Genomic DNA, 49082 nt, shown 5'->3' with positions numbered 1-49082 from the left:
CCGAGCATCCGCCGGTCGGGCTCGTACTCGGTGGCGCCGGTCGCGCCGATGCTGCCGGACATGGCGACGCCGGAGGGCCGCCGGGCGGTGGCCGCGGCGCTGCTGGCGGCGGCCGACCGGGAGATCGAGCTGAACACCCGGGTCGCGGAGCTGGAGCCGAAGGCGCTCGCCCACGACACCTACCTCGCGGCCCGTGAGGGCGACGTGCTGATCCGGCAGGCCGCGAAGCTTCTCGGCTGGCGGGAGCGGGACTTGCGCCAGTTCCTGGTGGACGAGCACCTGGTGTTCCGCCGGCAGGCGGTGTGTGGGGCTGCGGTCTGGGACTTCTATGCCCAGTTCGACCAGCACTTCACGGCGAAGGAGACGGTGGTCACCCACACGTGGGGGGACTGCGCGCACTACACGCTGCACGTCACGCCGCGGGGCATGGAGCTGGTCCAGAAGCGGATCGCGAAGCGGCAGGCGGAGATGGACTGCGCGATCGCTGGCGGTGCCCGATGAGCGCCGTGGTGTTGTCGCTGCGGGATGCGGCGGCTGTGGGCTTGCTGGGCTGGGACGTGGAGCGGGCGCGGGCGGTGGCCGTGCGGCCGTTGCCGGCCGGTTCGGTGGAGCGGGCCGCGCTGGTGGGTGAGATGCGGGCGGTGATCGCCGGTCTGCTGCACGAGCTGGAGGTCACCGCGATTGAGGTCCGTGGGTACCGGCGGCTGCTGGGGGTGGCGTGATGGCCGAGTACTCGCAGGAGGAGCGGTCGGCCGCGGTGGCGGCGGGCGAGGACTGGCTGGAGGCGGGTGTCGGGCCGCTGTGCTCGTGCGGCTGTGGTTTGCCGCTCGGCAAGCACATGCCGGCCCGGGCCGGCCACATCACCTCGGAGGGGGCCCGATGAGCACGACGCACACCATGTGGTCGGCCGGTGGTTACGCCAGCACGATGGGCTTCACGGACGGGCACCTGTTTCTCTTCCCGGCCGGTCTGTCGGGTGACCAGCTCGCTATCGGCCGCCGGGCGAACGTGTCGGACGCGGAGATGCTGGCGGTCGCGGACGGGGTGCTTACCGCGGTGCAGCGGTGGCGGGACACGGTCGCGGAGTCGGTCGAGCAGAACGCGACGGTCGCTGACGAGTTGGTCGCCGCGAAGGCCCGCATCGCCGAGCTGGAGAGCGCCGCTGAGGACGGTGCCCTGTGAGCGGCCGGGACGGGATGGTGCACGCGCGGATCGACGCGACGTGGATGCACGTGGTCCTGCGGGCGCGCGGCGTCCGGTACGACACGCTGCGGGCGCTGGCGGAGGCCTGGGCTGAGGACCAGTCGCTGGTGGTCGACGCGCTGAACCGGCTGGCGGCGGCGGTCGAGGAGGGCGGTCCGGCGTGGGACGCCGCAGTCGACGACGTCGAGCTCGACCTCGGCATGGACGAGGCGGAGACGGAGCTGACGCACGTCGACGCGGTCCGGCTCGCGGATGAGTTGCTCACGGCGGCGCCGCTGACGATGTCGGCCCGGCGGGAGCTGGCGCACGGTGCCGAGCTGATCGTCTTCCCGCGCCAGCAGGACAGGAGGGCCAGCTGATGAACGGGTTCTTCCTGATCGCGTCCGCTGTGTTGGCGTTGCTGCTGGTGGTCGGCGAGTACCGGAACCGGCGTCGTGTGCGGTCGGTGCGGGCTTCGGAGGTGACGCCGGAGCAGGTCCGGTACGTGGCCGCCCGCCGTCCGGGGGCCGGCCGGTGAGCCGCCTGCGTGCTCTCGCGGCTCTGAGGGTCCGCCGCATCGCCTGGCCCTACCCGGCGCTGGAGCTCGTCCGCCCGGACGGCCGCGGCTGGCTCCTGATGCCCCTTACCTTCGACTTCCACCCGGAGAACTGATGACCATCACCTCGCCGGCCGGGGCCACTGCGGCCCCGGCGGCCGGGCCGATCATCGACCGGACCGGCGTCTACGAGATGACCAACGAGCAGTACCACGCCGACCCGGTGCCGGGCGGCAGCCTCTCCTCGACGGGGGCCCGGCGGCTGCTGGCCCCGTCCTGCCCGGCCCTGTTCCAGCACGAGCGCACCCACGGCCAGGCGCCGCGGCGGACGTTCGACTTCGGGACCGCAGCCCACATGCAGGTGCTGGGCGTCGGGCCGGAGATCGTCAAGGTCAAGGCCGACAACTACCGCACCGCCAAGGCTCAGGCCGAGCGCGACGAGGCCCGCCTGCGGGGCGCCGTGCCGCTCCTGCCCGCCGAGTGGGCGCAGGTGCAGGCGATGGCCGCAGCGATCCGCCAGCACCCCGTCGCCAGCCGCCTGTTCGCGCCCGGCTCGGGTCTGCCGGAGCAGTCGCTGTTCTGGGTGGACCAGGCGACCGGCGTGTGGCGGCGGTGCCGTCCGGACTGGCTGCCCTACCCGACCGGCGGCCGGCTGATCGTCCCCGACTACAAGACCACCGTGTCCGCCGACCCGCGGTCGATCGAGAAGTCGGTCTACGACTACGGCTACTACCAGCAGGACCCGTGGTACGTGGACGGGATCCGGGCGGTCCTCGGAGTCGAGGACGTCGTCATGGTCTTCGTCTGCCAGGAGAAGACCGCCCCGTACCTGATCAACGTGGTGCAGCTCGACCCGCTCGCGATCCGTGTCGGCCGTCGCCGCAACCGCGAGGCGCTGGCGGTCTACCAGCAGTGCACCGCGTCCGGGCAGTGGCCCGGCTACTCCGACCGCGTCGAGGTCGTCTCCCTGCCCGCCTGGGCCGAGAAGCAGGAGAACCAGAAGTGAGCAACCCCATCGAGCAGTACATGCCGCAGGCGCCGGCCCGAATCGGGCAGGGCACCGCGGTCGAGCAGTCCCGCGCGGTCGCGGAGGTGCAGGCGGCGATCGTCGTTGCCCAGCAGTGCCCCCGGAACGTCCAGGCCGCCGTCGCCGAGATGCGCCAGTCCTGCCAGCAGAAGGGCCTCGCCGAGCGGGCGTTCTTCCGCTACTCCCGCGGCGGGTCCACGGTGTCCGGGCCGTCCGTCCACCTCGCCCGCGAGCTGGCCCGCTGCTGGGGCAACATCCAGTACGGCCTCGCCGAGCTCCGGCGCGACGACGAGTACGGCGAGTCCGAGATGCAGGCCTTCGCCTGGGACGTCCAGACCAACGCCCGCTCGTCGCAGGTGTTCATCGTCCCCCACAAGCGGGACGTGAAGGGCGGCCCGAAGAAGCTCGTCGACCTCCGCGACATCTACGAGAACAACGCCAACAACGGAGCCCGGCGCCTGCGCGAGGCCATCTTCTCCGTCCTGCCCGCCTGGTTCGTCGAAGAGGCCAAGGACATCTGCACCCGGACCATCACCAACGGTGGCGGCAAGCCGCTGCCGCAGCGCATCGCCGACGCTGTCCGGATGTTCGAGGGCATGGGGGTGACCGTCGACCGGATCGAGGCCAAGCTCGGCCGCGCGAGCGGGAAGTGGACCGAGTTCGACGTTGCCCAGCTCGGGGTGACGTACAAGTCGGTGCAGCGCGGCGAGGTCACCCTCGACGAGGAGTTCCCGGCCGAGCGAGTCACCGTCGCCGAGATCACCAAGCTCCCCTCCCCGCAGCCCGCCGAGACAGCCGCCACCGCCGAGTCGGCCGCGTGGCCGCAGGTCGCGCAGGCGGGGGGTGCGGAGTGAGCGCCTGGTGGCTGGATGAGTGGGCCGCGCTGGACCTGGAGACGACGGGTCTGGACGTGGAGACGGACCGGATCGTCACGGCCGCTCTGGCGCGGGTTCTCCGTGGCGTGCCGGTTGAGACCAGGACGTGGCTCGCTGACGCCGGTCAGAAGGACATCCCGCTGGAGGCCGTGAAGGTCCACGGGATCACCAGCAAGGTGGCCCACCGGCACGGCCGGCCGGTCGACGAGGTCGTCGGCGCACTGGCCCGGGAACTGGCTGAGCTGCCGTACGAGAACATCCCGCTGGTGGTGGCGAACGCCCCGTTCGACCTGACCCTGCTCACTCGCGAGCACGAGCGTACGGGCCGGTCGTGGCCCCAGGGCCACCACAGCCACCGGATCTTCGTCCTGGATCCCCTGCTGCTCGACTGGAAGCTCGACCAGGGCCGGGACGGCCGCCGCAGGCTGGTGGACCTGTGCGAGCACTACGACGTGGTGCACGCCGGCCCGCACCGGGCGGACGCCGACGCCGCAGCTGCGGCCGCGGTGACCTACCAGATCGTCTCCCAGTACCCGGAGCTGCGGCAGATGTCCCTCGCGGAGGTGCACGAGCGGCAGGTCGGTTGGGCGGTGGAGCGGGCTGCGGCCCGACAGCGGCGCCTCCGCAAGAACGACCCGACGGCGGTCGTGGACGGGCGCTGGCCGCTCATCCCCCGGCAGGAGGTGGCGCGGTGAGCCCGGTCCTGACGCCGGAGGAGCGCGGCGACCTCGCCGAGGCGATGCTGCCCTACGCGAGCCGGCTCGCCTGCCTGACCCACGGCGACGGAGACGCGGAAGACATCCAGCGCACCATCGCCCGCCTCGACGACACCCAGCGCGCCGCGCTGATCGTCGTCCTCGCGTCGATGGTCGACCCGGACGCCGCGCTGCAGGACGTACTCGGCCATGTGACGTGGGACGAGCACGGCAGGGCGGCGGGGATCCCGCTGTTGCCGGGCGCGGTGCGGTCGCTGTCGTACCTGCGGCGGTGGCCGGAGACGCCGGGTGGTGCGCACGCGGTGCTGGAGGCCGAGCAGCGGCACGAGGCGTGGGTGCTCGTAGCCGCGGGCGCGACGCACACCGAGGCTGCGGTCCGGATCGGTGTCGCGACCCGCACGGTCACCAGGTGGCTGAGCGAACGCCGGCGGGAGGTGGCGGCGTGATCTCGCGCTTCCGTGACCCGGCGGATCGGGCGGAGTCGTACAGCGTGACGCTGACCGCGCTGCCCCTGCCGGCCGAGACCGTGGCCGCCGCCCGCCAGTACGTGGCGCGGGAGGCCCGCGACGAGGACGACCTGGCGCTGCTGCTGGACGCGCTCGGCCTGGTCGAGCAGGCGCCGTGACCTGCCGGCAGGTGCTGCCCCGCGAGCCGGGGCAGCCGCCCGGCGTCGACCGCTACTGCGGCCAGCGCGCCCGGTTCTTCCCGAACGGCTGGCGTTGCCCCGACCACACACCGGCCCGGCAGGCCGGCCACCCCGAACCACCCACCACACCGATGGAGACGCGATGAGCAAGACGCCCACAGAGGACACCTGCCAGCTCTGTAGCCAGACCCGCGTCCTCTTCACCTACGAGCACCAGGAGGTCTTCGACTGGGGCTTCGGCGACACCACGATCTACCAGTTCTGCGCGCGCTGCTGGGAGAAGGTCGAAACGGCCGAGGAGAACGACAACTCCCTCGACCTGCCGTACCTGACCGGTCAGGCCAAGCGCTACGTCGCCGCGATGCGCCGGACGACCGAACTGGCGAAGGTCGCCGCCTGATGCGCGCCTTCTACCGCGGCTACCACGACGGGTCCGAGCGCCGCGCCGGACAGGTTCGCCGCCTCCACATCATGCGCGAGGACGGTAAGTACCCGGGCCGACAGGCCTTCTGCGGGACGGGCGGCTACGACGTCACCCACTCCACGACCGTCCTGATCGACCCGCTGCCGGCCACGCCGCCCGACGGCTTGTCCTGGTGCGGCGCCTGCGTCGGCCGGGCGGCCGAACGGACCGGCCAGTTGGACACGTGGGCCGCCCAACTCGCGGCCTGACCCGCCGACCGCCTGGGGCGGGTTGGCATCTCCCTCCGCCCCAGGCCACCAACCACCCTCCCGCACCAACTGACCGGAGACCAGCACATGCCGTGGTTCAAGATCGACGACGGGTTCCACTGCCACACCAAGGTGTTCGCAGCTGGTACCGCCGCGGTCGGGCTCTACGTCCGGTGCGGGTCCTGGGCGGCCCAGCAGACCAGCGAGGGCATCATCCCCCGCGCGGTGGCCCGGCAGTACGGAACCCCCCGGATGATCAAGGCGCTCGTCGAGGCCGGCCTGTGGCACGAGGCGCCGCACGACTGCGACGCCTGCCGCGAGTGGCACCCGACCATCCCCGCGAACACCTTCCTGATTCACGAGTACCTCGCCTACAACCCCTCGAAGGAGGCGGTTGCGGCGGCTCGGGCGGCCAAGACGGAGCGGCAGAAGCGTTGGCGTGACGGCAAGCGGAAGGGCGCGTCCGACACGAATCCGAACGGCAACTCGCACGAAGTTGACGCGAATCCGAATGAAAAACGGAACGGATTTGGCGGCGATTCTGATGCAAGTTGGGATGCCGAGTCGGAACACGCTAGTGCGCCGGACGCAGAGAACGGGCAGGTCAGCGGCGGTTCCCACTCTGATGTAGACGCGTCTACACGAGCGTCGCGCAATCGCAGAGGAGACGCTGCCCCCATCCCAGCCCGCCCCGTCCCATCCCCTCTACCTCCTACGGAGGTAGAGCTAGCTAGCAAGGCGGCTCGATCCGGCGGCCCGCAGGTCCCCGACTTCGCCCGCGACTTGGTCGACCAGATGACCGCCGCCGGCATGGTTGTCGGCTGGCGCCTCGGCGACACCGAGTGGTTCGCCGTCCACGGCCACATCAAGCGCTGCGGCACCGCCGCGCTGGTCGAGTTCGCCCGCCGCCGCTGGAACCCGGACGACCCGCCGCAGACGGCCCGCTACCTCACCCGGATCTGGTCCGACCTGCCCGACATGCCGCAACCCGAGGCCGGCCTTCCCGCCCTCCGTTCCGTCACCGGCGCCCCGGCCGTGTCCCGCCAGCAGCAGCAGACCGACGACATGTTCACCCGGGCCATGGCCCGCGCGCAGGAGCGTATGCAGCAGAAGGAGTCATCGTGAACGAAGCCGAAGCCGTCGCGCTCGCCCGCTACGTCCACGCCGTGTGCCCGCAGCAGAAGTTCGACGAGTACACCCCCGACGCCTGGAGCGAGGTGCTCGCCGGCTACGAGTTCGCGGACTGCAAGCAGGCCGTGATCGAGATCGCCCGCCGTCAGCCGTGGATCGCCCCGGCCGAGATCATCGACGAGGTCAAGCGCCTGCGGGCCGGCCGCCTGGATTACTTTCAGTACGAGCCCGACCCGGACGAGACCAGCGCCCAGTTCACCCGCAACCTCAAGGCCCAGATCGCTCAGGTGATGGACGGCCACCGGCCGCCAGCCCTGGAGTATGCCGGCACCCCCCGCCCGGTGCTGGAGCTGGCCGCGGGCGTCGGCCACAACGCGCCGACCGCGGACCGGCCACAGACCCGCCTGCGGAGCGCGCTGGACGTCCGCTGCCCCAGGTGCTCTGCGGGCCGCCACAAGCCCTGCACGGCCCCTTCCGGGCGCCGTCTCGCAGGCTTCCACGGATCCCGCCAGGACGCCCTCCACAACGCGCAGGGAGCCGCGTGATGGGCGCCCCGATGCCCGACCACCTCCGGGCCCGCCGCACCCACCCCGAATGGGCCATCCCCTGCCCCGTCCAGCACTGCCGCGCCAAACCCGGCCTGCCCTGCCTCGGCCGCACCACCCACCGCCCCGTCGCCGGCGGCAGCCACCCCACCCGCCTCGACACCTGGCTCGTCCAGCAACACACCCAACCCGCCGCCTAGGAGACCCCGATGAACCCCATCGACATCCGCGACCTCGCCCTCAACCTCAACGAGCTGATCGCTGGACTCGACAGCCACCGCACCCGCGGCCCCCTCCTCGTCACCCGCGACGGCGAACCCGAAGCCGTCATCATCCGCCACAAGGCCTACGCGCCCCGGCTGCACCACTTCGACATCACCCCGCAGAACAAGCTCCGCTGCCTCCTCTGCCCGCCCGACACCGGCGAGTTCGGCGCCCCGCTGCAGCACCTCGGCGAGGCCGTCGAGTGGGCCAACGCCCACTGGCGTGAGACGCACCGCTGACCCGCCCCGAGGAGATCACGATGCGTCGCCGTATCCGCTACACCACCCGGCCCCGACCGGCCATTGCCCTTGTCGACCGCCCGCACCCGGACTGCACGACCTGTGCCGGCCATGGCGGATACCAGGTCCCCGACGTCGACGGCGAGTCCGCCTACGACGAGTACTGCGACTGCTGGCACCCCGACTACCAGCGCGTGTTCCTACCGATCCCCACCGCCCTGGCCCGCCGGCTGCCCGGCTACATCGCCCCGAGCGCCGAGTCCCCCTTCTAGGCCCGCCGCCTGACCATCCACCAGGAGCACCCGATGACCCAGCCCGCAGACCGCATCACCCTCGAAGTCTCCCGTGACGGATGGACCAACAAGCTCCAGCTGAGCATTAACCACCTCAACGCCGCCGGCCGCGGCCTCGGCTACAGGCTCGCCGGCCCGAAGTTCAACGGCAGCAGCACCAGCCTGCTGAAGACCACGCTGGACGAGCGCGACGCCACCGAGATCCGCGGCTACCTCGACGCCGTGTTCCCCCTCACCGAGGACAAGACCCGGCGCGCGGCCTTCCAGGAGGGCATCAGCGGCATCGTCCGCCTGATGTCGGGCCAGCCGAAGGACAGCCCGGAGTTGGCTGGCCTGCAGGCCGCGCTCGTACACCTCCACGCCCTCCGCGAGGGCACCCAGCCCGCCGCCCCGTCTGCCTGAGGACCGCCATGACCCAGCCCACCGGCGCCGACCTCGACGAGCGCGAGCGCCGCCTCCGCGCCGACTTCGAGGACGCCCGACAGACCCTCAACCGCGCCCGCGCCAACCTCGACCGCATCTCCAACGAACTCCGCGACCTCCGCATCGAACGCAACGAGCGGGCCCAGCGCAACACCGAGGAGACCACCCGATGAGCGCCTACCCGCACCGCCTCCGCCTCTACCGCAGCCGCACCGTGCACGCCGCCGAGGCCATCCGCCTCGACGACGGCCAAACCGTCCTCGCCACCGCCTGCGGCGAGCCCGAAGGCCCCCGAGACGATCGCAAGCCCGACAACGCCACCGTCACCTGCCGCACCGACGCTTGCCAGCTCGCCGTCCTGCCGCCCCTCCAGACCGATGCCCACCGCCCCACCACCGAGGAGACCACCCGATGAGCACCCAGCCCCAGCCCCTCGACCTCGACGCCATCCAGGCGCGCTACGACCTGTACGCGAACCTCCACGCGGCCAACGACGGCCGGTTCATCAACTGCCCCTCCCAGGACTCCGCCGAAGACGTGCCCGCCCTGATCGCCCGCGTCCGCCAGCTGGAGGCCGCCATCGCCGCCGTCCGCGCCCTCGACCCGGGCGAGGACTACGACCAGCGGTACAAGCGGTACGAGCAGCTCGACCCCGACCAGTACGGCGAGACCGTCGGCTACGACAAGGCCATCGACAAGGCGGTCCGCACCCTCGACAACGCGCTCAACCCGCACACCTGACGGCCCCGGCGCGCGGACCGGTCCGACCCCGCCCGCGCGCCAGAACCGGCCCCACACACGCCCCGCAGCGCACGCCCGGCACCCGACACCACCAACCAGCCCTACACGTCCCCAGGAGGCCGCTGTGCCGTACTACGAGACCGACACCGTCACCCTCCACCACGGGAACAGCCTCACCGTCCTGCCGACCCTGCCCGACGCGAGCGTGGACGCCGTGATCACCGATCCCCCGTACGAGATCGGCTTCATGGGCCGCGCCTGGGACTCCACCGGCATCGCCTACAACGTCGACCTGTGGCGCGAGTGCCTCCGCGTCCTCAAGCCCGGCGGCCACCTCCTCGCGTTCGGCGCACCCCGCACCTACCACCGCCTCACCGTCGCCATCGAAGACGCTGGCTTCGAGATCCGCGACTCCCTCCACTGGATCTATGGCTCCGGCTTCCCCAAGGGCCAGGACATCGGCAAGCTGATAGACCGTCGGCGAGACGACCGACAGCAGGTACTGCAGGTCACCGCGTGGCTGGCGGCGGCCCGCAACGCCGCGGGTTGGACCAACCGCCAGATCGACGCCCTGTTCGGCACCAACGGCATGGCCGGGCTGTGGACCACTCAGGGCAAAGCCGCGACCGTCCCCCGCCCTGAGCAGTGGAACCGCATCCGGGAGGCCCTCGGCTTCGATGACACCGAGATCCGGCCGCTCGTCGCCGAGCTCAACGCCCGCAAGGGCTCACTCGGGGAAGGCTGGGCCGCCCGTGAGGTCGTCGGTGAAGGGCACCGGGTCCGCTATGAGTCCGACGTACAGCTCGCCCCGCTCAGCACCGGCAGCTACCCACTGACTGCCCCCGCCACCGCCACCGCCCAACACTGGGACGGGTGGAACACCCAGCTGAAGCCCGCGCACGAGCCGATCGTCCTGGCCCGCAAGGGCACCGGCTACGACTCGACCGTGGCGAACGTTCTGCTGCACGGCACCGGCGCTCTCAACATCGACGCCTGCCGGACCGAGGCCGGCCAGGACTACCTGGACAAGTGCGCGTCCGTGGTCGGCCTCGCCTCCAACCGCAACGGAGCCACCCTTGGCGAGTGGACCGGAACGCGTGAGGACTCGTCACACCCGGCCGGCCGCTGGCCCACCAACATCCTCCTCGGCCACACCCCGACCTGCGCCGACCCCGGCTGTGACAGAGGCTGCCCCGTGGCCGAGCTCGGCCAGCAGGCTCGGTTCTTCCCCACCTTCCGGTACGAGGCCAAGGCGCCGGCCTCCGAGCGACCCCGCGGCACCGACGGCACCGTCCACACGACCGTCAAGCCGCTCGCGCTGATGCGCTGGCTCGTCCGGCTTGTCACCCCGCCCAGGGCCGTCGTGCTCGACCCGTTCGCCGGATCCGGCACCACCCTCGAAGCGGCCGTCCTCGAAGGAGCCCGCGCGGTCGGCGTCGAGCAGCACGAACCGTACGCCGCGCTCTGCCGGGCCAGGCTCGACCGCCCGCTCGACCTGCCCCTGTTCACCGCCTGAGCCGCCACGCACACCCGCCACGCCCGCACACAACCCCCAGGAGCCCCGCCATGGACGCCGCGCCCCGCGTCACCGCCACCGGCCGCCGCTACCTCGACCGGTTCGCCAATACCACCGTGCACGTCTACCGCGACCCCGGCCGTCCCGGCAGCGGCGTCTCCCGGCCCGCCCTCGACCGGCTCCTCGCCGACGGGCTCGTCAGCCTCGGCGACTACGTGCCGCTGAAGGGCCGCCCCGTGACCGTCACCGACATCGGGCGCACCGTCCTCGACGCGATCGTCCCCGCCGGGGAGGGCCGGTGACCACCCCGCCCCGCATCGTCGACCTCCACGAGCGCATCGCCCAGGAACTGCTCGCCGCCGCGTACTCCTGCGACGGCACCGACTGCCGAGCCTCCGAGGACGAGTGCGAGGCCGCCCACCCGGTCCGCCGGCCCGCGCCGTGGCGGTACGTCGTCCGGATCGAGGGCAGCCCCGAAGGCCTGGCCGCCGCCATGCTGCCGGTCGTCGAGGCCGAGCTGGCCGCCCGGGACGCCGAGATCGCCCGCCTCCGCGCCGAGCTGGCCGCCGCCCGGAACACCACGCTCACCGAGGCCGCCGAGCTGATCCGCGCCGCTTGCCTCGGCGGGGGTTGCGGCGACTGGGGTCGCTGCACCTGCGACGCCAACGCCGACCTTCTCCTCGCCGCCCGCACCCCGACCAGCTGAGGACCCGCCAGTGACCCGCCTCACCCACCGCTACACCGGCCCGGCCGCGCTGGCCGCCTTCCTCGACCAGGTCCTCGCCGACGCTGCCGGCCGCCCGATCCTCGCCGACTTCTACTGCTGCCAGGGCGGCGCCACCCGCGGCTACCAGGACTACTTCTACGTCCTCGGCATCGACCTCGACGACCAGCCCCGCTACTGCGGCCAGGCCTTCATCCAAGGCGACGCCCTCACCGTTCTCGCCGCCACGGCGGACTGGCTCCGCACCCACGCCGCCGCCGTCCACGGCTCCCCGCCCTGCCAGGGCTACAGCGACGCGCAGGTCCTGCAGGGCAACGACCACCCGATGCTCATCGCCCCCACCTGCGACGCCTTCACCGGGCTGGGCCTGCCGTGGGTGATCGAGAACGTTCCCGGCGCCCGCGGCTACATGACCGAGCCAATCGTCCTGTGCGGCGCCATGTTCGGCCACCGCACCTACCGCGACCGCCTCATCGAAGCCGGCGGCGGCCTCACCCTCCCGCAGCCCCACCACCCCCGCCACGAGCTGCCCATCACCAAGATGGGCCGCCCCCGCCGCGAAGGCGAGATGGCCCACTACGTCGGCAACTTCCCCGGCGTGCAGGAGGCCCGCGACGACCTCGGCGTGCCGTGGATGAACCGCGACGGGATCAGGGAGTCCATCCCGCCGTCGTACGCCCGCTGGATCGGCCAGCAGCTCACCCGCCACCTCGCCGCCCTGCCCGCGCCCGCCGGAGCCGCCGCGTGAGCGCCGAGACGTACCTCGCCATCCGCTGCGACCACCGCGGCGACGACGGCGAGCAGTGCACCACCGAGTGGAGCCACCCGGTGCGTGTCGACACGCACCGGGAACTCCGCCGCCACCTGAAGACCCGCGGCTGGCGGTTCGGCCGCCGCCGCGACCTCTGCCCCGAGCACGCCGCCACTGACGTCCACTGACGCCCGTCAACGGCCGCCCGCACCCCGGGCGGCCCCACCCCGAGGAGACCACCATGCCCGACCAGCAGCTCACCGCTGCCGCCCGCCTCATCCGCGCCGGAGACCCCCGCATCGACGAGAGCCTCCGCGAGCTGATCGCCGTGGTCCTCGACGACGCGACGGCCGCGTTCTACATCGGCGGCGAGTACGAGGCCGCCCTCGCCCTGGCCCGCGAGCTGCTCGGCCAGCCCGCCGAGTGACGCTCGCCCTGCTCGGCGCTGCCGGCCTGTGGCTGGCCGGCAGCGCCCTCACCGCCACCGCCATCTGCCACGGCACACGCCGCAAACACCGCCCCGGAGGCATCAGATGACCGATACGCCGTTCGCCCGCCCGTTCAACCTCCGCCTCTTCGACGGCCGCCACTTCCACGGCGCCGAGTACCCGTCCGGCCGTGTCGTCCTTGACTACCCAGATGAGGGCCTGGGCTTTGCCGCCGCCAGCCTGGCCGCGCTTCTCGCGGAGCTGCCCGGCTCCACCATCGAACGCCCCGAGGACCCGCAGTGACCGCCATGGTGGTGCTGGCCATGTGCGGCCCCTCCGCGGCGGCCGGCACCTGGATGCTCCGCAACGCCGCGCGGACAGCGGCCACCCAGGCTGCCACCGACCGAGCCTTCTGGACCATCGCCCGCCACTACCAGACCACCACCGCCGAGGAGCCCCAGCCGTGATCACCGACCCCGTCACCCTCGACCGCATCGCCGAAAACCAGCAGCTCCGCGCCGAGATCCGCCGAGCCGCCGACCTCATCGAGACCGGCCGCACCGACGAAGCCCTCAACCTGCTCCGCCTCCTCGGCCGCCCGGCCATCGCCGAGGAGCCGCAGTGACCCTCAACGCCCGCCCTGGACAGCTCCTCACCGAGGCTGAGATCGAGGCCCTCCACTACGCCGCCGAGGGCCTCACCGCCGCCCAGACCGCCCGCCGACTCGGCGTCAGCCGCAACGCCATCCTCAACCGAACCGCCGCCGCCCGCACCAAGCTCCGCGCCCGCAGCACCGCCCACGCCATCGTCCTCGCCTACCGCACAGGCCAGCTCGACCTCAACGGCCCGCCGTCCACCCTCACCCAAGCTCGGGCCCTCGCCGACCGGCTCACAGCCGTCCTCGCCACCGCCAGGAGCGCCGCATGACCAGCCATTACCAGCAGCAGCTCGTCGAGCAGTTGCGCGCTGCCGAGGACGAGCTCGGCCAGCGCCGCCGCCAGGTCGCCGAACTTACCGAGCAGCGCGACACGGCCCAGGCCACCCTCGCCCTGCTCCACCAGGGTGAGGAGCCGTACGAGAACGAGCAGGTCATGCCCACCCCCGCGCAGTGGATTTGGCGCTGGAACAGGATCACCCCCGACCGTCGGCTGGAACTGGCGACCCGGGTGCTCGCGGCCGGGGAAGAGGCGTCCACGTGCTTTGTGGAAAACCACCTCAGCCGCCTCGCCGCCCACCGCAACTGTGCCGAGCAGGCCGAGGCCCGCATCGCCGCCATCCGGGCCCTGCACCGACCGGCTCCCTGCGGGAACGCCGGCTGCTCCGGCCAGTGGTGCGTCGGCTGCGACCCCGACGGCCTCGACAACTGCGATGACCATCCCTACCCCTGCGCCACCATCCGCGCCCTCGATGACACCGAGCCCGCACCCTTCCCCGAGCAGCCGATCACGGTGCGGACAATCGGCCACTGGCGGCGTGCCTGCCTGGACTGCCGGCAGCTCGCCCATCCTGGCTGGGACTGCGACCAGGCCACCGAGCAGCGGGCCCGGTACGAGGCGGCGATGGCCGCAGTCCTGGAGCGCTTCGACCGGGAGTCGTCTCATCACCTGGGTGCCGCGTTCACGTGTGATCACCAGGACTCGAAGAAGCTCGGCGCCCGGCCCGGCGACTTGGCGATCATCTGCCAGTGCGGCGCCGAGGTGTTTCCCAGCCCGTTTCCCACCCAGGCCCGGCCGTGACCTGCCCCGACGACCAGTGGGAGCCCGACGACGAGTGGTCGGACGCCCTCTTCACCGACGACGCCGAGTACGACCTCGACCACGGCCCCGTCTACCCGCCGTGGTGGCGCCGCCCCTGGCCCGTCTGGCGCGAGAACACCAGCACGCTCCCCGCCCTCCCCGACATCACCGAGTACGAAGGAGTCGCATGACCAGCACCGACCCCCTCGACCGGCACCTCGCTGCCGTCACCGCCGAGATCACCCGCACCGACACCAAAGCCGCCGCGCTCCTTTCCGCTATCGGCCTGCTCGGCACGGCGCTCGGCGTGATCGTGTCCAGCGGGCACGTCCACGCCGCCGCCACCGTCCTCGCCGCCCTCACCCTCGGCGCCGCGTTCGTGCTCGCCGCACTCGTCATCCGCCCCCGCCTCGGCGCCCGCGACCGCGACCGCGCGTCCTTCCTGCACTGGGCCCAGCTCTCGCCGGACCAGCTCGACGAGGCCCTCGCCAACGACCGGCGACGCGAACGGCTGATCACCCTGTCCGTCCTCTGCCACCACAAGATGCGCCACCTCCGCGCCGCGACCGACGTGACCATCGCCGCCGGCGCCGCCGTAGCCCTCGCCGCAGCACTCACCGCCACCAGGTAGGAGACCGCCATGCCCGACCTGACCGCCCCCACGATCACCGACGAGCAGCGCGAGGCCGCCCTGGAGCAGTGCGCCCGCCTCGTCGCCCACATCCAGGAGATCACCAAGGCCGCCATGCCCGCCCTCCTCGCCGCCACCGAGCAGCTCGGCACCGCCCTCGGCCAGGTCGTCCGGCAGCTTCAGGACGCCGGTCTCCTCGACGCCAACGGCAAGCCCACCCGTCCCGCCGACCGCCCGGCCTGGCAGACCCCCTACGGCCCGCCCGGCCGCCGCCACTGACCAAGGAGACACCGTGATCGTGACCGATCTGCTTGCGTTCCTCCACGGCCAACTCCGCGAGGACGAGCGCATCGCCCGAGCCGCCGAGCCCGTCGTCGACGTTATGTACGGCTGGTGCGACCTGGTCACTGACGAGGTCGAGGTGGAACGCACCCACCACCAGCAGCACCTACCCAATCGCGTGCTGGCCGAGATAGCCGCCAAGCGGCGCATCATCGCCGAGTGCTGCCACATGATCCGTCGAGGTCAGCCCGAGAAGGCTGGGGCGGAGTGGATCCTCCAGGTCCTGGCCATGCCGTATGCCGACCGGCCCGACTACCGGCCCGAGTGGGCACCCGGGGCCTGACCCCGAGCACGACGAAGGGGCGCCCCCGAACCCACCACGGCCAGGGCGCCCCACGCGGTCCGATCACCATACCGCCCAGCACCGTCAGGAGACCGGACATGCTCCCCGCCCCGCACCTCGACCGCCTCCGCACCCAGCTCGGCCAACTCCCCGAGCTCATCACCCTCGCCCACCTCGCACTCCTGCCCGGCTCCGGCCGCCGCGGGGCCCGCGTCTCCGGCGCTACCCGCACCGCACCGCTGCCGTGCCGCCTCGACGTGCTGTCCCTCCTCGGGCCCACCGCGACCGCCGTCCACGACCCCCACGGCGACCAGGACCCGGCCCCCGGCCTCGACCTCCTCACCAGCTGGGCCCGGGTCGTGATCGACGACCGGCAGCGCGCCAACGACTGGTCGGGTTGGGTTCGCCCGGTCGGCCACGACGGCGAGCGCACCGTGTCCGTCGCTGTGAAGGTGCTGCTGCTACACCTGCCCTTCGCCGCCTCCCGGCCGTACGCCCGCGACCTCGCCGAGGAGATCGGCCGCCTCCACGCCCACCTCAACCGGATCACCGGCAGCCCGCTCGCCGGACCCGCCCGCCGGCAGCCCTGCCCCCGCTGCCACCTCCTCACCATCACCACCCGGCCCGACGGCATGCGCGAGTGCTCCTCCCCGGACTGCTGGGCCGTCCTGTCCGAGCAGGAGTACGCCGACCGGGCCGAGCAGGTACTCGGCGAACTCGCCGCAGCGTGATGCGTCGGTGATGCGCGGCGGATGCGCCGCAGGTCAGCGACACAACAACGGCCCCACCCGAGACGCCGGGTGGGGCCGTGATGCGTGGGGGATACGTCAGGACTTCGGAGGCTCGGCAAGGTTGATCTTGAAGCTGACGACGGTGGGCTCACGCAAAGGAGGGACGCCACCAGCTTTGGCGATCCGGCCGACGTGCTGCCGCTCGTACGGCACGATGCGCGCCACCTCGGAGGGGCCGAGGGTGCGGGCCATGAGGACGTCGACGATGCCGTCGTTGAGCGCCTTACGGGCTTCGTCGAGCTTGGTCTCGGCGGCGGTGTAGGCAGCACTGAGCTCGGCGAGCCTGCTACGTGCCGCCTGCTGGTCATCAGTGCTGGTCATGCCCCGATGATGCCACGTCGTGTTCCGACGTCGATAGGGGCGGCGCTTGCATCCTCGTGATGCATCTTGACGTTGCAACTTCATGATGCAAGTATGGGTGAAGAGGGCGCCCCGCGCCACCCCACAGCCCCGATTCCCCGGAGCACACCCACCATGACCACCACGCCGCCCAACTGGGCCCACCGCACCGCCGCCACCATCGGCCGGCACGCCGCCATGGCCCTCGTCCGCACCGCAGCCGCCGCCATGGCCGGCTGGTCCCTCTACGTCGTCGCCCGGCACTACTCGGTCCCGCAGGGCCTCGCCCTTGCCGCCGGCCTCGTCTTCGACGGCGTCGCCTACATGACCCTCCGGCTCGCCTCCGACGCCGTCCGCGCCGGACGGTCCGCCGCCGGCCCGATCGCCGCGACCCTCGGCATGGCCGCCATCTCGATCTACCTGAACCTGGTCCATGCCCGGTTCACCGGCGGCGGCCGCCCTGCCGAGGTCCTCTATGCCTCCCCGGCCGTCGGCCTCCTCGTCGTCAGCACCCTCGCCTGGTCCGCCGAACGCGCCGCAGCCCGAGCCGACCGCGGCGAGACGCCGATGCGTATGCCGGCCTACGGCGCGCTCGGCTGGGTCCTCGCCGGCGGCAAAGCGCTCGAAGCGCTCAAGGACAAGGCCGAGAAGCACGTGACCAGCGGCGCATCCATGCCGCATCAGCCCGCTTCCCCCGTCGGGCGGCGCGACCACCGCGCCCTCCTCCGCGAGCGCTTCGCCGCCATGGACCCCGCCGAGGCCGTCGAGATCGCCGCCTCCAGCCACCCCGACATGAGCCACGCCGAACTCGTCGAGATGCTCGCCACCTACGGCATCACCGTCAACCAGCTCGACGTCGCCCTCATCCTCGGCGAGGCCGCCGTGCCCACCATCACCCTCGACCGCGTTCCCCAGCCCGCAGCCACCCCGGCACCCGCCATTGGCGCCCAGATGCGACCGGATGCGACAGCGCATGCGCCCCAGGTCACCGGCCTGTCGAAGGCCGACGCGATCACGGCCATGGCCCGCCACCTTGGAGGCCTCGACACCCCCGCCGACGCCATTGCCACCGCACTCGCACAGCAGGGCCGCCCCACCGACACCGCCTACATCCGGCACCGCCTGTCCAAGGCTCGCCGCGCAGCGAAGGCCGCCCAGCAGCAGGCCGAGAAGAGCGCTGGCACCGGCTTCTACCCGTGACTGCGCCGGCCCCGCGGCGGGCGCTCGCCGCCGCGCTGCTGGCCGCACCATCCACACCACCCAGACCAGCACCTGGAGACAGCCATGGGCCTCTGGTCCAAGCGCACCAGCCAGACCACCAGCAGCACCACCTTGGTCGGGCGGACGCCCGCCGAGCGCCGCCGCCGCGAGCGCGACATCCGCGTCATCGACAAGGGCACCGCCGCCTGGCTCCGCTCCGGCGGACCCGTCCACCGGAGGGACCGCTGATGGGCCTCCTCCTCATCCTGCTCTGCGCCGGCGCAGATGCCGGTCTTGCCCTGTGGGGCATCCGCGAACTCGCCCGGCGGTGGTCCCGATGACCATCCCCCCGCAGCCCACCGAACCCCCCACCGCCGGCATGCCCACCCCGGAGCCCGAGTGGTGGCGTAAGGGCGGCCCGACCCCCGTACACACCCCCGTCCCGGTCGGCCCCGCCGCCGCGCCCTCGATGGAGGAAGCCGCCGCCGCGTTCTGGGCCCCGGCCGGACGGATCCTGTCCGAGCAGATCCCCCAGATCGCCGAGCAGGTCAGCCAACAGGTCGGCCAACTCCTCACCGAGACCGAGGCCCAGCGCCACGCCCGCCAGCAGGTCGAGTACGAGGCCCTGATCAACTCCCAGCGCACCCTGCGTGACGCCCAGTTCGCCGCCGCCGGCGAAACCACCGAGCAGCGCGCCGAACGCCACCGCGTCGAGAAGATCCTCACCCCCGACCGCCCCGGCCACCGCGAGGACCTCGTCGGCCTGGTCGACCTGCTCGCCGACCGGATCGGCGAGACCCCGGAGGAGCGGGCCGCCCGCCGCCAGGCCGAGCACGAGTTGCAGCGGCAGCGGGCCCGCGCCCGGGAGGACGCCGAGCTGGCCGCCCAGGGGGAGACCCCCGAGCAGCGCACCCGCCGCCACCGCCGCCAGCAGCTCGCCGACCGGCGCGAGGCCCAGGCCCGGGCCCGCCGCCAGCGCCGCCGCGCCGCCCGCGTCGCCGGTCCCACCGACCGCACCAGCCGGTTCCGCCGCTGGTGCACCCTCACCGCGATCAGCGCCATCGGCGGCTACACCATCGGCCTGGTCCCGCTCCTCGCCCCCGGCGGCCCCTGGGTCGGCGGCCTGATCGCCTTCTTCGGCTGGGCCCTGGACCTCCTCACCCGCGACCTCGGCCGCCTGCGCGTCAGCGAGGTCCGCGGACCCGCGCCCCTCGCGCTCCTGGTCCTCCTGCGCGTCCCGGTCGCCTCCGGCCTCGCCGTCGCCCTCGGCCTCGGCCCCGCCATCTCCGCCCTCCCCCTCTACCGCTGAAGGAGCACACCCACCATGAGCAGCCTCATCGCGATGGGCGCCGGCGGCGCCGCCACCGTCACCACCCTCATCCTCTACGCCGGGGTGCGCGGCAAGGGCAAGATCGACATCAAGGACGAGCACGTCCCCTACTGGGCGTTCGGCATCGGCCTCCTGAGCGCCAATGCGGGCACCGCGTTTCAGCAGCTCAGCGGCATCGGCGAGCACCTTGGCGCATCCCTGCAGGGCAACGCTGCGATCGGAGACTGGCAGACCGGCGCGACCGCCGCTCTGCTGACCGTCGCGGTCTTCGGATTCAAACCGAAGCCGTGGCGCGACGCCCTGTGCGGCGCCGTCGCCCCCAGCCTCTACGCCGCCGCTGGCGGATTCTGGGCCGTCCCCGCGAGTGTCTTCAGCGGCCTGATCACCTCGTTCATCGGCTGACCGCGATGACCGAGAAGATCTTCCCCACCGAGAAGCTGATCCCGACCCTGCTCTACCCGGTCACCGGCCTGGCCTCGGGCACGCCCGTCCTCGTCCGCAAGCTGATGGCCCCCCACCACAAGCAGCGAGCCGAGGCCGCCGCGCTCAAGGCCAAACGGGAGAGGATCGCCGCCACCGCCGCCGACGCCGCCGAGGTCGCGTTCGCCAAGAAGTTGATCACCGAGACCGACCCGGTCAAGCGCGCCGCGATCCTCCAGGCCCAGGAGGCCTCGCAGGTGGCGGCCCGCGAGGTCGCCCTGGAGCGCGCCAAGGCCGACCGCAAGGCCGCCCGCAGCAAGCTCGGCGACACCGTCGGCGCCGCCGCCCTGATGCTGATCGTCGGCGGCCCGCTCGTCTGGTCGCTCGCCCGCCCCTGGATCGGGACCGGCATCGGCCTGCTCATCGGCGGATGGTGGATCGCCGCACTCATGCACGCCCCCAACCCCGAGAAGAACCCCACCCCCGCCGACGCGCTGACCGAAGCCGCCCCCGATACCCCCACCGCCCAGCCCGAGACCGAGCCAGACGACGCCGACGAGTGGATCCAGGACTCACCCGACGAAGGCGTCCTCTGGGCCCTCATCCGACACACCGCCAGCCTCACCAAACAGGGCACCGCCGCGCACCTCCAAGCCGTCCTCGACGAGGCCCGCAAGAGGGGCGAGATGACCGACTGGACGGTCGCCGATCTGGTCGAGGAACTCGACTCCTACGGGGTGCCGGTCGCGCCCCAGAAGAAGCTCACGATCGGGGGCCGCGCGATCAACCGCCAGGCGGTCCTCCTGGAGTCCCTCCCCGAGGCCGACCCGGCACCCGCCCCGGCCATCGTCCAGCCGGCCGCCACGAGTGCCGCGTGAGCCCGCTCCCCGGCCGGACCCGCGCCCCACCCCCAGGCGGCCGGTAGGCCGGTAGGAACCGCAGGTCAGAGCCTGCCTACCGCCCCGCCTACCGGCCCCCTACCCCGCTCCCTACCGCCCCCGCCTACCGCCCGAGAGGACCCCGCCATGCCCAACATCGAGCAGCAGATCGAGACCGCCGAGGGCCGCGCCACCGAGCTGCAGCTGGCCTTCGTCGACCACGCCGACGACCCGACCGAGCGCCGCCGGATCGCCGGCCAGCTCGCGGCCATCCGGGCCCGGCTCGCCGAGCTCTACCTGCGCCAGGCCACCCAGGCCGCCTGACCCACACCCACCAGAGGAGACCCCATGGAGAAGAAGCTCGCTGCCGCGCTCGACCGGGACGACGCTGCCGAGGACGCCGGCATGCACCCCGACAACCGCGAGACCTGCCACACCCACCAGTGCTGGGCGCACGAGTGCGCTGACCACCCCATGCACACCCGCCCCAGCGCCGCCCGCTGACCACGCCCCGGGGCGGCCGTCTGAGCCTGGCAGCCGCCGGCCGCCCCGGGCCCTCCACCACCCACACAGCAGCAGAGGAGACGCCCATCATGGCCTACAGCGACGGCACCGCGCCGATCGACCCGCAACCCCAGCCCGAGCCCCGCGTCATCGAGCGCGGCAACGGGGCCAGCGTCATCTGGCCCCAGCCCGAGCCCCAGTCGGCCGAGCCCAGCCGCTGACCAACCCGCCCGCCCCAGGACCTACCCGGGGCGGGCGGACCCGCGAGAGGATGAGACATGACAGCCAACCTGGTGGCGTTCCTGAAGGCCCGCCTCGACGAGGACGCGAAGGCGGCACAGGGCGCGTGGCCAGGGCCATGGGCTGTCGACGAGGAGGAATACGGCGTCGTTGACCCCGAGACCGGGACCGAGATCGCCGACGTCATCGTGTGCAGCACCCGCCAGCAACAAGCGACCAGCCGCCACATCATCCGCCACGATCCGGCGCGAGTGCTGGCCGACGTCGACGCCAAGCGGCGCATCATTGCCGCGCACGCCGCCGTGGTTCTGCGCGGCGGCCCCGGCGCCAGGTACTTCGACACCACAACGGTGTGCCGTTCGTGCGAGCCGCCCCAGTTTCCTGAGCACGCGTTCCCATGCGCCACGCTCCGCCTGCTGGCCCTGCCGTACGCTGACCACCCCGACTACCAACCCGAGTGGGCGCGCGAGTAGCGGGACAACACGGGACCCTGCGGGACTTGCAGGGTGATCGCCGCCCGTCGTAACCTCAATCGCAGCAGGTAGCCCCTGCCCAAGTTCACCCGAAGGCCCCGCAGCGACCGCGCTCGGGGCCTTCGTGCTGCCCGGGGAGGTGCCGTGGCCGTCCGCTACCCGAACCCCCCACTGCACCAGATCAACCCGGACGACCTCGCCGACCGGGCTGGCACCGCCGAGGCCTTCAGCATCAGCGAGTCCGCGGTGAAGAAGTGGGTCATGCTCGGCCTGATCGAGGCCCTGCCGATCCCCGGCGGCCCGCAGCTCTACCACCTGCCCACCGTCGCCAGGGCCGAGTACCACGCATGGCAGAACGGCGCCGACCGGCCCGCACGCGGCGGACGAGTACCCGGCTGGCGACCCGGACAAGCCGCCGCGTAGCTACTCCTGGACGAGCCGCTTCAGCTCGCCGTGCTCATCAAGAGCCCACCGCGCACCCTGCGCATCCGTGAACTCCAGCACGGCGCGGTTGTTCCGAATGACCTGCTCGGAGTATTCACTCAGGCGAAACTCGAAGACTCGCCCAGGGCCTATGAGATGGACCGGTGATGAGTAGGACCCAACAACCACCTGGGGATCACGCGCCTGCACCTCGGTGACGCTCGGGGTGTACGGTCCGAACTTCACCTCAACATCCCGGATCGGCAACTGGCTTTCGTTGAACACCCGGGCTCGCGCCCAGTCAGGCTGCCTCGTCACCGGCATTCGGACCTGCCGAGCCTGCGCCGCACTGCGATCCTCGGCCGTAGCGAGCAACTCCTGCCGCTCCAGCCGAAGCGTCTCCGACTGCTCGACCATGAAGGCCCGCTGATCCGCGATGAACGCCTGCTGCTCACCAATGAAGGCACTCTGCTCGTTCACCTGCTGGCGAAGCTTGATGAAGCTCGCGACCGCGAAGGCCGCCGCAACACCGGCAGCTATGAACCCGAACCACGTTGGGGCATCGCCCCAATCGATCTTTCCTGCAAGAAGCATGGCCGAACCCTAGTGCGCCGCAGGCGCCGGGGTGATCGAATCCCAGGAGGATCCCGTGGCGCTGTTCGTCTTCAACGCCGGCCTTGGGCGCGTCGCCGCTCTTGCCGCGCTCCCCGCCGCCAACGACGGCCTCGTCATCGTGCCCCTCCAGGCCAGCGGACTGCCCGCCGACGCCACCCTCAAGGACTGCGCCACCCTGGCCGCAGTCCTCGCCGCCGGCGCCACCGAGCAGACCACTATGGGCCGCAAGCCCCTCGGCAGCGTCACCGTCACCGTGAACAACGCGCTCGACCGGGTCGAGGTCGACGCCGCAGACGTCACCTGGACCGCAACCGGCGGGACCGCCGTCGGCGCCTTCGTCATCGGCTACGACCCCGACACCACCGCCGGCACCGACGCCGACATCATCCCGCTCGTCAAGAGCGACGCCACCGTCACTCCCGACGGCAACGACTTCATGCTGACGATCACGGACTTCTACCGGGCCAGCTGATGCCCGGCATCGCCAGCCTCGTCGACAACTTCGACGACAACACCGTCAACCCGGCGCTCTGGCCCAACAGCTACGGCACCTACCAGGAAGCCAGCGGGCGAGCCCGCGTCGCCTGCGACACCAGCTTCAACGCCTACAAGAGCGCCACCTCGTGGACGCTCACCGGCTCCAGCTTCTACCTGCGCATCTACCCGCCCGCCCCCAGCGGAGCGGCCACCGCCACCTGCACCGCATTCATCACCAGCGTTACGGCCGGCACCGACGCGGGCTTCTTGATCGATGCCGCAGGGAACGCGCTCGGCCTGTACCTCCGGACCGGGTTCGCCGACGCCGGCGCCGTCTTCCTCACCTACAGCGCGACCGCGCACGCCTGGCTCCGCCTCCGCGAGACCGGCGGCACCCTCTACTGGGACACCAGCCCCGACGGCACCACCTGGACCAACCGGCGCACCGCCACCACCCCCGCCTGGGCCGCCGACACCACCCTCGCCCTCTACATGGACTCCCACCGCGACACGGGCACGTCCAACTGGGCCGAGTACGACAACCTCAACACCCCGCCGGTCACGGTGCGGCCGTTCGGCACCGCCACGGAGACGAACACCGCCGTCGCGGCCAGCCATCGAAAGACGCGCACGTCCGGCACCGCCACCGAGACCAACACCGGCATCACCGGGACGGCAGCGAAGCACCGGACGCTCGGCACCGCCTCCGAGACCAGCACCACACCGGCCCAGGGCGGACGGAAGACCAGGACCCTCCCCAGCGCAGGCGAGACCTCAACCGCCCTCCCCCCGCTGACCGCGAAGACCCGCACCCTCGGCCACGCCGTCGAGACGTCGGCCGCCCCGGCGCCCGCCGGGACCAAGCAGCGCGCCATCGGCACCGCCACCGAGACCGGCCTCCCGCTCGCCCCGGCCGGGGCCAAGCGGGCCGCTCACGGTGTCGCCTCCGAAACCGACACCGACCGGCCCCTCGCCACCGCCAAGCGCGCGGTCCACGGAACCGCGGCCGAGACCGACACCGCCACCGGACCCGCCCGGCCGCACCTCGGTCACATCCGGGCAGGCGCCCCGCGTACCGGCCGGTGGGCGGCCGCCGCACCACGCCACCGCTGGGGCGCACGCTGACCGACAGGGGGCAACCGTGGACCGGGCCAGCACCGAGTACCTGCAGATCCCGGTCACCGCCGCCGTCGACCCCACCGGCTACCCGGTCCAGATCGCCCTCATCGCCAGCACCGCCCGGCCCGCCGAGCCGGACTGGCACCCCGCGACCTGGACCACCATCGACGGCATCCCGCACGCCCAACTCCTCGTCGGCCCCGACGGCGGCGCCCTCACCCTCACCGCCGGACGATGGCGCCCCTGGCTCGACATCGACGCCGGAACCGAACACCCGATCATCGCCGCGCCCGCCTTCGACATCACCTAGGAGGCGCCCGTGCCGACCTCGGACGCCGAAGGCAAGGACTGGTCGCTCGACCTGTTCCTCGCCACCCGCCCAGACACCGTGACCGACATCGGCCCCGGCCTCGGCACCTACGCCCAACTCCTCCGGCCGCACCACCCCGGACACTGGACCGCCATCGAGATCCACCGGCCCTACATCGGCCGCTACGGCCTCCGCCTCCAGTACGACCAGGTCCACCACCTCGACGCCCGTGACGCACCCGACCACCTCTACGACCGGGACCTCGTCATCGCCGGCGACGTCCTCGAACACATGCCGCCCGAGCAGGCAATCGCACTGCTCTACCGCATCACCCAGGCCGGCGCCCGCCACCTCCTCGTCAGCCTCCCGATCATCCCGGCCCCGCAGGGCGAAGTCGACGGCAACCCCTGGGAGGCGCACATGCACGACTGGACCGCCACCGACATGGACCACGTACTCGCCGAACTCGGCGGCACCGTCCACGCCCGCCACGGCCACACCCTCGGATGCTGGTGGTGGAGCCGATGAGCACGTTGCACGAGACCCTGAGTGCGCGCGTTACGGCGATCAGGAAGCGCGCCGACGAGCTGTTGCCGAACGCTCTGTCCGGCGAGGCGCGACTGCTCGCCATTGCCAGCATCCGCCGCTGCGAAGCCGATGAGCGAATCCTCAACCGGCACAGCCTGTGGAACGAGACCGAGTGCAGCGGATGTGGCTACGACGCTGGCACGTACGGCGACCCGGTCACCGAGAACCTCAACGACTGCCCGGAGCTGCTCGACATGGCTCACGCGCTCGGTCTCACCGAGGACGACATCGCCGCGCTCGAAAGGCCGCAGCGCAAGCCACGCAAGCCTCACCCTTCCTGGGGACTGCTGGGACTCGCTGACATCCGCCGAGTGCCTGCCACGTTCCTATCCAGTCCCCGCGAGGACACCTGATGACGGCCTTCCGCCACGAGTTTTGGTGGTGGGCCGAGCAGCAAGCCGGGAAGCTGTGGGACCGGGCCTGCCGAGACGGCGTCTCCTGCTGGCTCGACTGGCTCCCCGCCTACTGCATGCGTCGCCGGTACGCCGCCCAGAACGCCCTCGCGCGGAAGGGATGACCGTGGCCGATCAAGCGCCCGACCCCTACGGCATGGCCGACGCTCTGCCCGAGGGCTGCATCCCCCTCGGCATCACCGGCATCATCAAGGCCCTCGACGCCGACGGCGACACCGTCATCGTCACCTACCGCCAACCCGGCATCACCGCCTGGGAAGCACTCGGCATGCTCATCGCCGCCGCCGACGACATGCGAGCCAGCCTCCAACGCGTCGAGGAGGGCTGATGCCCGTCCGCCTCACCGCCGACGAACTGCGCGCCATCGCCGACGCCCTCGACACGCTGGCCGAGGTCACGGCCCGCACCATGGTCGAGATCTACGGCTACGACAACCAGCAGATGACGATCAACGGCAACGTCCTCACCCTCGCCTTCGACAGGCTGGAGAGCGGCCACCCCCAATACGCGCTTGAGCTGCCCGACTGACCGCGAGGAGGACCGACCGTGGCCCGCATCCAGGTACTCGAACTACCCATGCGTCACAGCGGCGACGACACCGAGACGCCGTTCGTGATCATCCTTGACCAACTCGACGGCACCGACCTCGCCGAGCTGCACCGGCATGCCGCCCTTGGCGAGGAGCTCACCCAACGCTCCGGCGCCCGGGCAGTCATCGCCTGGGCCGGCACGCTGGACGTGGCCTGATGGCCTGGTCCACCAGCGGCCGCCGGGCCCGCCTGCCCAAGGACTGGCCGGCCATCAGGCTGCGCGTCCTCGCCCGGGACCGGCACACCTGCTACCTGTGCGGCCGTCGGGCGACCGAGGTCGACCACGTCCGACGCGGCGACGACCACGCTGATAGCAACCTGCGAGCCATCTGTCAAGGGTGTCACCGTCTCAAGTCCAGCCGCGAGGGCGGCACAGCCACCCGGCGTGGGTACCGACCCACCCGGAGGCGACCCCCCGAGACCCACCCGGGTCTCCTATAGCACGCCACGCACCGCAACGCAAGCCCTTCGAGGGAAGTTTGTAGACGTACATGGTGGGGGGCACCCCCTCCCCCCGGCCCCTTCCCCGCTACGCGTATAGGTGCTCGCCGTGTGTACGGGTCTGGGGATTCTGCCCCTGACCTGCAAGGAGGTGGGTGCCGATGGCCGGCGTCGGCCCTGCCCCGAAGGATCCGTCCCGCCGGGCCCGCCGCAACAAGGACCCGCAGGCGCAGACCATCCTGCGGTTCGAGCGGGCCGAGGCGCCCGAACTGCCGGACTTTCGGATCAACGCCGGCGAGGACGGCCTGGTCGAGTTCGTGTGGCCGGAGCGGACCCGGGAGTGGTGGGAGACCTGGCGTCGGTCTCCGCAAGCTGACCACTTCAGCGCCACCGACTGGGAAGAACTCCTGACCACAGCCCTGGTCCACGCCAAGGTCTGGTCCGGCGATCTGTCCGCGGCCCCGGAACTGCGGCTTCGGGTCGCGAAGTTCGGCGCCACGATGGAGGACCGGGCCAGGTTGCGGATGCAGTTCGCGGCCGCCGACGAGGCCGACGCCAAGCGGCCCGAGGCCGGCGCCGGAGCACGGGCCCGCTACGGGCAGCTGAGAGCGCTCCCGGGCGGCAACGACGGGCCCAAGGAGGCGGCTGGCGGGGAGGTCTGATGCCCTGGCGGGGACCTCAGTACGAGGGCGAGCGGCCCACACTGGGCTGGCTGGTCCTGGACTGGATGATCGAGCACCTCGCGGCCCCGGACCGGCCGGAGTACGAGCCGTTCGTCCCGACCCGCGAGCAGGCCGAGTTCATCCTCGGCTTCTACGAGCTCCACCCGGGCACCGGGAAGCGGGCTATCCGCCGGGGCGTGCTGTCTCGGCCCCGCGGGTGGGGCAAGTCGCCGCTGCTGGCCGCGATCGCGTGCGTCGAGGCGCTCGGCCCGGTGGTCCCGGACGGCTGGGACGCGGCGGGCGAGCCGGTCGGCATGGGTTGGGAGCGCATCCGCACTCCGCTCGTGCAGGTCGCGGCCGTCAGCGAGGACCAGACGAAGAACACCTGGGTGCCGCTGCTGGAGATGCTCCGCGAGGGGCCGGCGTGCGACGCCTACCCGGGCCTGGAGGTCCTGGACAGCTTCGTGAACCTGCCGCGGGGCCGCGTCGAGCAGGTGACCAGCTCCGCGACGTCCCGCAAGGGCAACAAGGGCGTGTTCACGGTCCTCGACCAGACGGAGGAGTGGACCGCCAGCAACGGCGGCAAGCGCCTTGCCCAGGTCCTGCGCTCGAACGCGGCGAAGATCGGCGGCACCACGCTGGAGTCGCCGAACGCCTACATCCCCGGCATGGGGTCGGTGGCGGAGGAGACGTTCGCGTTCGCGAAGGCCATCGCCGAGGGCCGCACCCGCGGTGACGGCCTGCTCCTGGACCACCGGGAGGCCCCGCCGGAGACCGATCCGACCGACCGCGAGTCCCTCGTGGCCGGCCTGCGGGTCGCCTATGGAGACTCCTCGGACCACGAGGACGGCTGTGTTCTGCACGACCCGCCGTGCGCCCCGGGCTGGTCACCGATCGAGCGCCTCGTCGGGGACTTCTGGGACACCAGCAACGACCCGCAGGTGATGCGCTCGGACTTCCTCAACCAGATCACCCACGCCACCGACTCCTGGCTGTCCCAGCCGGAGTGGGCCGCCTGCGCGGCCCCGGACACCACGGTCGCGCCGAACGACATCATCACGCTCGGGTTCGATGGCTCCCGGCGCCGCAACCGCGGCGTCACCGACGCGACCGCCCTCATCGGCTGCCGCGTCAGCGACGGGCACCTTTTCGAGATCCGGGTGTGGGAACAGCCGAAGGGCTTGGCGGACTGGGAGGTCCCGGTCGGCGAGGTTCTGGCCGAGGTCGACGCCGCGTTCGCCCGCTATCGGGTCGTCGGCTTCTATGCCGACCCGGCGAAGTGGGAGTCGCATGTCCGCGGGTGGGAGGCCAAGTGGGGCCGCCAGCTCAAGGTCAAGTCGTCCAGCTCGCACGCGATCGAGTGGTGGATGACCGGCGGCCGGGCCACCTTGATCGTCCGCGCGCTGCGGGCCTTCCACGACGCCGTCACCGACCGGGAGATGACGCACGCGGGCCCGACCCTGACCCGGCACGTCCTCAACGCCCGCCGCTCCGAGTCCCGCTCCGGCCTGCAGATCCGCAAGGAACACCCGGACTCCATGCGCAAGATCGACGCCGCCGTCGCCGGCGTCCTCGCCTGGCAGTGCCGCCTGGACGCGCTCGCCAAGAACGTGACCGCCCGTCGCACCGTGACCGTGCTCCGCTGAGAGGAGGTGCTGCCCCGTGGCGACGCCCCTCCTCCTGCCGGACCAGCTGACCCGCGACGAGCAACTGCTGCTGGAGCGCCTGTGGCAGCGGCTCCAGCAGGTCCGCTCCGCACCGGCGAGCCAGGGCGGCCTGGACGTGCTGCAGCGGTACTACGACGCCGACCGCTACATGCGGAGCATCGGCCTCAACGTGCCGCCGGGCTGGGAGGTCCTGCAGACCGTCATCGCGTGGCCGGCGCAGGCCGTCGACACGGTTGAGGAGCGCCTGGACGTCGAGGGCTTCCGCGCTTCGGCGTCCGACGCCCCGTCCGAGGACCTGTGGAACCTGTGGCAGGCGTGCGGCATGGACGAGGAGTCCCAGATGGGGCACCTCGATGCGCTGTCCCTGGCCCGCGCCTACGCGGTCGTCGGCGTGGACGCCTTCGGCGACCCGGTCATCTCGGTTGAGTCGCCGCAGTGGATGATCCACGAACGCGACCCCGGCACCCGCCAGGTCCGCACCGCGGCCCGGTTCGTTCAGGACGTCCGGCAGGTCGACCGCCCCGAGTACCAGCAGTTCGGGCAGGCGACCGCCGCGACGCTGTGGCCGCGGCCTGGCATGACCGTCCAGCTGGTACGCGGCGAGGGCGGATGGGTGGTGGTTGACCGGCAGACGTCGGACATGCCGTACCTGCCGGTGGTGCCGCTGGTCAACCGGCCGCGCACTGCCTACCGGGCCGGCCGCTCCGAGATGCTGCGGGTTATCCCCGTCGCGGACGCCTGCTGCCGGGCCCTGACGAACCTGCAGATCGCCGCCGAGTTCCAGGCCGTTCCGCAGCGCTACGTCCTCGGCGCCTCCGCGGAGGACTTCCAGGACGCCGACGGCAACCAGGTCCCCGCCTGGGAGGCCTACATGGGCCGGGTCTGGGCGCTCGCCAACGAGGGCGCGAAGGCCGGCCAGTTCCAGCCCGCCGAGTTGAGGAACTTCGAGACCGCGATCCTCACCTACGGCAAGCTCGCCGCCAGCCTCCAGGGCGTCCCGCTCTCCTACTTCGCGGCCGGCGCCGACAACCCCACCAGCGCGGACGCGATCCGCGCGGAGGAGGCGAGGCTGGTGAAGAACTGCGAGCGCCGCCAGCGCAACTTCTCCGGCAGTTGGGAGGACGTGATGCGCGTCGCCCTGTGGATCAGCCACAAGGGCAACCTGCCGGCCGGCCTGGAGCGCCTGGCCACGGTGTGGCGCGACCCGTCCACGCCGACGATGGCCGCGAAAGCCGACTACGTCTCCAAGATGGTCGCCGCCAAGGTCTTCCCGGCCGCGTACGGGCCGGAGGCCCTGGGCCTGCCAGTCGCCGAGCAGGAACGTATCGCCGAGCTGTGGAACGAGCAGGACCCCTCCGCACGCCTGGCGTCCGCTCTCGACCGGGCCACCCGGCCGCCGGCCCCTGAGCCGGTGCTCGATGGCCCGGCGTGACCGCGGGCTGTTGCTGACCCAGCACCACCGCATCGCCCAGGCCCGCATCGGAGCCCGCACCGCGGCCCGGGTCCTGAGCCTGTGGCGGCGCCGGGTCCGACCCCTCGCACCGGCAGCGTCAGCCGATCCGTGGCTGGCCGCGTCCCTGTCGGTTGTGCGCGAGCACCGGGCCGAGTCCGAGCGCCTCGGGGCGGCCTACCTGCGGTACTACCGGGCTCTGGAGACCGGCAGCACACTGCCCGCCTTCGAGCCGGGCCCGATCACGCGGACCGTGACACTCGGCGACCTGCGCGAGGAGTACGCCGAGGTCGCCGACGACATCCTGCCGCCGGCACCCGACGACGCGGACGAGGCCGACGTCGAGGAGGCATACGTCTGGCCCGAGCTCGACGAGGACGCGATGGACGATGCCGCCCGCACCAGCCTATGGGTGACCGGACCGGTCCATGCCGAGAAGCGACTCGCCGACGCCGAGGCCCTGCAGCAGTCCGGGCGGCTCGACGACGCCGGCTTCCTCGCCGAACTCGACGACCTGATGCGCGACTCGGGCGTCACGGCGTCAGGCGCCGCAGACCGGGAGGCCCTGCGGGGCGGCCGGACGATGGTCTCGACGGCGTCCCGTGCGGACCGGCGGGTACTCGGGTGGGCTCGCGTCACCGACGAGAACCCGTGTGCGTTCTGCGCGATGCTCGCATCCCGCGGCATCGTCTACCGGACCCGCGACGCCGCGATCCTCAAGGGATTCGCCGACAGCGGGCGCCGCAGCTCCGACGTCCTCGACCCCGAGGTGGAGCTGGAGAAGTACCACGACATGTGCCACTGCACGCCCATGGCGGTCTACTCGACGTCCGCCGAGCTGCCGGACAGCTCCCAGGAGATGGCGCGCTTGTGGCGGTCCTCGACCCGCGGCTACTCCGGCAAGACGGCCCGAGCCGCGTTCGAGCGTGCTCTGCGTGCCCAGCGCCGGGCTGACCGCTCCTGACCGTTCTGTTGATCTGCCCGGCTGGCCCGGGCCCGCACTCATGCCCAGGAGGCACCCATGTCCACACCTGCCCCGCCTGCCGCCCCGACGCCGGAGCCCGCGAGTGCGCCCCCGGCCCCGGCAGCCCCGGCTGCCCCCGTTCCGGCGCCGACCGCGCCCCCCGCACCCACGAACGGGGGCGCCCCGACGGCCGAGCAGCTCGCCGAGCTGCCGGAGTGGGCACGCAACCGCCTGTCCGTGCAGGAGTCGGAGCTGACCCGGGCCCGGGGCGAGGCCGCGGCTCGGCGGGTCGAGCTGCGGGAGACTGCGGCCCAACTCGCCGCCGCCCCCGACGCGCAGGCCGCCCTGCAGGCCGCCGCCGAACGCCTCGCGGCGGCCGAGCGGCAGCTCACCCGCGAACGCCTCGGCCGCCAGCACGGGCTGCCCGATGCCCTGGTCGCCCGGATCGCCGGCGACACCGACGAGGCGATGGAGACCGATGCGAAGGCCCTCGCCGCCCTGCTGCCCCAGCCCGGGCCGCGCATGCCCGTCCCGGACCCGCTCCAGGGCGGCGGAGCCCCCGCACCCCTGACCCCCGGCGAGGAATTCGCCGGTTTCCTGTCCCGAGCCCTCAGGGGCGAGTAAGGAGGACCCCATGGCGGCCACCCCGCCGGTCAAGCTCAGCAACATCAGCTCCACGCTGCTGCCGCCGACCATCACCGGCCCGATCTTCGAGAAGTCGGTCGAGCTGTCCGCGGTCATGGCGCTGTCGCGCCGTGTCCCGCTGGCACTCACCGCCAACACTGCGATCCCGATCCCCGGCGACGTGCCGACCGCCGACTGGGTCGACCAGGCTGGCCGCAAGCCGCTCGGCACCGGCGGCATGCAGGTCAAGCAGATGGCCGGCAAGAAGCTGGCGGTCCTGGTGCCGGTCTCGATGGAGGTCGCCGAGACCAACGCCGCCGGCCTGTTCACGCAGCTGTCCAACGACTTGCCGACCGCGTTCGCGCGCGCCTTCGACGCGGCGGCGATCCACGGCAAGACCATGAAGGGCGCCGGCGGCCCGTTCGCGGACTACCTCGCCTCGACCTCGAAGGTCGTCACGATCGGCACCACCACCAAGGCCAACGGCGGCATCTGGGGCGACCTCGTCCAGATGCAGAAGGAGGTCATCGACGACGACTGGGACTACACCGGCACCGTCGCCGACCCCCGGCTGCGGCCGTCGCTCCTGACCTCCACCGACCTGCAGGGGCGCCCGATCTTCGTCGACACCACTGTCGCGGGGACTGGCGCGGCGCTGGCCGGCACCCTGGTCGGCGAGCCGGTCGCCTACTCCCGCTCCGTGTCCGGCAAGCAGCGCCGCCAGTCCGGCAGCGTCGACACCGGGCTGCGGGCGATCGGCGGCGACTGGACGCAGTGCGCCTACGGCGTCGGCATGGACATCACCGTCAAGGTGTCCCGCGAGGCGACCTACGTCGACGAGGACGGCGGCGTCCACTCCGCCTTCCAGGAGAACCTGGTGCTCCTGCTGTGCGAGGCGTACTACGGCTTCGTCGCCTCCGACGTCGAGGCGTTCGTGCGGCTTAACGCTGCCGCGGGCGGGTCGTGACCGGGCGCCGGCTGCGGATCGTCGCGAGGGTCCACGGCTACCCGCCGGACCACAACGCCGGCGCTGAGTGGATGCTGCACACGATGCTGCGGGAGCTGGCCTCCCGCGGTCACGACGTCAGCGTCCACCTGTTCCGGTACACGGCGGCGATGCCCGGCCGGTACGACGTGGACGGCGTCGCCGTCTACCCGATCCAGTCGAGCTACTTCCCGGAGGCCGGCCGACAGGCCGACGTGCTCGTCTCCCACCTGGAGGGAGCCCCGGCGCTGGCCGCCTACGGGCGCTCCTGGCAGGTGCCGACCGTCGCCGTCGTCCACAACACCCACGCCCCCAGCTTCGAGTCCGCCGCAGCCTGTGACCTGGCGGTCTACAACGCCCGCTGGACGCGCGCGGAGGCCGAGGACTACTACGGCCGCACCCGGCTGACGGCGCCCGCCGAACTCGTCGTCCGGCCACCGGTCGTCGCGGCCGACTACGCCACCACGCCGGGCGACCGGGTCACCCTGGTCAACCTCTACGCCGACAAGGGCGGGCCGCTGTTCTGGGAGCTGGTCTCCCGGATGCCCGACGTCGCCTTCCTCGGCGTGCGCGGCGCCTACGGCGACCAGGAGATCCCCGCCGTCGTCCCGCCGAACGCGGAGGTGCTGCCGCAGACGCCCGGAGCCCTGATGCGCGAGCGGGTCTACGCCCGCTCCCGGATCGTCCTCATGCCGTCCTCCTACGAGTCGTGGGGCCGCGTCGGGGTCGAGGCCATGGCCTCCGGCATCCCCGTCATCGCCCACCCCACCCCTGGCCTCGCTGAATCCCTCGGTCCCGCCGGGGTGTTCGCGGACCGCGACGACCCGGCCTCCTGGGAGGCCGAGATCCGCCGACTGCTCGACCCCAAGGCGTGGAAGGCCGCGTCGAAGAAGGCGCTCGCACGCTCGGCCGAGCTGGACCCGGCCGACGACCTGACCGCCTGGTGCGAGGCGGTGGAAGCGCTCGCAGAGCAGGGGGTGACGCGGTGACCGCGACCGTCGCCCAGGTCCGCGCCCTGATCCCGCAGGGCAGTGACCTGACCGACCAGCAGATCCAGGACCTGGTCACCGCCGCCGAGACCTACCTCTTCGGCCTCTACCCGGACCTGCCCGCCCGGCTCGCCGCCGGCCGGCCACCCTCGCAGGCGACCGTCGACTACGTCGAGGCGTCCATGGTCGCCCGGGTCGCCCGCAACCCGGAGGGGCTGCGGATGGAGATGGACGGCGACTACCAGTACCAGATCGCCGCCCAGGCCGCCGCCGGCTACCTCACCCTGCTGGAGGAGGAGCGGCGCATGCTCACCGCCGGCCGCGGGGCCTTCACCATCACCCCGTACACCGCCCGGGTGCCGGTGCCCTACGACGGGTGGTGGTGAACCGTGTCCCTGCTGGACGGGGGCCCGGACACCATCGTCGTCCACCCGGCCGGCCCGGTCCGCCCGGACGGCACCCGCGGCCCCGAAGGATCCCCGGTGACCGTCCGCTGCCGGGTGCAGCCGTCCTCCAGCAGCGAGGACGCCTCCACCGGATACCTCGACCAGACCCTCTACCGGGTCCTGGCCCGCGAACTGCCTGCCGGCCCGTGGGCGCGGGTGTCCTGGCGAGGCCGGGACTGGACCGTCGTCGGCGAACCCAAGCGCCACGGCGGATCACCCCGGACCCGGCACGACACCGCACTGATCCGGCGGAGGTGAGCACGTGGCCCGTCGGGACCCCCGCAAGATCAACGCCATGGTCGCCCACCTGCCGGGCGTGCGGGCCGCGGTGCGGGCCGAGTTGGAGACCAGGGCCGCACGGGTCGAGGCCGTCGTCGCCGCCCACACCCAGACGGGGCAGCTCGCCCGGAGCCTGAAGGTCACCACGGACCGCACTGACTCCACGGTGTCCATCTCCGACCCGGCGATCCTCGCCATCAACTACGGCCACACCGCGTCCGACGGCACGGTCATCCCTGGAATCCACGCCATCGAGGCCGCGCTGTGACCCCGACCGCGCCGCTTCCCGACATCGACATCCTGGTCCGTGAAGCCCTCACCTCGGTATTCGGTGCGGACGCCACCGTGATGACGCTGATACCGGACGACTGGGCGGCCCGGCTCGACCTCGTCGTCGCCCGGCGGGTGCCAGGCGCCGGCGCGATCGACCCCCGGGGCCTGGACGCGGCGATCGTCGACATCCAGAGCCTCTCCGCAGACCGAGCCACGGCATCAACGCTCTGCCGACGCGCCGTAGCCGGCCTGTACGACGCCTGCACCCGGCAGTTCGCGTCCCCTGCGGCGGGTGGCTACCTGTCGCACTTCAGCAGCGTCGGAGGCGGCCCCGCCGAGCTCCGCATCGGCCTGCCCGCCCCTGATGCCAGCACCTTCCGTTTCCAGGCGACCGTGCGCCTGACCGCCCGGCCCACGCCGGTACCAACCCCCTGACCCCTGGAGGTCTTTCATGTCGCTCGACGACGCGACCACGATCATCCCCGGCACGGGGTACCTGTACCTGGCGCCGCCGGACACGGAGAAGCCGGTGACCATCACCGACCCACTCGCGCCGGGCTCGCCCTGGGTCAACCTCGGCCACACGAGCCCCGACAACATGCCGTCCTTCACCCGCGACGGCGACGCCCCGACCACGCTCGGCTCCTGGCAGAACCGCAAGATCCGACAGACCAGCCCCGACATCACCTACGGCCTCACCTACCAGTCCATCCAGGCCGACCCCACCAACCTGCAGCTGTACTTCGGCTGCGGGGCGGAGAAGATGCAGGCCGACGGGTCGATCCGGATCCCCGCGAGCCCGGTCCCGCAGATCAAGGCCCTGCTGATGATCATCGTGGACGGCTCGCACTTCGTGCCGCTGTGGCACCCGCGGGTCTCGCTCCTCGGCTCGGACGCCGTCAGTCTCGACCGCGAGAACTGGTTCGCGCTGCCGATGGCCGGCACCTTCCTCGCCTCCGAGCTCATCGGCGGCGACATCGGCGAGTGGGCGACCGTCCTCGGCGCAGGGTCCTGACCCTCGCCCCTCCAACTCCTGTGCCGCCGGCCACGGTCCCGCCGGCGGCACAGGACCCTCCTGCCCGGGACCGACACCGAAGGGACCGACCATGTCTACGCTCGACCGCATCATGGCCAAGGTCGCCAAGACCTACCTGTCCATCCCCCTCGACCTGCGCGACGGCACGGCCGCCAACCTCCGCAACCTTCTCCTCCTCGACGAGGCCGACCGCAGGTCGGCGACCGCCGTCCTCGCCGGCCTCAACACCGACACCGGCGGGCTCGACGGCGACGCGATCGAGGACCAGCTGCGGCTGAGCCGCGAGTTCCTCGCCGCCGTCTCCGACCGGCCCGGTGCGGTCACCGCCGAGCTGGCCGACTGGCTGCCCGCCGCCATCATCACCCTCGTCGAGGAGTACATGGAGGCGACCCAGGCGGGGGAAGCCTGATCCTCGGCGAGCTGGTCGAGGCCCATCACCGGCCGATCCGGGCCGACTTTCAGGAGGTCTACGGCCTGGACCTCGACGACGTGTGGCGTGGCACTCTCACCCCGGGCCGCGTGCTCGACCTGCTCGCCGAGTTGCCGCCCGGCTCGCGCTTCGCCGCCGCTCGCCTCGGAGACCCGTCCGCCGTCGGCTGGGACGCCAAGACCCACCTGTTGGCCGACATCGTCGAGGCCATCCACACCCTCACCTGGGTGACCATGCAGGTCCGGACCCGCAAGCGGCTCGAAGTACCCGCGCACCTGCCGCGGCCCGGCACCGCAAGGTCCCGGCCGTCGGCCGAGCGCCGGCCGCTGGACCTGTCCAAGCACCCGAACGCCCGGCCTCTCCCGGAGAAGTACCGCACCCACAACTGAACAACCCGGGCAGAAACGATTCTGCCGATCGCGGAGGGGGTGATCCGCGATGGCAGGAGGCCCCGGCGGCCGCGAGGTGGAGCGGCTCTCCGTCCGCGTCCTGCCCAACACCAGCAACTTCGCGACCAGCCTGCAGCGCTACCTCGACCGGATCGAGCAGCGCGCCCGGCTGAGCGTCACCGTCGTCGCCGACACCTCGGCGTTCGCCGAGCGTCTGCGGATGGTGCTGGCCGGCTCCGCCCGGCAGCTGGACGTCAACGTCCGGCCCTATGTCGACCGGACCGCGGCCCGCCAGGTCCGCGCCTACCTCCTCGCCCTCGCCGAGCGGGTCGACGCGCAGATCCGGCCGGTCCTCGACCGGGGCGCGGCCCGGCGCGTCACCTCCCAACTGGAGCGGACGTACCGCGAGATCAGGGCACAGATCCGCCCGAACCTCGATGGCCGGGCCCGCACCCGGGTCGCGGCCCAGCTTGCCGAGCTGGCCCGCGCCCGTACCGCGCGGCTCAACGTCCGCGCCGACGCCGGCCCGCTGCGGCAGGTCTCCACCGCGCTACAGCGCATCAACCCGGCCTCCGCGCTGGGCGGCCTGTCCTCCCTGCGCGGAGCCCTGATCGGGATCGGCGCGGTCAGCCTGCCGAGCATCATCTCCCTGGGTGTGCAGCTGGCCCAGATCGGGCCGGCCGCTCTGGTCGCCGTGCCCGGCGTCTTGTCGCTGGTGAGCGCTTTCGCGGCGCTCAAGATCGGCATGTCGGGCGTCGGGGACGCCATGAAGGCCGCTTTCGCTCCGGCGGCGAAGGGCGGGGGTGGCGGTGGGGGCGGGGCGGCCTCCACCGCCAAGGCGGTTGCCGCGGCCCAGCGCCAGCTGGGTGACGCCAAGGAGAACCTCGCCAGGGTCTCCGAGGACGCGGCGGCCCGAACCGTCCGGGCTGACCGGGATGTTGCCGACGCCGAGCAGGACCTCGTCCTGGCCCGGCAGCAGGCGGCCGACCGGGTCGCCCGCGCTCAGCGGGATGTCGCCGACGCCGAACAGGCGCTCGCCGATGCCCGCCAGGAGTCCGCCGACCGCAGCGCCGAGGCGCTCTCCCAGGTCACGGAGGCTGAGCGGCGGCTGACCGACGCGCAGACCCGTGCCGTCCGGGCCCAGCAGGATCTCGACGAGGCCCGCCGCCAGGCCAGCCAGGACCTGGAGGACCTGGCCGACCGGGTCATCTCCAGCAGGCTCGACGAGCGGGCCGCAGTCCAGCGGCTCGCTGACGCCGAGGCCGACCTCGACGCGGCCCGCAAGTCCGGCAGCACCGACAAGACCGACCGGGCCCAGCTTGCCTACGAGCAGGCTACCCAGGCCCTGCGCGAACAGCGCAAGGAAGTCCGGCGGCTGGGGGCCGAGCAGGCCAAGGCTGATGCCGCCGGTGTCGACGGCGCCGAGCGAGTCGTCGCCGCCCAGCAGGACGTCGCAGACGCGGCCCGCGAGAGCGCGGACGCCGCGCAGCAGGTCGCCGACGCTCAGGCATCGGCCTCCCGCCAGCAGGTCGACTCCGCACGGGCGGTCGCTGACGCCCAGCGGGACCTTGCCGACGCGCAGGCCGCCTCCGCGCAGGAGCAGGCCGACGCGGCCCGGACGGTCGCCCGCGCCGAACGGGACGTCTCTGACGCCCGGCAGGCTGCGGCGGAGACAGCCCGCGACAGCGCCCGCCAGATCGCGGACGCCCAGCGGTCAGTCGCCGACGCCCAGCAGGCCATCGCCGATGCCGCGCAGGCCGCCGGAGGGGCCGGCGGCGGCGCGGCGGGAGTCGACGCGTTCGCCGAGGCGATGGCCCGGCTCACGCCGAACGCCCGCGCGTTCGTCCTGGCGGTCAAGGAGATCGCCCCCGCCTGGCGGGAGGTCCGCTCCGCTGTCCAGGAGCGCCTGTTCGCAGGCCTCGACGGCGAGCTGAGGGCGACCAGCGCGGCGACGCTGCCGGTGCTGCGGCAGGAGCTCGTCGCCACAGCCGGCGCGCTGAACGGGATGGCGGCCGGCTTCGGGGCCGCGGCCCGGGATATGGCCGAGAACGGCATCCTCGGCAAGGCCCTCGGGGGCCTGGCGGCGGGCCTCCAGAACCTCGCGTCGTTCCCCGGCGACTTCACGGCGTCGCTGCTGACGCTCAGCGCCATCGCGTCGCCCGCGTTCGACCGGGTCACCAAGGCCCTGGCCTCGGCTACGGCCGACTGGAAGAAGCGCCTCGCGGAGTCGCTGTCCGGCGGCGGCCTCGCCCAGACCATCGACCAGGCCATCAACCTGGCGAAGCAGCTCGGCGGCGTCCTCGCCAACACCGGCCGCGTCCTGGGCAACGTCTTCGGGCCAGCGGCGGCAGCCGGTGGCGGGTTCCTCGGGATCCTGGAGCAGGTCACTTCCCAGCTCTCCAAGGTCACGGCGACGCCCGAGGTCCAGCAGGGCCTGAAGGACTTCTTCGAGTCGTTGGCCGCGGTCGGCAAGGTCGCGGTTCCGCTGCTCGGCCAGGCCCTGAAGGTCCTTGGACCGGCCGTCTCCGCGCTGGCGCCCGGCTTCCAGACGCTGGTCGCCGCGCTGGGCCAGGGCGGTCTTCAGCCGGTGATCGCCGCGCTCGCCCCGGTCCTGGTGGAGGGCGGGCGGGCGCTGGGTCAACTGGGCCTCAACCTGGTCCCGGTGATCAATCTGGCGGGTCGCCTCGCGTCCCAGCTGGGCCCCGTCCTGGTCCCGGTCCTGAAGACCGTCGCTGACCTCTGGGCGGCGGGGGCGCCCCTGGTCGAGGCGCTGGCCCGGGCTGCTGGTGACCTGCTCAGCCCCATGCTTGCCGCCCTGCCGGGTCTGATGGCTCCGCTGCTGGCCGCCTTCTCGACCTTGATCAAGTCGCTGCTGCCGGTCGCGATCAAGCTGATCGAGGAACTGCCGCTCGCCGAGCTCGGCTCCAGCTTCGCCGCCGTCGCGACAGCGCTCGCCCCGGTCCTCGCGCAGCTCGCGGTGCTGCTGGCCGACCAGCTACGGGTGATGGCGCCGATCCTGGCGCCGATCATCTCAGCGGTCGCCCAACTCGCCCAGGTCCTGGCGGGGGTGCTGGCCAGCTACATCCAGAACATCGTCGTCCCCGCGCTCAGCCTGGTGTCGTCGCTGCTTCGAGGCGACTTCGCCGGGGCCTGGCGCTCGGCGAAGGACCTCGTGAAGGGCTTCATCGACTTCACGATCGACCTGTTCATCAACCTGCCCTGGCGACTGGCCCAACTCATCGGCGAGTTGGGGTCCAAGCTGTGGGAGGCCAGCGGTCAGGCGTGGTCGAAGTTCAAGGACGCCGCGGTCAACAAGGTCCGCGACGAGTTCCTGCCGTGGGTCGCCGGGCTCAAGGTCGACGCGCTCAACGCGCTCGGCGACCTGAACACCTACCTCCGCGACTCCGGCCGGGCCCTGATCAACGGGTTCATCCTCGGCATGAAGTCGAAGAGCGACGATCTGAGGAACTCCGTATTCGGGTTGTTGCACGATGTCCGGGAGTACTTTCCGTTCTCGCCCGCCAAGGTCGGCCCCTTCTCCGGCCGCGGATGGACGCTCTACAGCGGCCAGGCGATCAGTGCCGACCTGGCGCGGGGCGTCCTTGACGGACAGCAGCAGGTGTACGACGCCACGTACGCCATCGCGGCGACCGCCCAGGGCAACCTCGCCGGCATCACTGCCAGCGCGGCGGCCGGAGCCACCGGCCGACCGGTCATGGCCACCGCGCCGGCGGCTGCTGGGGCGGGCGCGGTGACGCTCAACATCGCCGAGTTCAACGCCTACGCCGACCAGGACGTGGACGGCATCGGCCGGGCCCTGTACCGGGAGACGACGGCGAGGGGGTGGTCACCTCGTGGCCGGTGAGCTGATCACCACCGACGGCCAGATCGAGTGGCGCGGCCTCCTCCTCGGAGAACGGTCTCCATACGCGGGCCGAGTCCTCGCCGGATGGGACTCACTGCCGCCTCTGGACGACGCGTCCGCTCTGCGGGCCCAGCAGCACGGCGCATGGCCGGGCCGGCTGCTGGCCCGCCAGCGCGTCCTCACCTGGGATGCCGAACTGATCCCCGAGGACCCCGCGCAGGACGCCCAGTGGCCGGCCTCCCTCGCCCAACTGCGAGCCGCAACGAGCGTCCGCCAGGACGAACAGCCCCTTGTGGTGCGGCTCGCCGGGCAGACCCTCCAGGTCGGCGCCCGCATTACCGCCCGCACCATCCCCTCCGATCAGCAGTACACCGCCGGCTACACCAGCATCAGCCTGGAGTGGACCTGCTCCGACCCGCTGCGGTACTCGCCGGCCGAGCTCAGCACCAGTACCGACCTCCCCCAGCCCGGGCAGGGCCTGGAATGGGGCGACGGGGCGTCCCCGCCAGGTCTCGACTGGTACGACGGCACAACCCCGGAAGGTCTCGACTGGGGATCCCCCGGATCGACCGGGGACCTGACCGTCACCAACGCCGGTGACGCCGAGACGCCGGTACGGATCGAGTTCCGCGGCCCCGTGACCAAGCCCTCGGTCCGCCTCCAGGAGACCGGCCAAGTCCTGGAGTACGACCTGGTCCTGGCCGCCACCGACGTGCTCACCGTCGACACCGCCGAGGGCACCGTGACGCTCGCCTCCGGCGCGTCCCGCCTCTACACCGTCACCCCCCGCAGCGTGCCAGAGCAGACGTTCGTCCTGCCGCCCGGGTCCAGCACCTTGTCCTTCCGCGACGGCCCTGGTGCGACCGGCACGACCGCGTCCATGACCGTCCGATACCGCTCCGCGTACTGGTAGGAGGCCAGATGACCACCCGTACCGCCTGGCTCCTGCCGCGCTCCGGCGCCGGCGGGCAGACCCGCGAGGACACCCGCCTCGCCCCCATCGGCACCATGACCCCGGCCGGCATCCTCACCACCCGGGGTGGCGTGCTCGCGGGTGCGGGCTACGCCGTCACCGGCTCGGGGATGACCGCCACTGTCGGCATCGGCCGCGGCGTTGTCCAGGGAACCACCACGCAGGGCCCGATCCCAGTCGTCACCACCTCCGCCGAGACCGTGCCCATCCCGGACGGCACGGGCCAGCCTCGCATCGACCTCATCATCGTCCGCGTCTACGAGAACATCTACGACGCGCAGGGCCTCACTTTGGCGAAGACGGAGCGGGTCGCCGGCACCCCCAACGCCTCGCCCGTCGCGCCGACCCCGCCCGCCGCCAGCATCGTCCTCGCCCAAGTCCGCGTCGAGGCCACCTCCAGCGCCGGCAACCCCATCAACTGGGGCACCAACCTGACCGACCGCCGCAGCTGGACCGTCGCCGCAGGCGGCATCATGCCGGACAGCAGCAGCACGCCCGGCGTCTACGTCGGCCAGTACCGTGACGGCCCGACCGGACTGGAGCGCTGGAACGGCACGGCATGGGTGAGCCAGTTCCCGCCGCTGACCAGCACGTTCGCCGAGAGCACCACATCCATCACGATCACCTCGCCCGTCTACGTCGCCGGCTCGCCGGCCCTCTCGGCGACGTGCGTCGTCCCGCCGTCCGGAAAGGTGATGGTCATCGGCCAGACCAGGCTCTACGTCAACGCCGCCGGAGCAAGCGTCTTCGCCGGCCTGCACATCACGGGGTCGGACACGATTGTGATCAGGACGGTCGCCGACAGCACTGCCCTCCAGTCCGTGCACTACGCGACCGACGCGATCATCCCCGGCACGTACTCGGCCCGCGTCACCGCGGTGCCCGGCGAAGTGTTGACCGCCCAGTGGCAGTTCAGGGTCACGGCCGGTGCGGGCGCGGCCATCGACCACCGCAACATCACCCTCTTCCCGCTGGCCGGCTGATGGGCTACCAGCTGCGGGTCTGCGACCTGCGCACCGACGCCGACATCGACGTCCTACCCATCGACGGCGTCCAGCACGACGACTACATCGGCCGCACCGGCATGCTCCGCGGGTCGGTACCGATCCCCACCGAATCCCTAGCCCAGCGGGCGCTGGCCGCGCTCCTGCCCGGCCGCACCATGCTCTACCTGGAGAACTCCAGCACGTTCGGGACGAGCATCGCCTGGGCTGGCATCCTGTGGAGCCGCGAGCCGGCCATGAGCGACCGCCGGCTGACCATGCAGATCCAGGCCGCCTGCCTGGAGTCGTACCTGCGCGAGCACCGCAGGCTGTTCACCTCGCTGATCGCGACCGGCGTGGATCAGTTCAGTATCGTGCGGAGCCTGCTCAGCTACGTGCAGGACACCCCTGGCGGAGACCTCGGCATCGCCGCCCCCGCCAGCATGTCCGGCGTGCTGCGGGACCGGGAGTACTCCCGCTACGACCAGGCGTACGTCGGCGAGCTGATCGACCAGCTCGCCGCCTGCGAGAACGGGTTCGAGTGGCGCATCGCGGTCTTCCGCGACGACGCCGGGGTCCGCCACAGGGAACTGCGCCTCGGACAGCCGAAGATCATCACAACGGCCACGGACGTCATCCTCGACAGCCCCGGACCAGTCCTCTCCTACAGCCTGCCCGAGGACGCCGCCGGCGTGGCCAACCGATGGCAGAGCAGAGGCGCGAGCATCAACAACAACCTGGCCGAGGACAGCGTCCCGCTGCTGACCGACCTGCTGACCACGCCAGAAGACATCGCAGCAGGATGGCCCGCCCTGGACGGGACCAGCGACTACACCACCGTCGAGCTGCAGCAGACACTCGACGAGCACGCCGTGGCGGACCTGGCACGAGCACGCCGCCCGATCATCATCCCGACGGTCACCTACACGACCACCGACGCCCCACAGCCACAGCTCGGCGGCTACGTACGACTGCGGATGACGGACGATCTCCACCCCGGCACTCTGTCCGCCCGCTACCGGGTTGTCGGCCTGCAGGTCTCCCCCGAACAGCGCGGCACACCGGAGACGACCCAGCTCTTCCTGGAGGTGGCCTGATGCCTGACCTGCCCGGTGATTGGTCCGAAGTCCTGCGGTCCCTCGACGCCCGGCTGCGTGCCGTCGAGGGCCGCTCCCAGATCCGGCCGGCCATGACCCGCATCGAGGCGGGCGATGTCACCGTCGGCACCGGCGGCACGTTCAAGGTCAACAACGCCCTTGGCGCGCCCCAGTTCTACGTCGGCGGCATCGGCCCGTTGAACCCGGACGGTTCCCCGCAACGTGGCCTGCTCGTCTACCGGCAGGACGGTTCGAAAGCGATCACGATCAACAACATGACCACCAACCCCGCGGACCCGCAGGGGCTCGTCCTTCGCGATGCTGACGCCAACACCCTGCTGGCTGAGGATGTCGTGGGTGGAGGGCTGTCTGCGCCAATCTTCGGCGCGGATGCCTGGTACGGCTACACCGAGGTCCCGCAGTGGACGACGTCCTCGGCCAGCTTCGCCACCTGCATGAGCTTGAAGTGGCACAAGCACCACCCGCGCGTGGAGAGCCACTTCCTGGCCCGCTGCTCAGATGGCACGACGGCGGGTGAGATCAGGCTCGTTGACGGGTCCGGGGGCGTGATCGGGCAGGTCACGCTGGCCCCCGGGGACTACTTCGTCAGCTACCTTGTTGGCCCGATCACTGGGGCTCACCTGGGGTTTCAGACCCTGGAGTGGCAGGCGCGACGGACGGCAGGAGCGGGCACCGTCGGGGTGAAGGGTCTGTCGACGTTCGGTGTCGGGTCCTAGTTAGGGCTTCTCCGGGTAGGGGTCGCCCGCTGGACCGCCGGTGCCGGGCCGGGTGCTCGGCGGGGCGCCGTTGTCGACGGTCCCGATCCCGCCGGGGTTCTGGCCGACCGGGGTCTGCGTCGGAGTGTCGGGCGTGGTGGTCGGTGCCGGCGGCGTGGTCGGCTCGTCGGCGGTGGCCGCCTTGGGTGCGGCGGGCTGCTGCGGGGCCTGCGGCTGGGTCACGGGGGTCTCCTTCGCGGGGGTCTCCTTCGCGGGGGCCTGCGTGGTCGGGCGGGCCAATGCCGCGTTGGTCTTGGGCTTCGGCGCGGCAGCGGATGCGGCGGCCGACGGGGCGCCTGCGGCCGACGGCGCGACAGCGGTGGCCGGGTCCGGCTGGACCAGGACCGCGGTGGCCGTCGCGGTCGGCACCGTGCTGGCGACGGGGACGGTGGCGGCCGTCTCGGTGGCGCTCGGCGTGACCGTCGGCGTTGCGGTCTGCTCGACGACGGCGGCGGCCGGCGGCGTCTTCGGGCTGCCGCTGGTGAGCGCCGCCGCGGTGACGCTGCCCGCTGCGACGGCGAGCACGGCGCCTGCGATGGCCCAGGTCTGTCTCGTCAACATGCTGACCCCCCAGCTCGGTTGTGTGTGCCCCCGACGGTACCGGCCACGGCCGACAGCGGCCATCGCAACGCCCGCATAAGCAACAGGAAACACCGCCCCGCCGCCGCCCGGCGTGGGGCTTCGCAGACATGGAGGCCTGATGGCCTGGTATCCCGGAGCCCAGAAGATGGAGCTCCAACCCGAGTCGGACGAGCAGCCGGCGATCACTCCGACGCAGGTGATCTTCCACAGCGTGGCCGCGCCGTGGACGCCACGACGGATGTACGAGTACTGGCGCGACTCCACCAACCTGGAGTCCCACTTCGGCGTCGGCTACAACGGCAGCGTCGGCCAGTTCATCGGCACCCAGACCCGCGCCGACGCCAACTTCCGCGCCAACCGCCGGGCCGACGGCACCGGCGCGGTGAGCGTGGAGACTGCCAGCAACGACCAGCACACCGACGCCTGGACGGACGCCCAGCTCCAGGCGCTCATCGCGCTCGGGCTGTGGCTCCACCAGCGGCACGGCATCCCGATCCGGGCCTGCCGCACCCCGACTGACCCCGGGTTCGGCGTGCACCGGATGTTCCCCGAGTGGTCCGCCAGCGGCACGGCCTGCCCGGGCGACGCGCGAGCCCGCCAGTTCCGCGACGTCGTGCTGCCCGGCATCGCGCGCGCCGCGGCCGGCCAGCCCACCACCATCCCCGCGCCGGCACCGGCGCCCGACGTCCCGGAGGACGACATGCCCACCGCTCAGGAGATCGCCGAGGCGGTCTGGAACCACCAGTTCACCAACGCCGCCACGGGCAAGCCGCTGTACGCGGGCGCCGTCCTGGAGTGGATGGACAAGGTCCACAGCGACCAGGTCGCCACGCTGCAGGCTGCGATCGCGGCTCTGCCGGCCCAGGTATGGGAGGCCCAGGTGCCGCAGCTGCGGGCCGACTGGACCCCGGAGGAGGGGGCGCCGAGCATCGAGGCGAAGTGGTTGCTCGCCGGCGGCAGGATCTCGCTGATCGAGCAGGCGGCTCAGGGAGTGGTGCTGCAGCAGATCCTCGCCGCCAGCGGGATCGACACCGCCGCGGTGCAGGACGCCGTTCGCCAGGCCGTCGCCGCGGTCACGCAGGCGATGGCCGACGGCATCGACGTGCGCGTCACCGTCCCCGGCGCGACCACCCAGGAGGGCTGAGCGATGAAGGACAGTACCCGCCGCACGATTCGGACCACCCTGCAGACCACGCTCGGTATCGCGGCCGCCCTGCCGCTGATCGTGGACGCCTCCGGCATCCCTGAGGCCACGCCGGGTGTCGGCGTCGGGCTGGCGGTCGCGGCCGGCCTCACCCGGGTGATGGCCCTCCCGGCGGTGGACCGGCTGCTGCCCCGCTGGCTGCGGACCGCTCCGGACCCGGACGACGCCGCCCTGCGCCGGGCGGTGCGCGAGTGACCAGCCCGGCCCCGGACTCCGGGGTGTACATCAGCCCGGCCCAGACGCACGCGGAGGTACGAAGGATCGCCGACGGCCAGATCCGCATGGAGGAGAAACTCGACCGGTTGCTCGACGACCAGCGGGAGCACCGGGAGACGATCGCCGACCACGAGACCCGGATCCGCGCGCAGGAGCGCACCGCGCTGACCGAGGCGGACGTCGCCGGCATGCGGGTCGACGTCGAGGCGCTCAAGCGGGGCCGGTGGCCGCTGCCGACGATCGCGGTGCTGGCCAGCCTCGCCGGGGTTGGGATCGCCCTGATCCCTCTGCTCTCTCGCTGAACACCGCGCCCCTGTCCGGCCCTTGCAGCCGGGCGGGGGCGGTTCGTTGCGTCAGAGGGCTTCCCAAGGGAGGTCCCGGTCCCATACCCACTGCCCGGCCGGGTCCGGCGCGTAGAGGCTGCGACCGCCCGGGTATTGGCATCTGGGGCCGGAGATGATCGCGATCCAGGGGTCTGGGTCCGTCGGGTCGACCTGCACTTCCATGCCGTCCAGGGGGCCTCCGCACAGCGTGACCCGCACCCGCTCGACGTCGTCCATGCCCAGGACGGTACAGCCCGTTGCGGCCAGCACTGGGCGATTGCGCTGAAGTCGCGAGCCCGTGCCCAGAGTTACGAGTGGTGCGAAGCCCGGGGATAGTGCCTCCGGAGGCTAGAGTGAGATGCATCACCCAAACGGCCCATCGAGCCGGGGCACAAAGCTGCCCCGGCGGGACTCCACATCTCACCGGGGCCGAGAGCACTCTGCAGAAAGGCGCTCATGTCTGACACCTACACTACCTTGCCCGCCGTCGGCGGCGAAGAGGGGGCGAGCCCGTTCGACCGGATCCGGCGGGTCGACGACTACGGGCAGGAGTACTGGTCCGCCCGCGACCTGCAGCCGGTCATGGGCTACGACAAGTGGGAGAACTTCCTGCACGTCGTCGAGCGGGCGATCAGGTCCGCCGAGAACGTAGGCATGTACTCTGAGCAGTCATTTTCCCGAGTCCAGGAAAGTTCGGGTACGGGCGGTCCGGCTCGAATCAACTACCGGCTGAGCCGCAACGCGGCCTACCTCGTGGCGATGAACGGCGAGCCGAACAAGCCCGCCGTTGCTGCGGCGCAGGCGTACTTTGCCGCCCAGACCCGGCAGGCTGAGATCGCGACCAGCCGACCGATGTCCGAGATCGAGATGGCGCGCCAGTACCTCGCCGTTCTGGAGCGCGAGGAAAAGCAGGCCAAGGAACTGGCGATCGCGGCACCGAAGGCTGGCAAGTGGGACAAGTTCCTCGACACCGAGGGACTGATCAGCATGCGGTCCCTGGCGGACATGCTGGGCGAAGACGTCAAGGTCGTCACCAACTGGCTGGTGGAGATCGGCATCTTCCGTAAGGAGGTCTCGCGGTACGGCGGGGCTCGGAACCTGCCTCGTCTGCCGTATCAGCGGTCGGGCCAGTTCAAGGTCAAGATCGAGACTGCGAACGGCGTCAGCTTCTCGGTGGCCTACGCCACAGCACGGGGGCTGGATCTGCTTGACGACCTGTGGCGGCAGAAGAACATCCGCCTGCCGTAGCCGGTAGCGCCCCGCTCTCCAGGAGAGCGGGGCGCTTCGCTATGTCCGGGGTCAGGCGGCGGCAGTCTCGCTGCCGAGTGCGGCCTTCGCGGCCTTGAGCGAGTCCTGCCGGGTCTGGTGGTAGGCGCCGGCCTGCCGGGCCTGCTCCCAGATCGGGTGCGCGTCGAGGGCGCTGGCGGCCTCCAGGTAGGTGGCGATCGCCGCGTCCACGTCCCCGCCGTCGAGCCGGGCCTGCGTCATCGCCCGGTCCGCCTGGCGCTCGGCGGCGTGCAGAGGCAGCAGGTCAGCGGGGAGAGGCAGTGCGTCGGGCATGCCGCCATCGTATGTGAGGACACCGACAGTGCAGCTCAGCGGCTCGTGCGCGCCAGCCGGTGCGGGCCGAGGTAGTAGGAGAGGGCGGCGTGCGACGGCCCGTCGGAGATCCCGCCGCCGACCAGGAGCCTGACCACCTCGGCCTCGGACAGCCACTCCACCCGGGCCGCCTCGGAGATGTCCTGCGGCTCGCCGATCCGTGTACACCCGGTGACGTGGTACGCCCGGAAGTGCGCGTCGCTGATGCCGGCCATGGCGTCGTACTCCGTCATCAGCTCGACGCGGCCGGGTCGCCAGCCGGTCTCTTCCTCGACCTCGCGGGCGATGGCAGCGGCCGGCTCCTCGCCAGGGTCGGCCCACCCGGCCGGGGCCTCCCAGCCCCAGCGGCCGGTGATGAACCGGTGCCGGTAGATGAGGAGGAACCGGCCCCGTTCGTC

The 49082-nt window shown here is 72.1% G+C and carries 87 protein-coding genes and 1 pseudogene (2 of these 88 only partly in view); 82 read left to right on the top strand and 6 right to left on the bottom strand.

Annotated elements, in window-relative coordinates; translation table 11 throughout:
• The 41 genes and pseudogenes from ABT093_RS10010 to ABT093_RS09810 form a co-directional block, all read left to right on the top strand.
• A protein-coding gene (locus ABT093_RS10010) for a phage antirepressor (protein ID WP_350562342.1) crosses the window boundary here: on the top strand, positions 1 to 501 show its 3' portion. It extends 297 nt beyond the left edge of the window; the window shows 501 of its 798 coding nt (coding positions 298-798); its start codon lies beyond the left edge, outside the window; it ends in the stop codon at positions 499 to 501.
• Entirely contained in the window at positions 498 to 722 is a 225-nt protein-coding gene (locus tag ABT093_RS10005; protein ID WP_350562340.1) for a hypothetical protein, read from the top strand. The genes ABT093_RS10010 and ABT093_RS10005 overlap by 4 nt, the downstream gene beginning before the upstream one ends.
• Entirely contained in the window at positions 722 to 883 is a 162-nt protein-coding gene (locus ABT093_RS10000) for a hypothetical protein (protein WP_350562339.1), read from the top strand. Before ABT093_RS10005 ends, ABT093_RS10000 begins: the two co-directional genes overlap by 1 nt.
• Complete coding sequence (locus tag ABT093_RS09995; protein WP_350562337.1) at positions 880 to 1182, top strand: hypothetical protein; 303 nt, start codon at positions 880 to 882, stop codon at positions 1180 to 1182. The genes ABT093_RS10000 and ABT093_RS09995 overlap by 4 nt, the downstream gene beginning before the upstream one ends.
• Positions 1179 to 1562: a hypothetical protein gene (locus tag ABT093_RS09990; protein ID WP_350562335.1), complete on the top strand. Its 384-nt coding sequence runs from the start codon at positions 1179 to 1181 to the stop codon at positions 1560 to 1562. The genes ABT093_RS09995 and ABT093_RS09990 overlap by 4 nt, the downstream gene beginning before the upstream one ends.
• Positions 1562 to 1720 carry a hypothetical protein gene (locus tag ABT093_RS09985; RefSeq protein ID WP_350562333.1) on the top strand — a complete coding sequence of 53 codons (159 nt, stop codon included), beginning with the start codon at positions 1562 to 1564 and terminating at the stop codon, positions 1718 to 1720. Before ABT093_RS09990 ends, ABT093_RS09985 begins: the two co-directional genes overlap by 1 nt.
• Positions 1717 to 1854: a hypothetical protein gene (locus tag ABT093_RS09980; RefSeq protein ID WP_350562331.1), complete on the top strand. Its 138-nt coding sequence runs from the start codon at positions 1717 to 1719 to the stop codon at positions 1852 to 1854. Before ABT093_RS09985 ends, ABT093_RS09980 begins: the two co-directional genes overlap by 4 nt.
• Positions 1854 to 2744 carry a PD-(D/E)XK nuclease-like domain-containing protein gene (locus ABT093_RS09975; protein ID WP_350562329.1) on the top strand — a complete coding sequence of 297 codons (891 nt, stop codon included), beginning with the start codon at positions 1854 to 1856 and terminating at the stop codon, positions 2742 to 2744. The genes ABT093_RS09980 and ABT093_RS09975 overlap by 1 nt, the downstream gene beginning before the upstream one ends.
• Positions 2741 to 3619 carry a hypothetical protein gene (locus ABT093_RS09970; RefSeq protein WP_350562327.1) on the top strand — a complete coding sequence of 293 codons (879 nt, stop codon included), beginning with the start codon at positions 2741 to 2743 and terminating at the stop codon, positions 3617 to 3619. Before ABT093_RS09975 ends, ABT093_RS09970 begins: the two co-directional genes overlap by 4 nt.
• Positions 3616 to 4335 carry an exonuclease domain-containing protein gene (locus ABT093_RS09965; protein ID WP_350562325.1) on the top strand — a complete coding sequence of 240 codons (720 nt, stop codon included), beginning with the start codon at positions 3616 to 3618 and terminating at the stop codon, positions 4333 to 4335. Before ABT093_RS09970 ends, ABT093_RS09965 begins: the two co-directional genes overlap by 4 nt.
• Positions 4332 to 4802 (top strand): hypothetical protein, encoded by a 471-nt coding sequence (locus ABT093_RS09960; RefSeq protein ID WP_350562323.1) that lies wholly within the window; start codon positions 4332 to 4334, stop codon positions 4800 to 4802. The genes ABT093_RS09965 and ABT093_RS09960 overlap by 4 nt, the downstream gene beginning before the upstream one ends.
• Positions 4799 to 4981 carry a hypothetical protein gene (locus ABT093_RS09955; protein ID WP_350562321.1) on the top strand — a complete coding sequence of 61 codons (183 nt, stop codon included), beginning with the start codon at positions 4799 to 4801 and terminating at the stop codon, positions 4979 to 4981. The genes ABT093_RS09960 and ABT093_RS09955 overlap by 4 nt, the downstream gene beginning before the upstream one ends.
• A complete protein-coding gene (locus ABT093_RS09950) occupies positions 4978 to 5148 on the top strand; it encodes a hypothetical protein (RefSeq protein WP_350562319.1) in 171 nt (56 codons plus the stop codon). The genes ABT093_RS09955 and ABT093_RS09950 overlap by 4 nt, the downstream gene beginning before the upstream one ends.
• Positions 5145 to 5402 (top strand): hypothetical protein, encoded by a 258-nt coding sequence (locus tag ABT093_RS09945; RefSeq protein ID WP_350562317.1) that lies wholly within the window; start codon positions 5145 to 5147, stop codon positions 5400 to 5402. The genes ABT093_RS09950 and ABT093_RS09945 overlap by 4 nt, the downstream gene beginning before the upstream one ends.
• Positions 5402 to 5674, top strand: coding sequence for a hypothetical protein (locus ABT093_RS09940; protein ID WP_350562315.1), 273 nt, complete (start codon positions 5402 to 5404; stop codon positions 5672 to 5674). The genes ABT093_RS09945 and ABT093_RS09940 overlap by 1 nt, the downstream gene beginning before the upstream one ends.
• 87 nt (positions 5675 to 5761) lie before the next feature.
• Positions 5762 to 6799 (top strand): hypothetical protein, encoded by a 1038-nt coding sequence (locus ABT093_RS09935; protein WP_350562313.1) that lies wholly within the window; start codon positions 5762 to 5764, stop codon positions 6797 to 6799.
• Positions 6796 to 7350 carry a zinc finger domain-containing protein gene (locus ABT093_RS09930; protein ID WP_350562311.1) on the top strand — a complete coding sequence of 185 codons (555 nt, stop codon included), beginning with the start codon at positions 6796 to 6798 and terminating at the stop codon, positions 7348 to 7350. The genes ABT093_RS09935 and ABT093_RS09930 overlap by 4 nt, the downstream gene beginning before the upstream one ends.
• Positions 7350 to 7550: a zinc finger domain-containing protein gene (locus ABT093_RS09925; RefSeq protein WP_350562309.1), complete on the top strand. Its 201-nt coding sequence runs from the start codon at positions 7350 to 7352 to the stop codon at positions 7548 to 7550. The genes ABT093_RS09930 and ABT093_RS09925 overlap by 1 nt, the downstream gene beginning before the upstream one ends.
• A 9-nt stretch (positions 7551 to 7559) precedes the next feature.
• Positions 7560 to 7853 carry a hypothetical protein gene (locus tag ABT093_RS09920; protein WP_350562307.1) on the top strand — a complete coding sequence of 98 codons (294 nt, stop codon included), beginning with the start codon at positions 7560 to 7562 and terminating at the stop codon, positions 7851 to 7853.
• 20 nt (positions 7854 to 7873) lie between these two features.
• Positions 7874 to 8125, top strand: a complete 252-nt coding sequence (locus ABT093_RS09915) for a hypothetical protein (protein ID WP_350562305.1) — start codon at positions 7874 to 7876, stop codon at positions 8123 to 8125.
• A 33-nt stretch (positions 8126 to 8158) separates the two neighbouring features.
• Complete coding sequence (locus tag ABT093_RS09910) at positions 8159 to 8548, top strand: hypothetical protein (protein ID WP_350562303.1); 390 nt, start codon at positions 8159 to 8161, stop codon at positions 8546 to 8548.
• 8 nt (positions 8549 to 8556) lie between these two features.
• Complete coding sequence (locus ABT093_RS09905; RefSeq protein WP_350562301.1) at positions 8557 to 8742, top strand: hypothetical protein; 186 nt, start codon at positions 8557 to 8559, stop codon at positions 8740 to 8742.
• Entirely contained in the window at positions 8739 to 8984 is a 246-nt protein-coding gene (locus ABT093_RS09900; protein WP_350562299.1) for a hypothetical protein, read from the top strand. Before ABT093_RS09905 ends, ABT093_RS09900 begins: the two co-directional genes overlap by 4 nt.
• The gene (locus ABT093_RS09895) at positions 8981 to 9310 is read left to right on the top strand and encodes a hypothetical protein (RefSeq protein ID WP_350562297.1); all 330 of its coding nucleotides are present in this window, start codon (positions 8981 to 8983) and stop codon (positions 9308 to 9310) included. Before ABT093_RS09900 ends, ABT093_RS09895 begins: the two co-directional genes overlap by 4 nt.
• Positions 9311 to 9434: 124 nt before the next feature.
• Positions 9435 to 9746: pseudogene (locus tag ABT093_RS09890) on the top strand (DNA methyltransferase); the annotation flags it as partial.
• Positions 9747 to 9899: 153 nt separating this feature from the next.
• A complete protein-coding gene (locus ABT093_RS09885; protein ID WP_350562464.1) occupies positions 9900 to 10826 on the top strand; it encodes a DNA methyltransferase in 927 nt (308 codons plus the stop codon).
• A gap of 50 nt (positions 10827 to 10876) precedes the next feature.
• On the top strand, positions 10877 to 11128 hold the full coding sequence (locus ABT093_RS09880; protein WP_350562295.1) for a hypothetical protein: 252 nt from the start codon (positions 10877 to 10879) through the stop codon (positions 11126 to 11128).
• Complete coding sequence (locus tag ABT093_RS09875; protein WP_350562293.1) at positions 11125 to 11532, top strand: hypothetical protein; 408 nt, start codon at positions 11125 to 11127, stop codon at positions 11530 to 11532. Before ABT093_RS09880 ends, ABT093_RS09875 begins: the two co-directional genes overlap by 4 nt.
• A gap of 10 nt (positions 11533 to 11542) precedes the next feature.
• Entirely contained in the window at positions 11543 to 12298 is a 756-nt protein-coding gene (locus tag ABT093_RS09870; RefSeq protein WP_350562291.1) for an SAM-dependent methyltransferase, read from the top strand.
• On the top strand, positions 12295 to 12489 hold the full coding sequence (locus ABT093_RS09865) for a hypothetical protein (protein WP_350562289.1): 195 nt from the start codon (positions 12295 to 12297) through the stop codon (positions 12487 to 12489). Before ABT093_RS09870 ends, ABT093_RS09865 begins: the two co-directional genes overlap by 4 nt.
• Before the next feature lie 53 nt (positions 12490 to 12542).
• Positions 12543 to 12728, top strand: coding sequence for a hypothetical protein (locus tag ABT093_RS09860; protein WP_350562287.1), 186 nt, complete (start codon positions 12543 to 12545; stop codon positions 12726 to 12728).
• 106 nt (positions 12729 to 12834) lie between these two features.
• Positions 12835 to 13032: a hypothetical protein gene (locus ABT093_RS09855; RefSeq protein ID WP_350562285.1), complete on the top strand. Its 198-nt coding sequence runs from the start codon at positions 12835 to 12837 to the stop codon at positions 13030 to 13032.
• A complete protein-coding gene (locus tag ABT093_RS09850) occupies positions 13029 to 13196 on the top strand; it encodes a hypothetical protein (RefSeq protein WP_350562283.1) in 168 nt (55 codons plus the stop codon). Before ABT093_RS09855 ends, ABT093_RS09850 begins: the two co-directional genes overlap by 4 nt.
• Positions 13193 to 13354 carry a hypothetical protein gene (locus tag ABT093_RS09845; protein WP_350562281.1) on the top strand — a complete coding sequence of 54 codons (162 nt, stop codon included), beginning with the start codon at positions 13193 to 13195 and terminating at the stop codon, positions 13352 to 13354. The genes ABT093_RS09850 and ABT093_RS09845 overlap by 4 nt, the downstream gene beginning before the upstream one ends.
• Entirely contained in the window at positions 13351 to 13656 is a 306-nt protein-coding gene (locus ABT093_RS09840; RefSeq protein ID WP_350562279.1) for a response regulator transcription factor, read from the top strand. Before ABT093_RS09845 ends, ABT093_RS09840 begins: the two co-directional genes overlap by 4 nt.
• On the top strand, positions 13653 to 14465 hold the full coding sequence (locus tag ABT093_RS09835; protein WP_350562277.1) for a hypothetical protein: 813 nt from the start codon (positions 13653 to 13655) through the stop codon (positions 14463 to 14465). The genes ABT093_RS09840 and ABT093_RS09835 overlap by 4 nt, the downstream gene beginning before the upstream one ends.
• Positions 14462 to 14656, top strand: a complete 195-nt coding sequence (locus tag ABT093_RS09830) for a hypothetical protein (protein ID WP_350562275.1) — start codon at positions 14462 to 14464, stop codon at positions 14654 to 14656. Before ABT093_RS09835 ends, ABT093_RS09830 begins: the two co-directional genes overlap by 4 nt.
• The gene (locus tag ABT093_RS09825; RefSeq protein ID WP_350562273.1) at positions 14653 to 15096 is read left to right on the top strand and encodes a Pycsar system effector family protein; all 444 of its coding nucleotides are present in this window, start codon (positions 14653 to 14655) and stop codon (positions 15094 to 15096) included. The genes ABT093_RS09830 and ABT093_RS09825 overlap by 4 nt, the downstream gene beginning before the upstream one ends.
• Positions 15097 to 15105: 9 nt before the next feature.
• Positions 15106 to 15375: a hypothetical protein gene (locus tag ABT093_RS09820; RefSeq protein ID WP_350562271.1), complete on the top strand. Its 270-nt coding sequence runs from the start codon at positions 15106 to 15108 to the stop codon at positions 15373 to 15375.
• A gap of 19 nt (positions 15376 to 15394) precedes the next feature.
• On the top strand, positions 15395 to 15721 hold the full coding sequence (locus ABT093_RS09815; RefSeq protein WP_350562269.1) for a DUF6221 family protein: 327 nt from the start codon (positions 15395 to 15397) through the stop codon (positions 15719 to 15721).
• Positions 15722 to 15819: 98 nt separating this feature from the next.
• On the top strand, positions 15820 to 16452 hold the full coding sequence (locus tag ABT093_RS09810) for a hypothetical protein (protein ID WP_350562267.1): 633 nt from the start codon (positions 15820 to 15822) through the stop codon (positions 16450 to 16452).
• Positions 16453 to 16548: 96 nt separating this feature from the next.
• Here the strand turns inward: ABT093_RS09810 and ABT093_RS09805 are convergent, their stop codons facing one another.
• Complete coding sequence (locus tag ABT093_RS09805) at positions 16549 to 16833, bottom strand: hypothetical protein (RefSeq protein ID WP_350562265.1); 285 nt, start codon at positions 16831 to 16833, stop codon at positions 16549 to 16551.
• Between the two features lie 153 nt (positions 16834 to 16986).
• On the opposite strand from ABT093_RS09805, the gene ABT093_RS09800 reads away from it, so the two are divergent.
• From ABT093_RS09800 to ABT093_RS09755, 10 genes are all read left to right on the top strand, one after another.
• A complete protein-coding gene (locus ABT093_RS09800; RefSeq protein WP_350562263.1) occupies positions 16987 to 18051 on the top strand; it encodes a hypothetical protein in 1065 nt (354 codons plus the stop codon).
• 84 nt (positions 18052 to 18135) lie between these two features.
• The gene (locus ABT093_RS09795) at positions 18136 to 18300 is read left to right on the top strand and encodes a hypothetical protein (RefSeq protein WP_350562261.1); all 165 of its coding nucleotides are present in this window, start codon (positions 18136 to 18138) and stop codon (positions 18298 to 18300) included.
• Between the two features lie 88 nt (positions 18301 to 18388).
• Positions 18389 to 19360, top strand: a complete 972-nt coding sequence (locus ABT093_RS09790; protein ID WP_350562259.1) for a hypothetical protein — start codon at positions 18389 to 18391, stop codon at positions 19358 to 19360.
• Positions 19361 to 19375: 15 nt separating this feature from the next.
• Complete coding sequence (locus ABT093_RS09785) at positions 19376 to 19783, top strand: hypothetical protein (RefSeq protein ID WP_350562257.1); 408 nt, start codon at positions 19376 to 19378, stop codon at positions 19781 to 19783.
• 5 nt (positions 19784 to 19788) lie between these two features.
• On the top strand, positions 19789 to 20679 hold the full coding sequence (locus ABT093_RS09780; protein WP_350562255.1) for a hypothetical protein: 891 nt from the start codon (positions 19789 to 19791) through the stop codon (positions 20677 to 20679).
• A 147-nt stretch (positions 20680 to 20826) separates the two neighbouring features.
• Entirely contained in the window at positions 20827 to 21003 is a 177-nt protein-coding gene (locus ABT093_RS09775) for a hypothetical protein (protein WP_350562253.1), read from the top strand.
• Between the two features lie 24 nt (positions 21004 to 21027).
• Positions 21028 to 21183 carry a hypothetical protein gene (locus ABT093_RS09770; protein WP_350562251.1) on the top strand — a complete coding sequence of 52 codons (156 nt, stop codon included), beginning with the start codon at positions 21028 to 21030 and terminating at the stop codon, positions 21181 to 21183.
• Positions 21184 to 21272: 89 nt separating this feature from the next.
• A complete protein-coding gene (locus ABT093_RS09765) occupies positions 21273 to 21404 on the top strand; it encodes a hypothetical protein (protein ID WP_350562249.1) in 132 nt (43 codons plus the stop codon).
• A 57-nt stretch (positions 21405 to 21461) separates the two neighbouring features.
• Positions 21462 to 21896: a DUF6221 family protein gene (locus ABT093_RS09760; protein WP_350562247.1), complete on the top strand. Its 435-nt coding sequence runs from the start codon at positions 21462 to 21464 to the stop codon at positions 21894 to 21896.
• A gap of 144 nt (positions 21897 to 22040) precedes the next feature.
• Complete coding sequence (locus tag ABT093_RS09755; protein ID WP_350562245.1) at positions 22041 to 22319, top strand: hypothetical protein; 279 nt, start codon at positions 22041 to 22043, stop codon at positions 22317 to 22319.
• On the opposite strand, the gene ABT093_RS09750 is transcribed toward ABT093_RS09755, so the two are convergent.
• Entirely contained in the window at positions 22320 to 22913 is a 594-nt protein-coding gene (locus ABT093_RS09750) for a hypothetical protein (protein WP_350562243.1), read from the bottom strand.
• Positions 22914 to 22968: 55 nt separating this feature from the next.
• On the opposite strand from ABT093_RS09750, the gene ABT093_RS09745 reads away from it, so the two are divergent.
• From ABT093_RS09745 to ABT093_RS09615, 27 genes are all read left to right on the top strand, one after another.
• Complete coding sequence (locus ABT093_RS09745; RefSeq protein ID WP_350562241.1) at positions 22969 to 23406, top strand: hypothetical protein; 438 nt, start codon at positions 22969 to 22971, stop codon at positions 23404 to 23406.
• On the top strand, positions 23406 to 24536 hold the full coding sequence (locus ABT093_RS09740) for a hypothetical protein (protein WP_350562239.1): 1131 nt from the start codon (positions 23406 to 23408) through the stop codon (positions 24534 to 24536). The genes ABT093_RS09745 and ABT093_RS09740 overlap by 1 nt, the downstream gene beginning before the upstream one ends.
• Positions 24537 to 24552: 16 nt before the next feature.
• Positions 24553 to 24840, top strand: coding sequence for a hypothetical protein (locus ABT093_RS09735; RefSeq protein ID WP_350562237.1), 288 nt, complete (start codon positions 24553 to 24555; stop codon positions 24838 to 24840).
• Between the two features lie 9 nt (positions 24841 to 24849).
• On the top strand, positions 24850 to 25368 hold the full coding sequence (locus ABT093_RS09730; protein ID WP_350562235.1) for a class I SAM-dependent methyltransferase: 519 nt from the start codon (positions 24850 to 24852) through the stop codon (positions 25366 to 25368).
• Positions 25365 to 25781, top strand: a complete 417-nt coding sequence (locus tag ABT093_RS09725) for a hypothetical protein (protein ID WP_350562233.1) — start codon at positions 25365 to 25367, stop codon at positions 25779 to 25781. Before ABT093_RS09730 ends, ABT093_RS09725 begins: the two co-directional genes overlap by 4 nt.
• 166 nt (positions 25782 to 25947) lie before the next feature.
• Entirely contained in the window at positions 25948 to 26169 is a 222-nt protein-coding gene (locus ABT093_RS09720; protein WP_350562231.1) for a hypothetical protein, read from the top strand.
• Complete coding sequence (locus tag ABT093_RS09715) at positions 26169 to 26369, top strand: hypothetical protein (protein ID WP_350562229.1); 201 nt, start codon at positions 26169 to 26171, stop codon at positions 26367 to 26369. The genes ABT093_RS09720 and ABT093_RS09715 overlap by 1 nt, the downstream gene beginning before the upstream one ends.
• Positions 26370 to 26387: 18 nt before the next feature.
• On the top strand, positions 26388 to 26588 hold the full coding sequence (locus ABT093_RS09710) for a hypothetical protein (protein ID WP_350562227.1): 201 nt from the start codon (positions 26388 to 26390) through the stop codon (positions 26586 to 26588).
• A gap of 445 nt (positions 26589 to 27033) precedes the next feature.
• A complete protein-coding gene (locus ABT093_RS09705) occupies positions 27034 to 27534 on the top strand; it encodes a phage terminase small subunit (protein ID WP_350562225.1) in 501 nt (166 codons plus the stop codon).
• On the top strand, positions 27534 to 29180 hold the full coding sequence (locus tag ABT093_RS09700) for a terminase large subunit domain-containing protein (protein WP_350562223.1): 1647 nt from the start codon (positions 27534 to 27536) through the stop codon (positions 29178 to 29180). The genes ABT093_RS09705 and ABT093_RS09700 overlap by 1 nt, the downstream gene beginning before the upstream one ends.
• Positions 29181 to 29196: 16 nt before the next feature.
• The gene (locus ABT093_RS09695; RefSeq protein ID WP_350562221.1) at positions 29197 to 30633 is read left to right on the top strand and encodes a phage portal protein; all 1437 of its coding nucleotides are present in this window, start codon (positions 29197 to 29199) and stop codon (positions 30631 to 30633) included.
• Positions 30620 to 31615: a VG15 protein gene (locus ABT093_RS09690; RefSeq protein ID WP_350562219.1), complete on the top strand. Its 996-nt coding sequence runs from the start codon at positions 30620 to 30622 to the stop codon at positions 31613 to 31615. The genes ABT093_RS09695 and ABT093_RS09690 overlap by 14 nt, the downstream gene beginning before the upstream one ends.
• Before the next feature lie 57 nt (positions 31616 to 31672).
• Positions 31673 to 32239, top strand: coding sequence for a hypothetical protein (locus ABT093_RS09685; RefSeq protein WP_350562217.1), 567 nt, complete (start codon positions 31673 to 31675; stop codon positions 32237 to 32239).
• Between the two features lie 10 nt (positions 32240 to 32249).
• Positions 32250 to 33206 (top strand): phage major capsid protein, encoded by a 957-nt coding sequence (locus ABT093_RS09680; RefSeq protein ID WP_350562215.1) that lies wholly within the window; start codon positions 32250 to 32252, stop codon positions 33204 to 33206.
• Positions 33203 to 34213 (top strand): glycosyltransferase family 4 protein, encoded by a 1011-nt coding sequence (locus ABT093_RS09675; RefSeq protein ID WP_350562213.1) that lies wholly within the window; start codon positions 33203 to 33205, stop codon positions 34211 to 34213. Before ABT093_RS09680 ends, ABT093_RS09675 begins: the two co-directional genes overlap by 4 nt.
• On the top strand, positions 34210 to 34599 hold the full coding sequence (locus tag ABT093_RS09670) for a Gp19/Gp15/Gp42 family protein (protein ID WP_350562211.1): 390 nt from the start codon (positions 34210 to 34212) through the stop codon (positions 34597 to 34599). The genes ABT093_RS09675 and ABT093_RS09670 overlap by 4 nt, the downstream gene beginning before the upstream one ends.
• Before the next feature lie 3 nt (positions 34600 to 34602).
• A complete protein-coding gene (locus ABT093_RS09665; RefSeq protein ID WP_350562209.1) occupies positions 34603 to 34917 on the top strand; it encodes a hypothetical protein in 315 nt (104 codons plus the stop codon).
• A gap of 4 nt (positions 34918 to 34921) precedes the next feature.
• Positions 34922 to 35206, top strand: coding sequence for a DUF5403 family protein (locus ABT093_RS09660; RefSeq protein ID WP_350562207.1), 285 nt, complete (start codon positions 34922 to 34924; stop codon positions 35204 to 35206).
• On the top strand, positions 35203 to 35646 hold the full coding sequence (locus ABT093_RS09655; protein ID WP_350562205.1) for a phage tail termination protein: 444 nt from the start codon (positions 35203 to 35205) through the stop codon (positions 35644 to 35646). Before ABT093_RS09660 ends, ABT093_RS09655 begins: the two co-directional genes overlap by 4 nt.
• 16 nt (positions 35647 to 35662) lie before the next feature.
• On the top strand, positions 35663 to 36226 hold the full coding sequence (locus ABT093_RS09650) for a phage tail tube protein (protein ID WP_350562203.1): 564 nt from the start codon (positions 35663 to 35665) through the stop codon (positions 36224 to 36226).
• Between the two features lie 91 nt (positions 36227 to 36317).
• Positions 36318 to 36656 carry a phage tail assembly protein gene (locus ABT093_RS09645; RefSeq protein ID WP_350562201.1) on the top strand — a complete coding sequence of 113 codons (339 nt, stop codon included), beginning with the start codon at positions 36318 to 36320 and terminating at the stop codon, positions 36654 to 36656.
• Between the two features lie 80 nt (positions 36657 to 36736).
• Complete coding sequence (locus tag ABT093_RS09640) at positions 36737 to 37066, top strand: hypothetical protein (protein ID WP_350562198.1); 330 nt, start codon at positions 36737 to 36739, stop codon at positions 37064 to 37066.
• A 49-nt stretch (positions 37067 to 37115) separates the two neighbouring features.
• Entirely contained in the window at positions 37116 to 40931 is a 3816-nt protein-coding gene (locus ABT093_RS09635; RefSeq protein ID WP_350562196.1) for a hypothetical protein, read from the top strand.
• Complete coding sequence (locus ABT093_RS09630; protein ID WP_350562194.1) at positions 40921 to 41844, top strand: phage distal tail protein; 924 nt, start codon at positions 40921 to 40923, stop codon at positions 41842 to 41844. The genes ABT093_RS09635 and ABT093_RS09630 overlap by 11 nt, the downstream gene beginning before the upstream one ends.
• Before the next feature lie 8 nt (positions 41845 to 41852).
• Positions 41853 to 42887 carry a hypothetical protein gene (locus ABT093_RS09625; RefSeq protein ID WP_350562192.1) on the top strand — a complete coding sequence of 345 codons (1035 nt, stop codon included), beginning with the start codon at positions 41853 to 41855 and terminating at the stop codon, positions 42885 to 42887.
• Positions 42887 to 43984 (top strand): hypothetical protein, encoded by a 1098-nt coding sequence (locus ABT093_RS09620; protein ID WP_350562190.1) that lies wholly within the window; start codon positions 42887 to 42889, stop codon positions 43982 to 43984. Before ABT093_RS09625 ends, ABT093_RS09620 begins: the two co-directional genes overlap by 1 nt.
• On the top strand, positions 43984 to 44721 hold the full coding sequence (locus ABT093_RS09615) for a hypothetical protein (RefSeq protein ID WP_350562188.1): 738 nt from the start codon (positions 43984 to 43986) through the stop codon (positions 44719 to 44721). The genes ABT093_RS09620 and ABT093_RS09615 overlap by 1 nt, the downstream gene beginning before the upstream one ends.
• Here ABT093_RS09615 and ABT093_RS09610 read toward each other — a convergent pair whose 3' ends face one another.
• A complete protein-coding gene (locus tag ABT093_RS09610; RefSeq protein ID WP_350562186.1) occupies positions 44722 to 45321 on the bottom strand; it encodes a hypothetical protein in 600 nt (199 codons plus the stop codon). It lies immediately after the preceding gene.
• 139 nt (positions 45322 to 45460) lie between these two features.
• Between ABT093_RS09610 and ABT093_RS09605 the strand changes: the two genes are divergently transcribed.
• Genes ABT093_RS09605 through ABT093_RS09595 form a run of 3 tightly spaced genes read left to right on the top strand, consistent with a single transcriptional unit; the run spans position 45461 to position 47064 of the window.
• Complete coding sequence (locus ABT093_RS09605) at positions 45461 to 46486, top strand: peptidoglycan recognition protein family protein (RefSeq protein ID WP_350562184.1); 1026 nt, start codon at positions 45461 to 45463, stop codon at positions 46484 to 46486.
• 3 nt (positions 46487 to 46489) lie between these two features.
• Complete coding sequence (locus tag ABT093_RS09600; protein ID WP_350562182.1) at positions 46490 to 46741, top strand: hypothetical protein; 252 nt, start codon at positions 46490 to 46492, stop codon at positions 46739 to 46741.
• The gene (locus ABT093_RS09595; protein ID WP_350562180.1) at positions 46738 to 47064 is read left to right on the top strand and encodes a hypothetical protein; all 327 of its coding nucleotides are present in this window, start codon (positions 46738 to 46740) and stop codon (positions 47062 to 47064) included. The genes ABT093_RS09600 and ABT093_RS09595 overlap by 4 nt, the downstream gene beginning before the upstream one ends.
• Before the next feature lie 51 nt (positions 47065 to 47115).
• On the opposite strand, the gene ABT093_RS09590 is transcribed toward ABT093_RS09595, so the two are convergent.
• Positions 47116 to 47322 (bottom strand): hypothetical protein, encoded by a 207-nt coding sequence (locus tag ABT093_RS09590; RefSeq protein ID WP_350562178.1) that lies wholly within the window; start codon positions 47320 to 47322, stop codon positions 47116 to 47118.
• Between the two features lie 219 nt (positions 47323 to 47541).
• On the opposite strand from ABT093_RS09590, the gene ABT093_RS09585 reads away from it, so the two are divergent.
• Entirely contained in the window at positions 47542 to 48333 is a 792-nt protein-coding gene (locus tag ABT093_RS09585; RefSeq protein ID WP_350562176.1) for a phage antirepressor KilAC domain-containing protein, read from the top strand.
• A 51-nt stretch (positions 48334 to 48384) separates the two neighbouring features.
• On the opposite strand, the gene ABT093_RS09580 is transcribed toward ABT093_RS09585, so the two are convergent.
• Complete coding sequence (locus ABT093_RS09580) at positions 48385 to 48645, bottom strand: hypothetical protein (protein WP_350562174.1); 261 nt, start codon at positions 48643 to 48645, stop codon at positions 48385 to 48387.
• Between the two features lie 35 nt (positions 48646 to 48680).
• Positions 48681 to 49082 carry the 3' portion of an NUDIX hydrolase gene (locus ABT093_RS09575; RefSeq protein WP_350562172.1) on the bottom strand. Its footprint extends 156 nt past the window's final position, so only the last 402 of its 558 coding nucleotides appear in the window; its start codon lies beyond the right edge, outside the window; its stop codon occupies positions 48681 to 48683.

The sequence above is a fragment of the Kitasatospora sp. NPDC002551 genome (assembly GCF_040296005.1).
Taxonomy (GTDB): domain Bacteria; phylum Actinomycetota; class Actinomycetes; order Streptomycetales; family Streptomycetaceae; genus Kitasatospora.
Note: the sequence above shows the minus strand (reverse complement) of the source record. Positions and strands in the feature narration are given on the sequence as shown.

What these genes read in the sequence shown, in the direction of transcription:
- ABT093_RS10005 (WP_350562340.1), top strand. Translation starts at nt 498, where the DNA reads ATGAGCGCCGTGGTGTTGTCGCTGCGGGATGCGGCGGCTGTGGGCTTG.
- ABT093_RS10000 (WP_350562339.1), top strand. Translation starts at nt 722, where the DNA reads ATGGCCGAGTACTCGCAGGAGGAGCGGTCGGCCGCGGTGGCGGCGGGC.
- ABT093_RS09995 (WP_350562337.1), top strand. Translation starts at nt 880, where the DNA reads ATGAGCACGACGCACACCATGTGGTCGGCCGGTGGTTACGCCAGCACG.
- ABT093_RS09985 (WP_350562333.1), top strand. Translation starts at nt 1,562, where the DNA reads ATGAACGGGTTCTTCCTGATCGCGTCCGCTGTGTTGGCGTTGCTGCTG.
- ABT093_RS09975 (WP_350562329.1), top strand. Translation starts at nt 1,854, where the DNA reads ATGACCATCACCTCGCCGGCCGGGGCCACTGCGGCCCCGGCGGCCGGG.
- ABT093_RS09945 (WP_350562317.1), top strand. Translation starts at nt 5,145, where the DNA reads ATGAGCAAGACGCCCACAGAGGACACCTGCCAGCTCTGTAGCCAGACC.
- ABT093_RS09940 (WP_350562315.1), top strand. Translation starts at nt 5,402, where the DNA reads ATGCGCGCCTTCTACCGCGGCTACCACGACGGGTCCGAGCGCCGCGCC.
- ABT093_RS09935 (WP_350562313.1), top strand. Translation starts at nt 5,762, where the DNA reads ATGCCGTGGTTCAAGATCGACGACGGGTTCCACTGCCACACCAAGGTG.
- ABT093_RS09925 (WP_350562309.1), top strand. Translation starts at nt 7,350, where the DNA reads ATGGGCGCCCCGATGCCCGACCACCTCCGGGCCCGCCGCACCCACCCC.
- ABT093_RS09920 (WP_350562307.1), top strand. Translation starts at nt 7,560, where the DNA reads ATGAACCCCATCGACATCCGCGACCTCGCCCTCAACCTCAACGAGCTG.
- ABT093_RS09915 (WP_350562305.1), top strand. Translation starts at nt 7,874, where the DNA reads ATGCGTCGCCGTATCCGCTACACCACCCGGCCCCGACCGGCCATTGCC.
- ABT093_RS09910 (WP_350562303.1), top strand. Translation starts at nt 8,159, where the DNA reads ATGACCCAGCCCGCAGACCGCATCACCCTCGAAGTCTCCCGTGACGGA.
- ABT093_RS09905 (WP_350562301.1), top strand. Translation starts at nt 8,557, where the DNA reads ATGACCCAGCCCACCGGCGCCGACCTCGACGAGCGCGAGCGCCGCCTC.
- ABT093_RS09900 (WP_350562299.1), top strand. Translation starts at nt 8,739, where the DNA reads ATGAGCGCCTACCCGCACCGCCTCCGCCTCTACCGCAGCCGCACCGTG.
- ABT093_RS09895 (WP_350562297.1), top strand. Translation starts at nt 8,981, where the DNA reads ATGAGCACCCAGCCCCAGCCCCTCGACCTCGACGCCATCCAGGCGCGC.
- ABT093_RS09885 (WP_350562464.1), top strand. Translation starts at nt 9,900, where the DNA reads ATGGCCGGGCTGTGGACCACTCAGGGCAAAGCCGCGACCGTCCCCCGC.
- ABT093_RS09880 (WP_350562295.1), top strand. Translation starts at nt 10,877, where the DNA reads ATGGACGCCGCGCCCCGCGTCACCGCCACCGGCCGCCGCTACCTCGAC.
- ABT093_RS09860 (WP_350562287.1), top strand. Translation starts at nt 12,543, where the DNA reads ATGCCCGACCAGCAGCTCACCGCTGCCGCCCGCCTCATCCGCGCCGGA.
- ABT093_RS09855 (WP_350562285.1), top strand. Translation starts at nt 12,835, where the DNA reads ATGACCGATACGCCGTTCGCCCGCCCGTTCAACCTCCGCCTCTTCGAC.
- ABT093_RS09835 (WP_350562277.1), top strand. Translation starts at nt 13,653, where the DNA reads ATGACCAGCCATTACCAGCAGCAGCTCGTCGAGCAGTTGCGCGCTGCC.
- ABT093_RS09825 (WP_350562273.1), top strand. Translation starts at nt 14,653, where the DNA reads ATGACCAGCACCGACCCCCTCGACCGGCACCTCGCTGCCGTCACCGCC.
- ABT093_RS09820 (WP_350562271.1), top strand. Translation starts at nt 15,106, where the DNA reads ATGCCCGACCTGACCGCCCCCACGATCACCGACGAGCAGCGCGAGGCC.
- ABT093_RS09810 (WP_350562267.1), top strand. Translation starts at nt 15,820, where the DNA reads ATGCTCCCCGCCCCGCACCTCGACCGCCTCCGCACCCAGCTCGGCCAA.
- ABT093_RS09805 (WP_350562265.1), bottom strand. Translation starts at nt 16,833, where the DNA reads ATGACCAGCACTGATGACCAGCAGGCGGCACGTAGCAGGCTCGCCGAG.
- ABT093_RS09800 (WP_350562263.1), top strand. Translation starts at nt 16,987, where the DNA reads ATGACCACCACGCCGCCCAACTGGGCCCACCGCACCGCCGCCACCATC.
- ABT093_RS09795 (WP_350562261.1), top strand. Translation starts at nt 18,136, where the DNA reads ATGGGCCTCTGGTCCAAGCGCACCAGCCAGACCACCAGCAGCACCACC.
- ABT093_RS09790 (WP_350562259.1), top strand. Translation starts at nt 18,389, where the DNA reads ATGACCATCCCCCCGCAGCCCACCGAACCCCCCACCGCCGGCATGCCC.
- ABT093_RS09785 (WP_350562257.1), top strand. Translation starts at nt 19,376, where the DNA reads ATGAGCAGCCTCATCGCGATGGGCGCCGGCGGCGCCGCCACCGTCACC.
- ABT093_RS09780 (WP_350562255.1), top strand. Translation starts at nt 19,789, where the DNA reads ATGACCGAGAAGATCTTCCCCACCGAGAAGCTGATCCCGACCCTGCTC.
- ABT093_RS09775 (WP_350562253.1), top strand. Translation starts at nt 20,827, where the DNA reads ATGCCCAACATCGAGCAGCAGATCGAGACCGCCGAGGGCCGCGCCACC.
- ABT093_RS09770 (WP_350562251.1), top strand. Translation starts at nt 21,028, where the DNA reads ATGGAGAAGAAGCTCGCTGCCGCGCTCGACCGGGACGACGCTGCCGAG.
- ABT093_RS09765 (WP_350562249.1), top strand. Translation starts at nt 21,273, where the DNA reads ATGGCCTACAGCGACGGCACCGCGCCGATCGACCCGCAACCCCAGCCC.
- ABT093_RS09760 (WP_350562247.1), top strand. Translation starts at nt 21,462, where the DNA reads ATGACAGCCAACCTGGTGGCGTTCCTGAAGGCCCGCCTCGACGAGGAC.
- ABT093_RS09750 (WP_350562243.1), bottom strand. Translation starts at nt 22,913, where the DNA reads ATGCTTCTTGCAGGAAAGATCGATTGGGGCGATGCCCCAACGTGGTTC.
- ABT093_RS09740 (WP_350562239.1), top strand. Translation starts at nt 23,406, where the DNA reads ATGCCCGGCATCGCCAGCCTCGTCGACAACTTCGACGACAACACCGTC.
- ABT093_RS09725 (WP_350562233.1), top strand. Translation starts at nt 25,365, where the DNA reads ATGAGCACGTTGCACGAGACCCTGAGTGCGCGCGTTACGGCGATCAGG.
- ABT093_RS09715 (WP_350562229.1), top strand. Translation starts at nt 26,169, where the DNA reads ATGCCCGTCCGCCTCACCGCCGACGAACTGCGCGCCATCGCCGACGCC.
- ABT093_RS09705 (WP_350562225.1), top strand. Translation starts at nt 27,034, where the DNA reads ATGGCCGGCGTCGGCCCTGCCCCGAAGGATCCGTCCCGCCGGGCCCGC.
- ABT093_RS09700 (WP_350562223.1), top strand. Translation starts at nt 27,534, where the DNA reads ATGCCCTGGCGGGGACCTCAGTACGAGGGCGAGCGGCCCACACTGGGC.
- ABT093_RS09690 (WP_350562219.1), top strand. Translation starts at nt 30,620, where the DNA reads ATGGCCCGGCGTGACCGCGGGCTGTTGCTGACCCAGCACCACCGCATC.
- ABT093_RS09685 (WP_350562217.1), top strand. Translation starts at nt 31,673, where the DNA reads ATGTCCACACCTGCCCCGCCTGCCGCCCCGACGCCGGAGCCCGCGAGT.
- ABT093_RS09680 (WP_350562215.1), top strand. Translation starts at nt 32,250, where the DNA reads ATGGCGGCCACCCCGCCGGTCAAGCTCAGCAACATCAGCTCCACGCTG.
- ABT093_RS09650 (WP_350562203.1), top strand. Translation starts at nt 35,663, where the DNA reads ATGTCGCTCGACGACGCGACCACGATCATCCCCGGCACGGGGTACCTG.
- ABT093_RS09645 (WP_350562201.1), top strand. Translation starts at nt 36,318, where the DNA reads ATGTCTACGCTCGACCGCATCATGGCCAAGGTCGCCAAGACCTACCTG.
- ABT093_RS09635 (WP_350562196.1), top strand. Translation starts at nt 37,116, where the DNA reads ATGGCAGGAGGCCCCGGCGGCCGCGAGGTGGAGCGGCTCTCCGTCCGC.
- ABT093_RS09625 (WP_350562192.1), top strand. Translation starts at nt 41,853, where the DNA reads ATGACCACCCGTACCGCCTGGCTCCTGCCGCGCTCCGGCGCCGGCGGG.
- ABT093_RS09620 (WP_350562190.1), top strand. Translation starts at nt 42,887, where the DNA reads ATGGGCTACCAGCTGCGGGTCTGCGACCTGCGCACCGACGCCGACATC.
- ABT093_RS09615 (WP_350562188.1), top strand. Translation starts at nt 43,984, where the DNA reads ATGCCTGACCTGCCCGGTGATTGGTCCGAAGTCCTGCGGTCCCTCGAC.
- ABT093_RS09610 (WP_350562186.1), bottom strand. Translation starts at nt 45,321, where the DNA reads ATGTTGACGAGACAGACCTGGGCCATCGCAGGCGCCGTGCTCGCCGTC.
- ABT093_RS09605 (WP_350562184.1), top strand. Translation starts at nt 45,461, where the DNA reads ATGGCCTGGTATCCCGGAGCCCAGAAGATGGAGCTCCAACCCGAGTCG.
- ABT093_RS09600 (WP_350562182.1), top strand. Translation starts at nt 46,490, where the DNA reads ATGAAGGACAGTACCCGCCGCACGATTCGGACCACCCTGCAGACCACG.
- ABT093_RS09590 (WP_350562178.1), bottom strand. Translation starts at nt 47,322, where the DNA reads ATGGACGACGTCGAGCGGGTGCGGGTCACGCTGTGCGGAGGCCCCCTG.
- ABT093_RS09585 (WP_350562176.1), top strand. Translation starts at nt 47,542, where the DNA reads ATGTCTGACACCTACACTACCTTGCCCGCCGTCGGCGGCGAAGAGGGG.
- ABT093_RS09580 (WP_350562174.1), bottom strand. Translation starts at nt 48,645, where the DNA reads ATGCCCGACGCACTGCCTCTCCCCGCTGACCTGCTGCCTCTGCACGCC.